Origin of the sequence: Psychroflexus montanilacus (assembly GCF_020164535.1) — a bacterium.
Lineage (GTDB): Bacteria > Bacteroidota > Bacteroidia > Flavobacteriales > Flavobacteriaceae > Psychroflexus > Psychroflexus montanilacus.
Genome location: NZ_JAIQZC010000002.1, coordinates 288117 through 345787 on the forward strand (window position 1 = coordinate 288117; position 57671 = coordinate 345787).

Below are 57671 nucleotides of genomic sequence, written 5' to 3' on the forward strand. Positions count from 1 at the left end.
CTGGTTTTTTGAAGTTTTTATTCTCACCAAATTCAAAAATAATTACTCCCTTTACAATGAAGATTTCCCCTATCTTTTCAATAGCTATTATGAGGCAAAGGGTGAGAGAGTAGTGAGAGCAAATCGTGGGAATTTATCCAGGCCAACTGTAGATCAAATTTTCGAATATAGAACTCATGTTACTAAAGCCTTAAAAGAACTTCTAGAAACTAATTCAGCAAAAAAAGAGCTCTTGCCTTTAGTGGAAATTGGGATTCATCATGAAAAACAACATCAGGAATTATTACTGATGGATATTAAATATTGTTTTGGCCACAATCCTCTACTTCCAGTTTACAATTCTGACCTTGATGAAAGATCAACTCAGAAAATAGATCCTGACTGGGTTAAAATTCCTGAAGGTTTATATGAAATAGGTCACAAGGGAGATGGATTCTCTTATGATAATGAAACTAAAGCACATAAGGTCTTTTTACAAAGTTTTGAAATCAAAAGTTGCTTAGTAACTAATGGAGATTTTCTGGAATTTATGGAACAAGGCGGGTATGAAAATCCACTATTATGGCATGCAGAAGCCTGGGATTGGATCCAAGAGGAAAAGATAGGACACCCGTTGTACTGGCAAAAAACTAATGAAGGCTGGAAAGAGTTTCATCTTTCGGGTCTCAAAATGCTTGATAAAAGTCATATTTTAAGTCACGTTTCTTATTTTGAAGCTGCAGCTTTTGCCCAGTGGAAAGGCTGTAGATTACCAACTGAGTTCGAATGGGAGGTTGCACAGCAACATTTTGAATGGGGAAAGCGCTGGGAATGCACGGAAAGTGCCTACTCTCCTTATCCAAATTACCAAAAGGCCGCTGGTGCGCTTGGTGAATACAATGGTAAATTTATGGTGAACCAAAAAGTATTTAGAGGGGGTTCTGGATTAACGTCCAAAAAACACACTAGAAAAACCTATAGAAATTTCTTCCATCCTCATATGAGATGGCAACAAAGCGGCGTAAGGCTCGCTAAATAATTCGACAAATACTAAATGGATACAACGACAAAATCAACCACCTATACAGAATTTGAAAAAGATGTGATTTCCGGGCTGAAGGCCTATCCAAAACATCTATCCTCAAAGTTTATTTACGACCAGAAGGGAGATAAGTTATTTCAGGATATCATGGCCATGCCAGAATATTACTTAACTGAATGTGAGTATAATATCTTAAAAAATCAGTCTCCAATCATCGCCGAAAAATTCAACTTAAAAGAAGGCTTTGATTTAATCGAGCTGGGAGCGGGCGACGGCAAAAAAACAAAATTACTTCTAAGTCACTTATCTGAAATTGGAGCCAACTTTACTTATTTGCCTGTAGATATTAGTCAAAATGTTTTAGATGAATTAGGCTCAGCTTTGGAAAATGAGCTGCCTAAAGTCAATTTTGAACTCCTACAAGGAAGCTATTTCCAAGTCTTAAATCAATTATCTAGTTATAACAAACGACAGAAGGTGATTTTGGTACTAGGATCCAATATTGGAAACTTGATGCACAAAGATGCGATAGATTTTCTGAAGAAAATCGAAGAAAATATGTCTTCAGAGGACTTATTATTCATGGGGTTTGATCAAAAGAAACATCCTCAAATTATCCTCGATGCATACAACGATCCAGATGGTATTACAGAAGCTTTCAATAAAAATCTACTGGAAAGAATCAATAAAGAGCTAGACGGCAATTTTCAGCTGGATCATTTTTTTCATTGGGAAACCTATGACCCTGAGACTGGAACTGCAAAAAGTTATCTGGTAAGTCAAATAGATCAAAATATAAAAATAAACAAACTTGATTTGGATGTTAGCTTTAAAGCATGGGAAACCATACATACGGAAATTTCTCAGAAATATGATGACGAAACTGTAGAATGGCTTGCTTCACAAGCAAATCTTGGTATAGACAAAGTCTTTGAGAGTGACACCGGATATTACAAAAATTATACTTTTAAAAAACTTTAATAATGAAAGCAGTCTGGAATGGAGCAACACTAGCTGAAAGTGAAAAAACTATCATCATTGAAGGAAATCACTACTTCCCTCCTAATAGTATAACTGAAGCGTATTTTGAAAAATCTGATTATTCCACGAGTTGCCCGTGGAAAGGAAAGGCTTCGTATTATACGATTTCAGTTGATGGGAAGAAAAACAAAGACGCGGCCTGGTATTATCCTGACACCAAATCTGCAGCAGATGAAATAAAAAACTACGTTGCTTTTTGGAAAGGAGTAGAAATCCTGGAATAATTAGAGTTCGTTTACGGCATCTACCAAAGTTTTCAAGTCTTTTTCTGAATTAAAATATTGAAAACCGACACGAATTCTCCCCCCTCTGTAAGCAGAAAGTATTCCTTTTTGCTGCAACTTTTTAATGGCTGTTTCATTCCCTTTTAAGCTAAAAATATTCTGATGTGACTTTTTATCAATCACATTCGTATCAAGTAAGCCTAATTTTAAGAATTCATTTTTTGCTTTTTTTGAAAGGTCTTTAATATGGGCTTCTATGAATTCAATACCGAGAGTTTTATAGTGAAATTCCAGAGCAAATTTCAATCTTGCCATTGCAATGATATCATAATGGCCAGGTTCTAAAAATCCAGTTGGTCGAAGTTCACCGTCTGGTTTGGCTTTCAAAGAATTGCTGCCTACGGCTTTAAAACGATGCTTCTTAATAAAGTCGGATTTCATAAGAAAAAAAGCATTGCCAAGTCCAGCATTCAACCACTTATAACCGCTAGTGCCAAAGACATCAAAAGGTGAATTTTCAAAGTCAAAGGCTTCACTACCGCAGTATTGAGTAGCATCTGCAATAAAACTAACTTCCGGAAACGCCTCTTTTAATTTTGCTAAGGCACTTAGATCCAATTGAAGTCCACTTATAAACTGTGTTATACTGAAAATAAAATAGTCTGGATGGACTTCCTCAAATTTTTGGTTAAGATTTGTGTATAGGTCTAAGTTAATATCAACTTCATGAACTTTAAATTTACGGGATTTTACTGGTAGATTTACTGAAGGATAATCCTGAGCAAGCAAAACCACCTTGGACTGCTCTGGCAGATCATTCAAAATCAGATTAAGTCCTGTTGAGAAGTTATTTAAAATTCCGACAGCTTCATGCTTTGCATTAAAAATTTCAGCAATCAGCTTTTTGGTTTTTTCAACAATATCCTCTTCAAATTGGTCTGTGAAAAGACTTCCTCTCAGCCGATAATCTTCTTCAAGTTGCTGTATTTGTGATGATACGCTTGAAGCAATCACGCCAGTAAATGGTGTATTGAGATAAGTATAAGACTGGATGATAGGGAATTCTTTTTTTAAGCTTGTCATAAGGATATGTCAATAAAAGTATTAGTAAATTTGAACACCTAATATACTTAAAATGGATTCAAAAAAGAAAATAGATCCCGAGATAAGAGAACTGTATGAGAATGCTCACCAACGGGTGAAGCAGAAGAAAAGATTGATGACACATCTAGTGTTTTTCATCGCTGGCTCAGTAATCTTTATTGTTTTAAATATAATGGTTGGCTACCAATCAGGTTTTAAACCACTAGGAATGGATTGGTTCGTAACTGCTATTCTGATCTGGCTTTTCTTCTTTCTTGTGCATGCGATAAATGTTTTTATGGTGAACAAATTGATGGGGAAAGAATGGGAAGAAAAACAAATGAACAGACTTGTGGAAAAACAACTGGAAAGATTGAGAAAACTACAGCAAAAGGTTGACAAAAAACATCCTGTACAACAGACTAATGAGATCCAAAAAAGTAATAATTCATGAAGATAACTATGGTAGCTGCAGCAGCAGAAAATAATGCCCTTGGCAAAAACAATGACCTTGTGTGGCATCTTCCAGATGATTTTAAACGTTTTAAAGCCATTACCTCTCATCATCATATTGTGTTGGGACGTAAAACTTTTGAGTCTTTTCCTAAGTTATTACCCAATCGTAAACATATCGTCATCACAAGACAAACAGATTACAAAAGAGAAGGTATTGAAGTGGTTCACAGCCTTGAAGAGGCGCTGCAATCGTGTGCTGGAGAAGAAGAGGTATTTATTATTGGAGGTGGTGAAATATACAAACAAGCGATGCCTTATGCCGATAAAATTGAATTGACGCGAGTACACGCTAGTTTCGAAGCCGACGCATTTTTCCCAGAAATTGATGAGTCCAAATGGAAGCTTGTGAATAAAGAAGTACACAAACAAGACGAACGTCATAAATATGACTTTTCATACCTGACTTACCTAAAAACAACTTAGATGGTTTTAAATAGAATTTTCAAAATTAAATATTAAATAATGCTTTAAATCTGTTAATCGCATCTTATATATTGATTCGAAAAGGAATTAAAAGTTAGATTTGGCAGATATTTTTTATCATGAAAAAAACTTACCTCCTAGCCTTACTTTGCATACTATTTTTAAAGTTTGATGTAAACGCACAAGATGAAAACTCCCTAGAGGAAACTAAGAAAGAAACCTTTGGGTTTTTAAAAGATTACGTCAACCGTATTGTCAATGATACGGTTTCACAGGAAAAATCTCAATTCTTTTTCTATCCTGTAGTTGGCTATAGACCAGAAACAGGTGTAGAGTTTGGTGTCGCTCCACTTTATGTCTATTATGCAAAAGAAGATACCAATAACCGGTTGAGTGAGATTAATGCCTATGGTTTTTTTACCTTGAAGGCGCAATATGGCTTAAGAATAGATCACGCAATCTATTCTGATAAAGACAAATGGTTCTTCCTCGGTGATCTTAATTTTGAGCAATTCCCACTTAAATATTATGGTATAGGCAACGATGTACCTGAAGATAATATTGCTCTGGTAGATGCTACCAATATCAGAATAAGAGAGCGTGTGCTCAGAAGATTAGCAGAGAACTTTTATATAGGATTGGAGACTGATTTCGTAAGTTTATCTAATGTTACTTTTGAAGATCCAGACGATAGCAACCAAGAACCAAACTTCAATTTGCCTTTTGGTGCAGAGGGAAGTACAAATTTCGGTATGGGCTTAGGGCTTGTTTTTGATCAAAGACGGAACGTACTGAACGAAAGAGATGCTTTTTTTAGTGAAGTTGCATTTTTAGATTATAATACTTTCTGGAAGAGTGATGTAGAATTCAGCAGTATAATTTCAGATACACGATTTTTTAAATCGTTCAATAAAAGAAATGTATTGGCTATGCAATTCTTGGGAGAATTCAATTTTGGTGGTGAGGTCCCCTTCAATCAGCTTTCTCAAATGGGAGGAGAGAATACAATGAGAGGCTACTTTACGGGTAGATTTCGAGATGAAAATCAAATAGCAGCACAGGTAGAATACCGTATGCTGCCTCTGGATCTTGGGTTTTCTAAACGACTTGGAGCAACAGTATTCGCTGGTGTGGGAGACGTTTTCTCCAATTGGAATGAACTGCGTATTGACGAAATAAAATGGGCGGCCGGTGTTGGAGCAAGGTTTTTGCTCTTTCAACAAAAGGATGTATACCTAAGGGTAGATTATGCCATCACTCCAGACGAGAATGGCTTCTATATTGGTGTTGGAGAAGCTTTCTAAAAGGCTTTAGGATTCAATCCAGTCTATTATTTCTTGATCCAATGGTGAAGTTTGTGGTAAAACCACCTTTTCTAACTCTCCATTTTCATTCAACAAGTATTTCTGGAAATTCCATTCCACTTGGCTGTCTTGCTTTTGATTCCATGATTTATCTGTTAGAAATTGATAGACATCATGCTTATCTTCTCCTTTTACTATAATTTTACCCATCATTTTGAAGGTCACTCCATAATTTTCTACACAAAATCTCGAGATTTCATCATTGTCCCCAGGTTCTTGAGACATAAAATCATTGCTTGGAAAACCTATGATTGTGAAATTCTTTGATTTATAGTTTTCATAAAGTTCTTGAAGTTTTTCATACTGTGGTGTAAGACCACATTTTGAAGCCGTGTTGACGATCATGACTTTTTTTCCTTTCAATGAAGAAAAATCGAACGTAGCTCCTTTTATATCTGTCGCAACCAAATCATGGATACTATTACTCATATCTGCTATTTCTTCAAATTTAAATTAATTCAGAGTTTGGCTATACAAGTTAAGAAGGTCTTTACTTTAATTTATCAATTGTAGCTCTTACTGTTTTGCTATTCCAATTGGCGGCGCCCGTCTTTTTTATGATGATGTCACCGTCTTTTCCAATGAGAAATGTTGTAGGCAAACTGGAACTTTTAAGGACATTTGGCGGACTCGATAGAAAATAATATGGGGGAAGTGTATAGTTTTCTCTTTCTAAAAAAGGCTCAACAACTTCGGGTGCTTCTGAAGTGATAAAGTAAAAATCAACTTCCTCCTTGTAATCTGTGTACAGCTTTTGAAGATCTGGCATTTCTGCAATACAAGGTGCGCACCAGGTTGCCCAGTAGTTAACTAAAACTAATTTTCCCTTAGACTGAGTAAAATTTACTGTTTTATTCTCTTCATCTTTGAAATACCACTCGTAATCATTTAAAGTTTCTCGATCTGTTTCATTGATTTCAGAAGGGCTGAAAGCAATCATTCTATTAAGGAAAACCTGAATGGGCTGGCGAGTTTGTGGAATTATCACTAAGATCAAAATAATAACAAAGATTATATTACTCCAGTGTTTCTGTATAAAATTCTTCTCTTTAGGCATTAGGGGGTTTTATAAAAAGAGCCATCTTATGCAGATGGCTCAAATAAAAATATTTCAAAAAAGCGAAACTTAAGCGTTATTTTGCTTTTTAATCATGTTCAATGCAGATCCTTCTTTAAACCAGCCAATCTGAGTATCGTTATAGGTATGATTCGCTTTAATAGTATCTTTAGAACCATCGGCATGCACCACTTCGATAGTTAAAGGCTTACCTTCTGCAAATTCCTCAAGATCTATAAAATTGAATGTATCATCTTCTTGAATCAAATCGTAATCACTTTCGTTATCAAAAGTGATTCCTAGCATACCTTGCTTTTTGAGGTTTGTTTCGTGAATTCTCGCAAATGATTTTACTAAAACTACTCTTACCCCAAGGTGTCTTGGCTCCATAGCAGCATGTTCTCTGGAAGAACCTTCACCGTAATTATGGTCACCAACCACTACTGTAGGGATACCTTCAGCTTTATAAGCACGTTGAGTTTTTGGCACTGCATCATACTTACCATCCAACTGACTTTTCACAAAGTTAGTTTTCATATTGAAAGCATTAACGGCTCCAATTAGACAGTTATCTGAAATATTATCGAGATGACCTCTGTATTTTAACCATGGACCAGCCATAGAAATGTGGTCTGTCGTACATTTACCATGAGCTTTTATAAGCAACTTAGCACCTGTTAAGTTTTTTCCATCCCAAGGATCAAATGGCTCTAAAAGTTGAATTCTGTTGGATTTTGGATCTACTTTCACATTAATAGTGCTTCCATCAGGTTTCGGAGCCAAATAGCCATTGTCTTCCACATCAAAGCCTAGTTCAGGCAATTCAATTCCTTGTGGAGCATCAAGTTTAACTTCTTCACCATCCTCATTGATCAAAGTGTCATTCATAGGATCAAAATCCAGACGGCCGGCAATAGCAATAGCCGCAACCATTTCTGGTGAACCAACAAAAGCATGTGTATTTGGGTTTCCATCTGCACGTTTCGAGAAGTTTCTGTTGAAGGAGTGAACGATAGTGTTTTTCTCCTCACCCTTTCTATCGCTTCTATCCCATTGTCCAATACATGGCCCACATGCATTCGTAAATATAGTAGCGCCAAGGTCTTCAAAGACTTTTAATAAGCCATCACGCTCTGCAGTAAATCGGATTTGCTCAGACCCAGGATTAATACCAAAATCTGATTTTGGAATCAACTTTTTATCTACAGCCTGTTTTGCAATAGAGGCTGCTCTAGTTAAATCCTCATAAGAAGAATTAGTACAGGATCCAATAAGTCCCCAATCCACTTTAATTGGCCACCCGTTTTTCTTAGCCTTCTCTCCAAGCTCTCCTACTGGCGTAGCCAAATCTGGAGTAAAAGGTCCATTAAGGTGGGGTCTTAGCGTAGTTAAATCAATTTCAATCACTTGATCAAAGTACTGCTCAGGATTTGCATAGACTTCATCATCCCCAGTTAAATGCTCTCTTATTTTATTAGCTTCATCTGCAATTTCGTTTCTATCGGTAGCCCTTAAAAAACGCTCCATAGAGTCATCGTAACCAAATGTAGACGTAGTTGCTCCAATCTCGGCACCCATATTACAAATTGTACCTTTACCAGTACATGAAAGGTTTTTAGCTCCTTCACCGAAGTATTCTACAATACATCCTGTTCCACCTTTAACAGTAAGAATTTCTGCCACTTTAAGGATGACATCTTTTGCAGCAGTCCAACCTTGTGGAGCACCTGTAAGTTTTACTCCGATAAGCTTCGGAAATTTGAGTTCCCAGGGCATTCCTGCCATCACATCTACTGCATCTGCACCACCTACTCCAATAGCAACCATTCCAAGTCCACCAGCATTTACTGTGTGAGAATCGGTACCAATCATCATTCCGCCTGGGAAAGCATAATTTTCTAAAACCACCTGGTGAATAATTCCAGCACCTGGCTTCCAAAAACCAATTCCGTATTTACTAGAAACAGATTCTAAGAAATCAAAGACTTCATTACTTGTTTCGTTTGCTCTTTTTAAATCTTTAGTAGCTCCTTGTTTGGCCTGAATTAAATGATCACAGTGCACAGTTGTAGGAACAGCTACGTTTTCTTTTCCGGCCTGCATAAATTGAAGCAAGGCCATCTGAGCTGTAGCATCTTGACATGCTATGCGGTCTGGTGCAAAATCAACATAGTCTTTACCTCTTGTAAATTTTTGGTCGGGTTTGTTTTCCCAAAGGTGGGAATAAAGAATTTTTTCTGAAAGTGTAAGTGGTTTGCCAACGGTTTCACGAGCTTTATCTACTCTTTCCGACATTTGGCTATACACTTTCTTTATCATATCGATATCAAAAGCCATAGTATATATAATTTAGGTTGCAAAAATAACGTTTTTGGTTGAGTTTGGAAAATGTGCAAGATTAAAGCGAAAACTCTAACAATATTTTACACTTACATCATTTTTAATACACATAATTATCATATTTACATTTTAATCTAAATAAAGTTGATAAATCGATAAAAAAGAGATTAGAATGGAAATATATAAAAGTTAATGTCTTACAATTTAGATTGAATATCAATAAACTTAAAGCAATTTTTGAATAATGTCTTCTATTGAAATTTGTTCTGCTTCAGCCTTATAGTTCCTTACAACGCGATGCCTCAAGATTGAAGTAGCCACAGCTTGAACATCTTCAATATCAGGTGAGTATTTACCTTTTGAAGCGGCGTGTGTTTTGGCTGCAAGAACTAGATTTTGTGATGCTCTTGGCCCTGCACCCCAGTCTACATATGTATTAATAAACTCGGTACTTTGTCCAGTATTTGGTCTTGTCTTACCTACCAAACTTACAGCATACTCTATTACATTATCTGCAATAGGGATTTTACGAATGAGCTTTTGAAGTTGAATAATTTCTGAAGGTGAAAATAAAGGTTGAATTTTCACTTCCATATTTTGAGTTGTTGCCTTTACCACATCTACTTCTTCCTGGAATGTCGGATACGTCAAATTAACCTCAAACATAAATCTGTCCAGCTGGGCTTCAGGTAAAGGATAGGTTCCTTCTTGTTCTATGGGATTTTGAGTAGCCAGAACAAAATACGGATTAGAAAGTAAGTAATTTTTACCGCCAACGGTTACTGCCTTTTCCTGCATGGCTTCCAAAAGAGCTGCCTGGGTTTTAGGGGGTGTTCTATTGATTTCGTCGGCCAGTAATATATTTGTAAAAACAGGTCCCTTTAAGAATTTGAAAGCGCGGTTTTCGTCTAATATTTCAGAACCTATAATGTCACTAGGCATGAGATCGGGCGTAAACTGTACTCGCTTAAATTGAAGTCCTAAAGCTTGCGAAATTGTGTTCACCATCAAGGTTTTAGCAAGGCCAGGAACACCTACAAGTAATGAATGACCTCCAGAAAATATAGAAAGTAATAAGGTGTCAATCACCTCATCTTGACCAACTATAACTTTTGCAATTTCAGATTTTAAGACGTTATATTTCTTTACAAATTCGTCTAAATCAGTTACATCCGACATACTATTTTTTTATCCAAGACTTTGCAAATTCGCAAACCTTATAATCTCCATTCACTTTAATATAAGTATCCTGAACTTTTTTGGCTTTCCAGGCATTTATTTCCTTGAGCTTCTTTTGCTGTAACGCTAACTCTCTAATTCGAGTATAGTCCTCACTAAACTCAGCGACATGCTCAGGAATTTTCTTGGTAACCGTAATCAGTTTGAAAAATACTTTTGCAGTTCTAGGTTCAGAATCTTTGATAACTGGAGAAATCTCATTTTCTTTCAAATTATTCACCTGATCGTAAATAGAAGGGTCTACTTTAGTCAATTCAAATCTTCTATCACCAGTCGCATTATTGATAAGTTGACCTCCGCTTTCTCTTGTTTCTCTTTCATCTGAAACTTCTCTTGCAGCATCTCTAAAATTCACTTCACCGTTCACAATTTTCTCTCTCACTAGTTCAATTTCTTTCTTTGCCTTTTCTACCGCTTCAGAACTTATTTCTGGGTAAAGAAGGATATGTCTAACATCAACTTGCTGACCCCTAATTTTTTCTACAGTTAGGATATGCCATCCAAATTCAGTTTCGAAAGGTTTGCTTATTTCTCCTTCTCTTAAACTAAAGGCAGCATCTTTAAATTCTTTCACAAAATTATCTTCTTTTGACAAAGTTATTTTCCCGCCCTGACTTTTAGACCCCCTATCTTCTGAATAAAGGACTGCTTTCGTAGCAAAGCTTCCACCTGCCAAAACATCGTCTCTGAAGGAATTCAATTTATCGATGACGGCTTGTGTTTCCTTTTCGCCTACTTCAGGCTTAACAATAATTTGTGCTAATTCTACTTCGTCGCTTATTAAAGGAATCTCATCTTCTGGGATAGCTTCAAAGAAATCTCTGGTTTCCTCTGGCGTAATCTCCACCTCATCCACAATAGCTCCTTGCATCTCTTCTGCAAGCATCCGCTGTGTGTTGATTTCATTAAGCTGGTCTCTTAGCTCATCTTCGGTTTCGATCTTATAAAACCCAAGAAGTTTATCCATACTCCCCACCTGTTGAACAAATTGTCGGATTTGTTGATCTGTAAAACTTTCAACTCTGGCTGGATTAAACGGTAAACTGTCCTGTTGTGCATGGTGAGCAAACAGCTTATTCTCCATAATGGTTTCTGCAACATCACAAAAGGTAACATCCCCTACTTCTTGATTTTTCATATCCAGATAAGCCTTAGAAATATCACTTTCCAGTACCAAATAATCCCCAACCACTGCGGCAACTCCATCAATTTTGACGCGACCGTCTTCTGTAACCTTGGTAGCTTCAAGCACTTCTGGACCAATGTCAGAATCTTTTAAAAGGTTGTCTTTTTCATCGATGGTAACCTGTGCAAAAGTCATGAAGCTCGAAAGTAAAACCCCGAGTATCATGAGTAAATTAATAGACTTCAAATTCATTATTTTTTGTAGCATCTTTTGTAATCTCTTTTTCGATGTTCTTAGAAATATTTATCTTCTTTCTATTGAGCAAAATTTGCTCAATCGTTGGCCTCACATAACTTAAAGGCGCTTCTTCATTCCGTTTTAATGTAGATTTTATAACTATATAAAAATGATCGTTTTCACTTTCAATTTCGATAAAATTTTGAGTTTTCAAAAGTTCAGATTTATCTAACTCTACGCCTTTGTTCTCTTTAAATTCCTGCACTACATCAGAAACACGAACCCAAATAGAATCATTTAGAGATAATGATTTGAATTCCAAAGATTTCTCTTGCAATGATAGCATATCTTCAGGACTAAAACGCAAAAATTGACGTTTTATGTCCTTCAATGACTTCATTTTTTTATCCAATTGCAAATAGCGTATTTGAACAAGATCTTCGTTCAATTTAAAATTAGCTTTATTGCTTTCATAATAAATATTCACATCCACAGAATCTATCTGATTATTTAATTCTCTTTCTATTAAAGCATCTTTGTAAGCCTTTTTAAACAGCTGCTCCTCATATTTCATGGACAATTCCCTGAAATCATTTTGTTGATCGTTTGGCAAGTTAAGCTTCGCCCTGTCTAGTAAAAGCTTATCTGTTGCCCAGTTTTGGATGTATCGTCTGGCTGCGACAGCACTGTCTTCTGAAGTAAGTTTGCTAGAAAGATGACTTTCCAGTTCCTCAAAACTTAAGTAATGATTATTCACCCTAGCAACAAAGTTGGTATCTTCTTTTTTACTGAAGAAAGAACAAGCTCCTAGCGCCAACGAAATCAATACAACTCCTATAAAATATCTACTTTTCAAGTCTTTCTTTTACCTTTTTCAAAACATCATCATTCAAAACTATATCATAGCTGGCCCTCAATTCTGATATTATTTCCTGCTCCTTTTCTTCTTGTAAAATACTTATTATTTTACCATTCACTTCTTCAAATTTTGGAATTCTGGCTTCCTCAACTTCATCAACATTCATCATCAAAAATTGATTTGAATGCTTATAAATTTTACTTACACCTTCTCTAAATTTAAAACGCTTAGGAAGCTTTGCGGAGGATGCTTTTAAAATCATTTCTTCCAGAATGATATCCTCTGCTAATTCGACACTCAAGGTATCCTCTTGGCTTAGTTTTTTTAGTTCAGCCCTTAAGGCTTTAAGAGATTTCTTATTTTTAGAGGTGTAAATTTGTCCCTTTACTTTCTTAGGAACTTTAAAGTCTTGAGCATTGGAATTGTGATATTCTTGTTGAGACACAGTGTCTTTGGATACAGGCTCCCAGACCATAGCAGTCATGTAGTCAAAAATTAAAATACCATTTTTATACTCCTCGATTCTATCTGCAAACTCTTTGTCTATTTCTGGTAATTTCGTTTTATGATGAGACAACAACTCACTGTAAACCATATCATTTACCGCATTTTCTAAAACAATCTTGTGATCTGGCAACTTGGATAAAGTGCGCTGCTGTCTTTCCAAATATTCTCCAAACGTTTTATAATCCACTTCTCTATCTTCTACAGTGATAATGACTTTGGATGTTGAATTTTCCTGAGGTTCGTATCTCCATTTACTTTTAGAAAAACGGTCGTCCATCAGGTTCAAAAAATAATCTTTTGCTTTCTGATCGACTTTTACAGTGTATAACTCTTCAAGATCTTCTTTGATTTTGGATACCAAGATTTTGGACCTGGAGGAACTCTTTAATCTTCTCTTGTATTCTTCTTTGACCTCATCGTAAGGTTGAAGTGGAATCGTTTCTATCAATTTGACAATATGCCAACCGAATCTGGTTTTAAAGGGCTTTGTATAATCACCTTCATTTTCAAGTTTATAAGATTCATTCTCGTAAGCTTTTGAGTTTAAACCCCCAAGGCTAAACGGGGTGACAAAGCCACCTTCGCTTGCAGAATTTGGATCCTGACTGTATTGCTTGGCTAGTTCATGAAAATCTTCCCCTTCTTCTAGCCTATTGTATATTTTTTGAATTCTCACTTCTGGATCTTGAAGGGAGTCACTTGGCAGCAACATGATGTGTGCTGTTTTCAATTTACCTTTGGAGGGGCGTTCACCTGTTTTCTTTATAATGTGGTATCCATAATCAGTTCTTACAGGTTTTGACACTTCACCAACTTTCATAGCATATGCAGCGTCTTCAAATTCATAAACCATCTTGAAGGTATTAAACCAGTTCAAGTCTCCACCATTATTTTTTACTGAAGGATCTTCAGAATATTCTTTGGCCAGACTTTCAAAATCTTCTCCATTCTCAATACGCTTTTTCAACATCAAGGCTTTTTGATAAACCGCAGAAGTATCTTTTTCATATTTAGATAGGTTCAATAGGATATGGCTGGCTCTAACTTCAGTTTGAGTTCTGTCATAAGTTTCTTTCACCATAGCTTCGGTTACCTCGCCATTGGAAATGTAACTATCTGAAATTTGTTTGTAATATCTCCCAAATTCTTTTTTGAAAGAAGCAAGTGTATCGAGTTCGAGATCGTAGGCAGATATTAACTTCAATTGAAAATTTATGTAACGTTTTAGATGGTCTTCAACTGATTCAGTTTCCGAAGAAAGAAGACTTGAATTTTTTTGATAAGAATTTATAAATGCGTCAACTGCATACTTTTCGCCGTCAATTGTGAAAAGTGTTTTGTCTTCAATCTGGGCATTCGCAACAAAAACAAAGCATAATAAACATATGCAAAAACTAAAAAGTGGCTTCATTTTTTTGATTTTGAAAGCAAAAGTAAGAAAAATGCAAACGCACACAATGTTTAAGTTTTTTTAAAAAAGCAAGTTTACTCTATCACATTGCTTGGATAAGAATTAAACTTGTAATATGAAATATACTACTGAAATCATTATCAACAAACCTAGAGATCTTATTATAGAAACTTTTGAGAATTCGAGTTTACTTCCCCACTGGCAAAGAGGTTTAAAACGAAGTCGAGTGGTAAGCGGAAAAGATGGAGAAGTAGGAAGCAAAAGAAAGCTATACATTACTATGGAGGGCCAATCCATTAAAATGACAGAGACCATCATCAAGAAAAACCTACCAGAAGAATGGCATGGAAAGTACACTTCTAAGGGTATGGAAAGCATTCAACAGAATTTTTTTGAAGCTCTTAGCGATAATCAAACCAAGTGGACTTCGCATAGTGAATTTAAATTTTCTGGATTTATGAAACTTATTAGCAAACTGCTCCCCGACATATTCAAAAAAAGGTCGGTTCTCGTCCAGCAGGATTTCAAGGCATTTATAGAAGACGGTAAGAGCGTGAAAACAAATTAAGTAAGGTTTGATTTATAATTTATATTGACTTTATTTGTAAAAAATTTTTAGAAAATGAAATACATAATTTGCATTGCCTTATTCGCATTCAGTTTAAATGGCATCTCACAAACAAAAGTTGGAACTGTCAATAACGAATACATCCTATCTCAAATGCCAGAAATTAAAGATGTTGAAGAACAACTGAAAGTGTATAGTGCCAAACTAGACAGTACCATACAGGACAAGTACGATGCATACCGCGAAGTTGTAGCTGAGTACAATGAAAAGGAGGAAGAAGGTATGAACGATGTCATGAAAAAAATTAAACAAAAAGAAATTGTTGATCTTGAAGAAGATTTGAAAAAACTTCAGCAGAATTCATCTCAAATGTTGCAAATACAACAAGATGAATACCTAAGACCACTCTACAATAAAATTGGGAAAGCCATTGAAACCATCGTTCAGGAAGAAGGTTTTACTCAAATTTTTGATGAAAACAACAGTATCATTTACATCGACCCAGAATTCGACATCACTTTAAAAGTGCTTGACAAACTAGGTATTGAAGTTGAAGAGGGTAGCGCCGATGTGATTCCTGAAGATAACGGAGGTAACTAAATTCTAAAAACACCTTAAATTAAAAAAGCTCGAAATTTTTATTTCGAGCTTTTTTAATTTTATCACATGAAAGCTTATCTACTGTAATTCGGTGCTTCTTTAGTAATAGAAACACTGTGAGGGTGACTCTCCATCACACCCGAAGCTGTGATTTGTACAAATTCTCCATGTTCTTTTAAGGCTTGAATATCTTTTGCACCACAGTAGCCCATTCCAGCTCTGAGTCCACCTATGAACTGAACCATACTTTCCACCAGCTCGCCCTTGTATGGAACACGCCCTACAATGCCTTCTGGTACCAATTTTTTGATATCGTCTTCCACATCCTGGAAGTATCTGTCTTTAGAACCTTTATCCATGGCTTCAATAGATCCCATTCCTCTGTAGGATTTGAATTTTCTACCTTCGTATATAATGGTTTCTCCTGGAGATTCTTTGGTTCCTGCGAGAAGCGATCCAAGCATCACACAATCTGCACCGCCTGCAATCGCCTTTGGAATATCTCCGGTGTAACGAATACCACCATCGGCAATCACTGGAACGCCAGAACCCTTGATAGCCTCTGCCACTTCCATAACTGCAGAAAGTTGAGGAAAGCCAACTCCAGCAACAATACGCGTTGTACAGATAGAACCTGGACCTACGCCTACCTTCACGGCGTCTGCTCCAGCTTCGACCAGGTATTTTGCAGCGTCGGCTGTAGCGATATTCCCAACCACGACATCCAATTTTGGAAATTCTTTTTTGATAACTTTCAACACATTTACCACACCTTTGGTATGTCCGTGAGCTGTATCGATAACTACCGCATCCACACCAGCTTTTACCAAGGCAGCTGCTCGGTCAACAATATCGTTGGTCACACCCAAAGCTGCGGCCACTCTCAATCGACCGTATTCGTCTTTGTTGGCTGACGGCTTTTGAGTCAGTTTTGTAATATCTCTAAAGGTGATCAATCCTACCAGTTTATTGTCTTTGTCGACCACGGGTAGTTTTTCGATTTTATGGCGTTGCAACACGACTTCAGCTTCTTTTAGCGAAGTCCCTTCACTCACAGTGACCAGGTTTTTGGTAGTCATGACTTCCTTGATCGGTCTTTCGTTTTTAACCTCAAAACGCAAATCACGGTTGGTCACAATACCGATTAATTTATGAGAATCGTCTACAATAGGAATACCGCCGATACTGTGCTCTCTCATGCTATCATTAGCATCTTTCACAGTTGCAGTAATCGGAAGAGTAACTGGATCTATAATCATTCCGCTTTCGGCACGTTTCACTCTTCGTACTTTCAAAGCTTGCTCTTCTATGGTCATGTTTTTATGCAACACGCCAATGCCACCCTCTTGAGCAATTGCAATGGCCATTCTCGATTCTGTTACCGTATCCATGGCAGCAGAAACAATAGGAACATTAAGTGTAATATTTTTTGTGAATTTGCTTTTTATACTCACCGTTCTTGGCAGAACGTCTGAATAAGCTGGTACTAAAAGAACATCGTCGTAGGTAAGTCCAAGTCCTTTTACTTTTGAATTTGTCATTGCAATTAGATTTAATTGCGTGCAAATATACTTAATTTACAATTAAGTGACTGAGACTTTAAGGTTTAGTTTGGAATTTCGGGGTTAGGAATGAAAAATGATGAGTTTTTAAAAAAATTCCGAAATGACGAATTGAAGTAAAACAATTTAAGCTTTAAGCAAAACGGCCTTTAATTAAATCTTTTGAAAATTTAAAATGTTGATATATATAATCCTTGACTTTTTTATTTCCATTTTCCTCACTTAATATTACATTTAAATGTTCCTTGAAAGTGTTATCGTTTATTTGATTTGCAATTTTCAACAAATCAATTTGAGGCTTTATTTTTTTATAAAAAGGTATTTCAAATCTCCCGACATAAAAAATCGGAATTAGTAATTGAAGATATTCTTTATCCTCTATATTATTAAAATTATTAACTAAATTATTTATTTTATTAAATGTAAATGAGAATATTGGGAATTCAAATAAGTTATTGACAAAGTTTGTAACGTCATCTGAATATTCTTTAACTGTTTTTATAAATTTATTAAAAACTAAGTGATCACTATGAAAGAGAATTTCTCTAATAGAAATTAAGCCAAAAGGCAAATAAGAGAAATTTGAGAATTTAGAATTTATCTCTTTATGAAATTTTTCTACTCCAAAAAGGCTTAAAAACTTTTTAGAATAATCAATTATATTATTGTCATATGAATTAGGATTTATTAAAAAAGCGTTCATTATAAAATTAAGTTCATCATCTTCAATTAAATTTTTATTAGATATTCTTATTACATCATTTTCTAAATCTTCCCTATTACTATTCTTCAAAACATCTGAACCATTACATATTTCAAGGTAAAATGATAGAAGGTCAATTTTAGATATTTCATCTGTTGAAAATAATTCTTTAATTATATTTTCTATTATATATCTTTTATCAGAATTTTTAAAGTGATCTGTTAATAAGAAAAAGGGGGAAGTTGAAGTTGCAGAAAATCCTACAGGTTGATTTTTAAACTTTTCTTTGTTATTTATTAATTTTAAAATTGAATATTTTACTACTTGTTTATAAACTTGATTGCTAACGTTTTGTAAACTAGGAAATATTTGAATAAAGAAAACTGAAGATTCATTGTTATTTTCAAATTGATAAATTATTAATTCATCAATAATCTCGTTATCTGCTTGATCTTTATCAATTAGATTCATCAATAACTCTAATACAATATGCCAAAAAGGACTCATTATGTATTCTGCTATTAATTTATTTCTAAGATCTTTTTTATGCTTTTTTTCGATGTTTGTAAATATCCAATATGCTGTAAAATACTCTAAAAATGTTTTATGAGTAAAATTATTATCAAAATACAAAGATCTTTTCTCTGCATATTCTAGAAATTTTTCGGCTGAATTCTCAGATATGAATTCGTCTGTAACTTTTAATTTTTCATTTAAACTTTTAGCAACAGTATTCTTAGCTCTTTGATAAGTGATTTTTCCATTTTTACTACTTAGCTGTTTGTACTGCCAGTAAGCCAAATCCGCAAAAATAGTATCCTTTCTTTTATAAATATCTTCAGGCAAACTAATATCTAGACCCTTACTGTAGTCCCACTTATCTACTAGTGTTTTAGTGCACGATTGGTAGATTTCAAGTTTAGACTCAGGAACTTTTAAATTATTTCTATATAAAATAACAATCAATGAAAGTAAAAGCGGATTTGACACTAATTCTTGGTCTATTAAATTCCTTTTATCTAACAAATCCTCAATTTCTTTTTCTCTTGTGTTTTCATTAGGTTCTTCAATTAAGTACCAATTCTCAATATAATTTTGTATCTGATAATCATTAAATTGATTAATATTCAATTTTAAAACAAGACCCTCATTCAAAGCTGCGTCGTTATAACCAATAAACCTTGATGTAACAATAATTCTAGAATTTGGATATAAAGTGATGAAATTTTCTATGTCATTCTTAACATTCAATTTATCGTTCAAATCAAATATTTCGTCTAATCCATCAAATATTATAAGACTCTTTTTTCTTTTTAAAATATTCTCTAAATCTAAATAGGGAATGTCTGAAAAACCAAATTCTAATTCCATAACATATTTTAAAAATCTAACTAAACCTCCTTTGTCATTTTTTTTAAAATTGTGGTATTTCCTAAGTTCAAGACGAAAAGGAATTCTTTTCAAAATAGGTTTATTTATAAATTCACTTTCATCATTTTTAACAATTTTAAGTGTTATATACTTAGTTAAAATTGATTTACCACTACCAGGATTACCTAATATAACTAAACTTTTATCAAAGTCGAAAATACTGTTCAAATTGATATCCAAATTCTCATCAAATTCAGGATCTTTCTTAATAAGGTTCGCCTTATCATTTTCATGAATTCTGAAGGTTGGTTTAACAAATAAGTCTTCTAAATTTTTCCTTTTTCCCTTTTTAATGGACAAATCAAGCCCTAGCCCAATAAAATTCAATTGTGAATAATTGTTAATTACACATAAGCTATATTTTTCCAAAAAGCTTGAAGTAGAAAAGTTATTTTTAAATTTTTTTTCTAAGAGCAATTTTATTTTACCAATCTCTCCTCTTGTTAATGACGAATTTTTTTCAATTTCTTTTAAACTATTATTCAAACCAAGCACAGTTAAATAAATTTCTTTATTAGATAATATCGTATTGAATAATTGATCTTTTTGTAATTCCTTTTTTAAAATCTCAATAAAATCTTTTAAAAAATCAGGAGAAATAGTTGAATTATCAAATTTTTGCTCAATGATTTCTTTGTTAATTTTTGAATCTGTAAAAAGTAATTTCATTAATTCACTCAGAACCTCCTCCTGTTTAAACAAATATTCAATGTTACCACCTAATGCATCTGGATAAGATTCTTTAAGTTTTAACGCAGATTTATTTACAACTTTATAGAAGTTTTTATCAAAGTTTGGCTTTTGAATATTATCATAAAGACTATCGAAACCTTTATCAATTATTTTTTTACCCAACCAGACACTGACAGGTAAAAGCACATTAAAATCAAATATTATATCTTGCATTAAATATTACTTAATTAAAGTTTTTTCCATAATAAAAATACACTTTTACACTAAAGATTTAGTATAAATAATTGAAATTTTTAATTTAAACCTCGCGTGAGGGATTGCAGCGGTTACCCCGGAATAAAAAAGCCTAAGTCTTGCAGGATAGAGGAAGCGACTGTAAGAAGCTTTCTCGATTCTAGCAAGTCCAGGCTTTTGTTGAGGAGTAAAAGCGAAAAGCCTGCCTTGCCGGCAGGCAGGCCCGACCCCTCCCCAACGCCTTGGGGAGGGGTCACACCCAGAGTATAATTAAAAAATTAAACCTGAATCCACTGCATTAATCGGGATAAGCGATTCGCACACATTGCCAACCCTGAAAAAACTTCCAAACTAAATCCATCCCGATTCACTCCGTTACTCGGGATAAGCGATTCGCACAAATTTTGCTGCGCTTAAGCTTGCAAAATTTGGCTCTCTGCTTACATGTTTCTTCGGTACTGGCCGCCGACTTCAAATAGGGCTTCGGTGATTTGACCCAAAGAACAATACTTGGTCGCTTCCATTAATTCCTCGAAGATGTTTTCGTTCTTTATCGCTGCTTCCTGGATGCGTTTCAAGTTTTTAACTGCCCTGTTTTCGTAAACTTTATGGAGCTTCTCCAGAGTACTGATTTGGAATTCCTTCTCCTCCTCGGTCGCGCGAATCACTTCTCTTGGCTTGACCGTTGGCGAACCCTTGGAACTTAAGAAGGTGTTCACGCCGATGATTGGGAATTCTCCGGTGTGTTTGAGGGTTTCGTAATGCAAGCTTTCCTCTTGAATTTTGCTTCGCTGGTACATGGTTTCCATCGCGCCAAGCACGCCACCACGCTCTGTAAGGCGATCAAATTCCAGCAACACGGCTTCTTCCACAAGATCAGTTAACTCCTCGATAATGAAGGAACCCTGAATTGGGTTTTCGTTTTTGGCAAGTCCAAGTTCTTTGTTGATGATTAACTGAATCGCCATCGCTCTTCGCACAGACTCTTCGGTTGGGGTGGTAATCGCTTCATCGTAAGCATTGGTATGCAGAGAGTTGCAGTTATCGTATATCGCATACAGCGCCTGGAGGGTTGTACGAATGTCATTAAAGTCAATTTCCTGAGCATGAAGTGATCTTCCTGAGGTTTGAATATGGTATTTCAACATCTGCGCTCTGGAGTTGGCTCCATATTTATCCCGCATGGCTTTGGACCAAATACGTCGAGCAACTCTACCAATAACCGCATATTCGGGGTCGATGCCGTTCGAGAAAAAGAAACTTAAGTTCGGCCCAAACTTATTGATGTCCATGCCACGGCTCAAGTAATATTCCACATAAGTAAAGCCATTGGAAAGCGTTAAGGCCAACTGAGTGATTGGGTTGGCACCTGCCTCGGCAATGTGGTAACCAGAAATAGACACCGAATAGAAGTTTCGGACTTTATTTTCGATAAAATATTCCTGAACGTCACCCATCAAACGGATGGCAAATTCTGTAGAGAAAATACAGGTGTTCTGCGCCTGGTCTTCTTTAAGAATATCGGCCTGAACTGTTCCCCGCACCACAGCGATGGTGTCCATTTTGATTTTCTGATAGACGTCTGCTGGTAGCACCATATCACCAGTAACGCCAAGCAGCATCAAACCTAGGCCATTGTTTCCTTCTGGCAGTTTACCTTGATAGACTGGACGTTCGGTTCCATTGTTCTTGTAAATATCTTTGATTTTAGCTTCAACTTCGTTTTCGAGGCCATTTTCTTTAATGTACTTCTCACATTGCTGATCGATAGCAGCATTCATAAAAAAGCCAAGCAACATTGGCGCTGGTCCGTTGATGGTCATACTCACCGACGTCATCGCATCTGCAAGGTCGAATCCTGAATACAATTTTTTGGCATCGTCCAAACAACAGATAGACACTCCCGCATTACCGATTTTCCCATAGATATCTGGACGGTGATCAGGGTCGTTCCCGTAAAGGGTTACCGAGTCAAAAGCTGTAGACAAACGTTTGGCTGGTAAGCCAGCACTTACATAGTGAAATCTGCGATTGGTTCGCTCTGGCCCACCTTCTCCTGCAAACATCCGTGTAGGATCTTCACCTGTTCGTTTGAAGGGGTAAAGTCCAGCGGTGTAAGGGAATTCGCCAGGTACATTCTCTTGCAGTAACCACTTGAGCAAATCTCCCCAGGCCTTGTATTTTGGTAATGCCACTTTTGGAATTTTGGTATGTGAAAGCGACTCCGTATGCGTGTCAATTTTGATTTCCTTATCTCTTACTTTGAAGGTGTAAACCTCATCAGTATATTTCTGAACTACATGTTCCCAGTCTAAAATCTTCTCCCAGTTGTAAGGATCAAAATCCATTTTGACACGGTCAAATTCTTTTTTCAGCAGGTTGACTAAAGTTTCATTTTCTGAAGTCGTCACCTCTTCTAAATGTGATTCTTCTATCCCGTTTTTATCTAATTCGAGTTTAGAATTGGTTGCACTTTCCAAGGTTTTAAAAATCCCGTAAAGCTTTTGAGCCACTTCTACCTGCGAGTTGGTTTTCTCATCGTAAGAACGGTTGTTTTCAGAAATTTCTGAAAGGTAACGCGTCCTTGCTGGCGGAATAACAAATATTTTTTCTGACATCTCATCGGTGATTTGGTAATCACTCTTGAGCTTGGTCGATGTTTTTTCTGATAACTGATCCATGATCCTTTTGTAAAGAATATTCATGCCTGGATCATTAAACTGAGAGGCAATGGTTCCGTAAACCGGCAAGGTTTCTGGCTTGGCATCCCATAAATTGTGATTGCGCTGGTACTGTTTTTTGACATCCCGCAAGGCATCCTTGGCGCCGCGTTTGTCAAATTTATTAATCGCGACCAAGTCGGCGAAATCCAGCATATCGATTTTTTCCAACTGCGTTGCTGCCCCAAATTCTGGTGTCATGACATACAGTGACACATCCGAATGGTCTAAAATTTCGGTATCACTTTGTCCAATACCAGAAGTTTCTAAAATGATCAAGTCATACTTAGCAGCTTTCAAAACTTCCACAGCTTCCTGTACATATTTTGACAAAGCCAAATTGGATTGTCTCGTTGCCAAGGAACGCATATACACTCTTGGAGAATTAATAGCGTTCATCCGAATGCGATCTCCCAGTAAAGCACCGCCTGTTTTTCTTTTGGAAGGATCTACAGAGATGATTCCTATTTGCTTATCGTCAAAGTCCACTAAAAATCGACGAACCAGTTCATCCACCAAAGAAGACTTTCCGGAACCACCAGTTCCCGTAATTCCTAATACAGGAGTGCCCTCCGTCCCCTCCAAAGCAGGGGTGAAAAGTTCTTTAAATTCTTCGTGTCTGTTTTCTGCTAAAGAAATTAAACGTGCGACTGTATTAACATCTTTTTGATCAAGTGCGTCTTGAATTCCCTTCCCTTTGGGAAGGGTAAGGGACGGGCATTTAAAATCAGCTTGCTTGACCAGATCATTGATCATCCCTTGCAATCCCATCTCACGACCATCATCTGGAGAATAAATTCTGGTAATCCCATACTCCATGAGTTCTTCGATTTCTTCAGTAAGGATCACTCCTCCACCACCACCAAAGATTTTAATATGTCCCGCTCCTTTCTCCTGAAGCAAATCATACATGTATTTGAAGTATTCATTATGTCCTCCCTGATAAGAGGTCATCGCAATCGCATTTACATCTTCCTGAATGGCTGTATTAACAACTTCCTCTACACTTCTGTCATGACCTAGATGTATCACTTCCACTCCAGTAGACTGAATAATTCTACGCATAACATTGATGGCTGCATCGTGTCCGTCAAAAAGAGACGCAGCGGTAACAATTCGTATTTGATGTTTTGGTGTATATGGTTTTTGTTGCTCCATTATATAATTGAGTTATAAATAATTTTTGTGGCGTGAAATTACGAAATATTCAATTTAAAGCTGAAGATTTAAGCTTAGAATAACGAAAAGATAGGTTGTAGTTTTGAAAGGCTTTATCTTTGCAAAACGACTTAAATTTAGAATGATGAAACAGGCGATCTCATTTGTTTTACTAATTATATTTTTTACTTCTTGCGCAGAGCTTGAGCAAATTTCAAAAGAAATAGCTAAATCCGGTAATCTTACTGAACAACAAATTGCAAACGGACTTCAGGAAGCCTTATCCAAAGGTGTTGATCAGCAAGTCTCAAAGCTGACTAAAGAAGATGGCTTCTACAACAATTCTCTAGTAAAAATAGGACTCCCACAAGAATTATCTTCCATAGAAAGCACCCTCAGAAGTCTTGGACTTAACAATCTAACAGATCAAGGCATAAAAGCACTGAACACGACTGCTCAGCAAGCTGTGAAAGAAGCAACTCCAATAGTTAAAAAGGCCATCCAAGACATGACTTTCGAAGAGGCAAAAAACATCCTGCTTGGTAATAATATCGCTGCAACTACCTACCTTAGAGAAAAAACCCAAGAAGAATTGTACCAAAAGTTTGAACCCATTGTGAAAGACAACTTTCAAAAAGTTGGTGCAGAACAAATATGGCAAAATGTAATACAAAAGTACAATCAGATTCCATTAACCGAAAATGTAAACCCGGATCTGACAGACTATGTTACCAACGAAGCTTTAAAAGGTGTTTTTAAAATGATTGAACTTGAAGAGGTTCAAATCAGGAATGATGCTAAAGAAAGAAGTACTGAATTATTGAGGCGTGTTTTCGCTTTACAAGACTAAACTGTTTTGAGTTGACATGAAGAATTTTCCAAACTCTTTATAAAGTCAATAACCTGAGAATTGAAAACCCTTGGCTGCTCAACATTTACTACATGACCGCAGTTTTTCAAAATAAAAAGCTTTGCTTCCTTATGGGTTTCAGAAATTTTCCTAACAGCTGGAAGGAATAAGTAATCCTGCTCTCCCATCATATATAATGAAGGAATATCAATGGCTTTTTGTCTAAAGAATTTCAGTAACGGATTTATTTCTGAAGTTAATTTAAACCAACGTATAAATTCTTTCTGATATAACTTTTTAGCTTCGTTCACAAAAAGATTTCTTGATTTTTTGTGGTTTTTTCTAGGCATAATGATAAACGCAAACAGTTTGTATAAAATCATGTAAGGAACTACAGATTTAAAAATCACTCCTACATTCATCAAAAATCTAGACCGCACATTCATTTTCATGATTGCACCACCCATAATCATACTCGATACACGTTCAGGGTAATTCTCAGCTAAATTTCTTATCAAAATGGTACCAAGAGAAATACCGACAAAATGTGACTTTTCTACCTGATTAGCATCCAAAACTTCTATAATATCGTTTGTTATAGCATCAAAAGTATAATTCTCATCTAAAGAATCCTGTAGTTTAGGATTGGAATTGCCATGACCTCTTAAGTCCAGCAGCAGAATATTAAAATGTGATTTAAAAGCCCTTAATTGCTTAAACCAAATCGAAGAACTGCCACCCGCACCATGAACAAATGTCACCCATTGTTTTGAAGACTTATGATGATATGTTGAATGATGAATCAATTCTTTATTTTTTGTAAATATACACAGGAAAATTATCTTAAGTCCAATGTCTTAAAAACCTATCATAATTTTATAATTTGTCCCTTAATTTTTCAAAATAATCAAAAGCCTTTATTAATCTTGATCCATACCAGCTGAAGTATTCACCATCTACAATCTTTAAGGCTTCAGAATTCAATTTGAATTCATCTTTATGTTTGTTTTTAAAAGGAAAAGGCTCGGATGATAGCAAAATGTAATCCACCTCTTTCAAATTTTGAAGCTCAACTTCAGGATACCTTTCCAGGTTATCATATACATTTTCGAAATTATTAAGCTTCAGCATATAATTAATAAAGGTTGAATTTCCTGCAACCATCCAGGGATCTCGCCATATAAAATAAGCGACCTTCACTTTAGGCTGATCTTCCATACCTCTTCTGAATTTGATAAAGCTAGATTGGATCTTATCAATAAGTGCATTTCCTTCAGCGTGAATATTAAAAATAAGATTCAGGTCTTTGATGAGAATAAACAAGTCTTCAATGGTTTTGATGTCACTTACATAAACTGAATGATGCCTCGACAATTCATCTACATCATCTAACTCATTTTCCTCTTTATTAGCCAAAATAAAATCTGGGTTCAGGCTTCTAATCTTATCTAATTTAGCGGTTTTAGTTCCACCAATGACTACAGCAGTCTTTCTTATATCTTTAGGGTGTACGCAAAATTTTGTAACACCTACTATTTTATTCCTTAAGCCTAAATCGACTAAAAGCTCTGTTAGACTTGGTACTAAAGACACGATTCGTAAAGGAATTGAATTAAAGTTTACCGCTCTATTGAGTTGGTCTCTCATACATTCTCTATCTAAAATTATCAGAATTATCTTTTCAAAATTACGAAAAGATAATTTTAAGAATTAAAAAACCCTGCAGGATCCAAACATTTGGAAGCAGGGTAATAAATTTTTAATTATAGAAGCCCTTAAAAACTTTCAACTTATGCTGAGGGTGCCCAGGAAGAGCATAACATTCCAGGAGCTGCTTTAGAAGGATGTGCACAACTTGAGGTTTCATGCTTATTACAATTTGTGCAGCTTCTTTCATTTTTAAGTTCTGCTTTCATATCAAATTGATCACAAGTGTATTTTTGAGAAACCAAAACTTCGTGCTTGCTGCAAAATGCATTTTCAACAAGATTGACACAGTTACTACAATTGTTTGCGAATCTAATAGCCATAATATTTAATTTTTAAGATTAATTTCAACTTTCAAACGAATATAAATATTACTTGAAGTTTATAAGTTAAAAACTAAACAAATCGCTACAATACATCTTTGGACTGATTAAAAATAAAAAGCACCTATAGATTAACAGGTGCTTTTTTAATTGCGATAATAAGTTTAGAATTTATTTTACTTGGTCGACTACAGCTTTAAAGGCTTCAGGGTTGTTCATAGCTAAATCAGCTAAAACTTTTCTGTTCAACTCAATGTTATGAGCCTTTACCTTCCCCATAAACTGGGAATAAGATAAACCGTGCAATCTCGCAGCAGCATTAATTCTAATGATCCAAAGCGATCTAAAATTTCTTTTCTTGGTTTTGCGGTCTCTGTAAGCATATAACATTGCTTTTTCAACTGCATTTTTAGCTACTGTCCAAACGTTTTTACGACGTCCGTAGTAACCTTTGGCTTGTTTCATTATTTTTTTCCGTCTTGCTCTTGAAGCTACAGAATTTGTTGATCTTGGCATAATTTAAAGTGTTTTTGTAGTAGGCAGTTGCTTCCAACATTTTATGAGCCTAACTCCATGGATTAATAATTAACCTTGTTTGCTTATTTTAAGCGTAATTGAGTTTTGATGCTATGCTCATCTGCTTTATGTACTAAAGCACTGTGAGTTAACTTCAATTTTCTCTTTTTTGACTTTTTGGTCAAAATGTGACTTTTGAATGCTTGTTTACGCTTTATCTTACCTGTACCGGTAATTTTAAAACGCTTCTTAGCACTCGATTTGGTTTTCATTTTAGGCATTTGAATATATTTAGGATTATCGCAATTATTTTTTTGAAATTGGCGCAAGAATCATAATCATTCTTTTTCCTTCCAATTTCGGCATTTGTTCTACTTTAGCTAAGTCTTCAAGATCTTGAGCAAGTCTTAATAGTAAAATTTGGCCTTTGTCTTTAAAAACTATAGAACGCCCTTTAAAAAATACAAAGGCTTTTAACTTAGCACCATCTTTAAGGAATTTCTCAGCATTTTTCTTTTTGAATTCGTAATCGTGGTCATCTGTATTAGGCCCAAAACGAATTTCTTTTACAACCACCTGAGTTGTTTTCTGTTTTAAAGCTTTTTCTCGCTTCTTTTGTTCATACAAGAATTTCTTGTAATCCATAACTTTACAAACAGGAGGATCTGCCTTTGGAGATATTTCTACCAAATCAAGTTCCTGTTCTTCAGCCATGGCCAAAGCTTCCTTGAGTGAATAGATATCTACTTTTACATTCTCACCAACCACACGAACCTTTGGAGCTCTTATCTTCTCGTTGATCTTGTGAGGGTTTTCTTTAATTTGCCTCGGTGCCTGTCTTGATTTTTTTCTACGTATTGCTATGGCTATATATTTTTTTGATTAGACTTCAAATTTATAAATTTCTTTATCCATTTCCACATTTAATATCTTGGCAAAACTTTCAATTGGCATTTGACCTAAATCATCTCCGCCATGTTTCCTTACAGAGACCGTTTCATTTTCTACTTCTGCCTCGCCAATAATGAGCATGTAAGGAACTTTGTTCATCTCGGCTTCACGAATCTTTTTACCCATGGTTTCACCTCGATTATCAAATGTGGCGCGAATTTCGTGTTTTTTAAGTAAACTTAAAACTTTTTTAGAATAATTTTCATATTTCTCACTGATTGATAGGATAGTAGCCTGCTCTGGCATTAACCATAATGGGAAATTCCCACCTGTGTGTTCTAGCAAGATAGCGATAAAGCGTTCCAGGCTCCCAAATGGAGCTCTGTGAATCATCACCGGTCTATGCATTTCGTTATCACTACCTTTATATTCCAACTCAAAACGTTCTGGCAAATTATAATCTACCTGTATAGTTCCCAGTTGCCATTGTCTGCCCAAAGCATCTTTTACCATAAAATCTAACTTTGGTCCATAAAAAGCAGCTTCTCCAGTCTCAACTTTGTAATTCAAGCCTTTTTCTTCTGCCGCATTTAAAATAGCAGTTTCAGCTTTTTTCCAATTATCATCGGAGCCAATATATTTTGATGGGTTATCGGGATCTCTCAAGGACACTTGAGCAGTAAAATTCTCAAAACCTAAAGATCCAAATACGTAAAGCACCAAATCAATTACTTTTTTGAACTCTTCATCCAGCTGTTCTGGTGTACAGAAGATATGTGCATCATCTTGGGTAAAACCCCTTACTCTGGTTAATCCGTGCAACTCACCACTTTGCTCATAACGATATACCGTTCCAAACTCTGCATAACGCTGTGGCAAATCTCTGTAACTCCAGGCCTGTGCATTGAAAATTTCACAGTGATGCGGGCAATTCATCGGTTTTAAGAGGTATTCCTCACCATCCTGAGGCGTTTTGATGGGCTGAAAACTATCTTCACCATATTTTTGGAAATGACCAGAAGTCATATAAAGTTCTTTTTGTCCAATATGAGGCGAAACTACTTGTTGGTAACCCGCTGCCTCCTGAGCATCTTTTAAAAACTTTTCCAATCGATCTCTCAAAGCTGCCCCTTTTGGTAACCAAAGCGGTAGACCCTGCCCTACTTTTTGGGAAAATGTAAATAACTTGAGTTCTTTACCCAGTTTTCTATGGTCTCTTTTTTTAGCTTCCTCAAGAAGTTCTAAATATTCTTTTAATTCTTTTTGCTTTGGAAATGAAATCCCATAAATCCTTGTTAGCTGTGGATTGTTCTCATCTCCTCTCCAATAAGCTCCTGCGATATTCATTAGCTTCACTGCTTTTATGAAGCCTGTGTTTGGAATATGACCTCCACGACACAAATCTGTAAAATCATCATGATCGCAAAAGGTAATTTCTCCGTCAGTTAGATTTTCGATTAATTCAACTTTATAAGGGTTGCCTTCAGTTTTGTAATGTTCCAAAGCTTGAGCTTTTGAAACCTCTCGCATTTCGAAATCATGTTTCCCTCTTGCTAATTCAAGCATTTTGGCTTCGATTTTAGGGAAATCATGTTCAGATATCACTTCTCCATTCAAATCTAAATCATAATAAAATCCATTCTCGATGGAAGGTCCAATAGTAAGTTTTACTTCTGGATACAACTTTTGAACAGCCTGAGCCAAAACGTGGGCTGTAGAATGCCAAAAAGCCTGTTTACCTTCATCATCATTAAATGTCAAAAGCGTCAAATTACCATCTTCATGAAGTGGGGTCGTGGTCTCTATAATCGTGTCATTGAATTTTGCAGAGATTACATTTCTTGCTAAACCTGCACTTATGCTTAAAGCTACATCCATAGGACTTGAGCCCTTGTCATATTGCTTTACACTTCCATCTGGTAAGGTAATATTGATCATTGATTTTGATTTTGAGCAAAGATACTAGGTTAATATTTCTTTGCAACATGAAATCTTGTTTGTTTGAGCCTTTCTTAAGCCAGTGAAACTCTTAATTTCAATTTTCAAAAACCATTGAGAAATTAGGTTTTGCAAGTTTAAGCCTCTGGAAATTTTGGAATTTCATTTAATAAAAGTTAAGTTTTCTATAAGACCTTTCGAATGCGCTCAAGGTGACGTGTATTAGATATTAGAAAACACAAAACCACTTGCGTATAAGTGGTTTTGTGTTTTAAACTGTAAGTAAAATTTACTTGATCATCTTGAAGCTTCTCTCAACAAAGTTGGTAAGCTCCTCTCCTTTCAACAAGTTTTGAGAAAGCAGCGCTAAATCTAAAGTTTGCTTGATCAAAGTTTCTTTTTGGGACTCTTCTTTTGCTTTCAGAATTTTTGAAATCAGCGGGTTATTGGTGTTCACCACTAGATTGTACATCTCGGGCATATTACCCATTCCAAACATACCACCTCCGCCGGTTTGCTGCATTTCCTTCATACGACGCATAAATTCTGGCTGAGTGATCATCACCGGTGCTGTATCAGAATCTAAAGCTTCCAGCTGAACGGTGTATTTTTCTTTAGGAACGACCGTTTCAAAACTAGACTTCACTGTTTCTTTTTCTTCATCAGAAAGTTTAGAAACCTGCTCCGACTCTTTTTTGATTAGATTTTCCACGTGATCACTATCTACTCTCACAAACGAGACCTTTTGCTCATTCTCCTGTTCGAGTTTCTGAATCAAGTGAGAGACAATCGGAGAATCTAGCAACAGAACCTTATAGCCTTTTGCTTCTGCTCTCTTGATGTAACTGTGTTGCTGATCTTTATTGGATGCATAAAGCACCACGAGTTTACCATCTTTATCAGTTTGTAATTCGGTGATATCGTTTTTGAGTTCATCAAAAGTGAAATATTGATCGCCTGTTGTAGGATAAAGAGCAAATTTTTGTGCCTTTTCAAAGAATTTATCCTCAGACAACATACCATATTCAATTACGACTTTAATGTCGTTCCATTTTTTTTCAAAATCTTCTCTATTATCATTAAACAGAGATTTCAACTTGTCTGCTACTTTTCTAGTGATGTAGCTTGAGATTTTCTTTACCGCCCCATCAGCTTGTAAATAAGATCTAGACACATTCAACGGAATGTCCGGGGAGTCGATCACACCCTTCAGCATGGTCAAAAATTCTGGCACGATGCCTTCCACATTGTCTGTAACAAATACCTGGTTTTGGTAAAGCTGAATTTTATCTTTCTGAATTGACAAGTCGTTGGTTAACTTTGGAAAATATAAGATTCCTGTCAAATTGAAAGGATAATCCACATTCAAATGAATATGAAATAATGGCTCCTCAAATTGAGTAGGATATAATTCCCTGTAAAATGAATTATAATCTGCTTCATCAAGCTCTGTAGGTTGTTTTGTCCAAGCTGGATCAGGGTTGTTGATAATGTTATCAACGGTTACTTTTTTTGGCTCTTCATCTTCCTTAGCATCTTCAGCTTTTGGAAGTTCTTTTTCTTTGGTTCCGAATTTAATAGGAACGGGCATGAACTTGTTGTATTTTACCAAAAGTTCATTTATCCTATGATCTTTCAGAAATTCCTTTTCATCATCATTGATATGAAGAATAATTTCTGTACCTCTGTTAGCCTTATTGCTCTCGTCTAATGTAAATTGTGTGGTTCCTTCACAAGTCCAGTGAGCTGCCGGCTCGTCTTTCCAGGATTTGGTGTGGATTTCAACTTTGTTGGCCACCATGAAAGCTGAATAAAATCCAAGTCCAAAATGACCTATGATGCCTGTATCTTTGGCATCAGAATCTTTATATTTTTCTAAAAATTCTTCAGCTCCTGAAAATGCAACCTCGTTGATGTATTTTTCGACTTCCTCTTTTGTCATTCCAACACCTTCATCTATGATGTGTAAGGTTTGGTTTTCCTTATCGATTTTAATTTCAATTTTAGGTTGACCCACATCTATTTTAGCTTCACCAATTCTTACCAAATGATTCAACTTTAGCGTGGCATCTGTAGCATTGGAAATAAGCTCTCTTAAAAATATTTCGTGGTCGCTGTAAAGAAATTTCTTGATCAGTGGAAAAATATTTTCAACTGACACATTAATATTACCTGTAGCCATATGATTTGTGTTTAATTTAAAACATAATAACAAACCGAATACCGTAGGTTGTTTTGTGACAAACTGACAGAAAACAGGAGATTTAACAAAAGATTTCGTTTAAAGTTGAAGCTTCAAGATTAAACAATAATTATATTTGTATATAAATTTTTTACTATGGCAGCTAAAGCAAAAACTGAGAAAAAGATTACCAAAATTGATATAATAACCCATTATATGGATCATGTTCTTGAACATGAACATAAACCTAAGTCAGTTTACAAATTTGCTAAGGATCATAAATTTGAAGAGAAAGATTTTTATAAGTATTTTGGAAATTTTGAAGCGCTGAGAGAAAATATATGGGAAACTTTTTATGAAAATGCTCATGACTTGATGTCGAATAACAAAGAGGTAGAAATGTATAGCAGCAGAGAAAAAATGCTAACATTCTTCTATACTTTCTTTGAAATACTCACTGCCAACAGAAGTTATGTTCTATATGTTTTGGAAGAAAACGAGGATCAATTAAAAAATTTAAAGCAATTGAAAGGCTTGAGAAGACATATTAAGTCTTTTGCGAAAGACTTGATTGAAGACGATAATGATGAAAAAGCTTACAGCTTTTTAAAAAGAAATGAGAGTATTTATTCTGAAGGCGCTTGGATACAATTTCTATTTCTTTTAAAATTTTGGAAAGAAGATAAGTCAGCAGATTTCGAAAAGACGGATGTAGCGATTGAAAAGTCTGTGAACACGATTTTTGATGTCTTCGACAATACACCCTTAGAGAAAGTTTTCGATTTTGGAAAATTCCTCTATAAAGAAACAATGAAATAATAGATGAAAACAATAGATAAAATCCCAACTGGGAAATTTAGCCGTACCTCAAAACTTATTGGAACAGGAACTAAAATAGGTGCAAACTATCTAAAATACTATTCCAAAAAAGCTTTCAATCCAGAATTGACCAGAGATGAGTTGGATGAAGATAATGCTTCAGACATCTATGATGGATTAAAGAACTTAAAAGGAAGTGCGCTTAAAGTAGCGCAAATGCTTTCAATGGAAAAGAGTTTGCTGCCTAATGCATATGTTGAAAAATTTAGCTTAGCACAATTTAGCGTACCGCCTTTATCTGCACCTTTGGTAAGAAAGACGTTCAAGAAATATAATGGAAAGTATCCTGAAGAGGTGTTTGATAAATTCACTTCAGAATCGGTTAATGCGGCGAGCATAGGACAGGTTCACAGGGCTGAAAAAGATGGTAGTAAATATGCCATTAAAATTCAATACCCAGGAGTAGCAGACAGTATTAGTTCTGATTTGGCTATGGTAAAGCCTATTGCAACCAGAATGTTCAATCTAAAAGGAAAAGATTCTGAAAAGTATTTTAAAGAGATTGAAGATAAATTAATTGAAGAGACAGATTACATTTTAGAAGTTGAGCAAAGTAAACGTATTTCTGAAGCTTGCTCAGTGATACCAAATCTGAAATTTCCAAAATATTATGAGAATCTATCTAGTGAACGTATCATTACGATGGACTGGATGGAAGGTAAACACCTAAGTGAGTTTGTAAAACAGGATTTTTCTGAAGAAGTTGGAAATGAAATAGGACAAACGCTATGGAATTTCTATATGTTTCAATTTCATAAGTTGAAAGAAGTCCACGCCGATCCACATCCTGGAAACTTTTTGATTGATAAGGATTATAATTTAATTGCCATAGATTTCGGATGTATAAAAAATATTCCAAATAAATTTTATACACCTTATTTCGAATTAGCTGAGCCAAAGAACATCAATGATCCTGATTTTTTCCTTCAGAAATTAAAAGAATTAGAAATCATAAGGCCTGATGATACTGAGAAAGAGATTAATTATTTTTCTGCTTTATTCCATGAAATGTTAAGTTTATTTACAAGCCCTTTTCACAAAGAAACTTTTGATTTTGGAAATGAAGAGTTTTGGAATAAGGTTTCAGGCTTAAGTGAAAAGTATAGTAGCGATAAAGAATTAAGAAAAATGAATGGCAATAGAGGAAGTAAACATTTCCTTTACATCAACAGAACATTTTTTGGGCTTTATAATTTACTACATGATTTGAAAGCAAAAGTGGACATCAACGATTATAAAAAATACATGTAACCTTATTTAAGATTATTGGTTAGGTTGGTTGGAGAACGCTCTTTGAAATTAAGTAAAAGAGCGTTTTCTTTTTGTATAAGGATTATGAAATAAGCAATTATAATTATATTGCATTGCTAAATCATTAAATAATGTATCAATCTAAAATTTTAGGATTAGGGAAATATGTACCTGAGCATGTGGTGACCAACGACGACTTGAGTAAACTCATGGATACTTCTGACGAGTGGATACAAGAACGCACAGGTATACAAGAACGCAGACACATCAAAAAAGGAGATGGTAATTCTACAGCCATTATGGGCTTAAAAGCTGCTAAACAGGCTATAGAAAGGGCAGAAATTGATAAAAACGACATCGACTTAATTGTTTTCGCAACGTTAAGTCCAGACTATTACTTCCCTGGCTGTGGTGTTCAAATTCAGGAGAAGTTAGGTATCAAGACCTGTCCCGCTCTGGATGTCAGAAATCAGTGTAGCGGCTTTGTATACTGTATCTCTGTGGCAGATCAGTTTATAAAAACAGGGATGTATAAAAATGTACTTGTAATAGGTAGTGAAAACCACAGTGGAGGTTTGGATATGACCAATAGAAGCAGGCATGTTTCAGTCATCTTTGGCGATGGTGCTGGAGCAGCTGTTCTAACTAGAAGTGATGATGACTCTGGAATTTTATCTTCTCACTTACATTCTGAAGGTGAATATATAGATGAACTGTCTTTGAGGGGTCCATCAACTGAAAAGTGGGTTCCAGAAATTATAGCAGAAAATCCACAAGAAGACATTCCTTACTATCCAAAAATGAATGGTCAGTTGGTTTTTAAAAATGCTGTAGTAAGATTTTCTGAAGTTATTCAGGAAGGATTAGATTTCAACAATCTTAAAAAAGAGGATATTGATATGTTTATTCCTCACCAAGCCAACTTAAGAATTTCTCAGTTTATTCAAAAGAAATTAAGTCTGGAAGATAGTCAGGTACATAACAACATTCAAAAGTATGGCAATACCACGGCAGCCTCTATTCCAATTGCCCTCACAGAAGCCTGGGAGGAAGGAAAAATTAAAAAAGGAGATCTGGTTGTTCTTGCTGCTTTTGGTAGTGGATTTACCTGGGGAAGTGTGATCATTCGCTGGTAAAAACCAAATTTTAAAACACAAAAAAAATCCTCTGAATTAATTTTCAGAGGATTTTTTTTGAATTTACTTTTCTTAAGTTGTGACTTCTTCTTTTTCTTCAATGGCTTTTTTGTCTGTTAAGTCAATGCCTTTTTTCTTTACAGAATCAAACATTACTGGAGTTGCGATAAATACAGATGAATATGTCCCTACAACCACACCAATAATAAGTGCAAACATAAATCCTCTAATACTATCACCTCCAAAAATGAAAATGGCCACTAAGACGACAAGTGTTGTTAAAGAAGTATTGATAGTTCTGCTTATAGTTGAACTAACAGCTACGTTTATCAATTTATCCATTTTCCAAGATGGGTGTTCATTGAAGAATTCACGAATCCTGTCAAAGACTACTACCGTATCATTTAGAGAATAACCAATTACTGTTAAAATCGCAGCAATAAAAGCCTGATCGATTTCTAGACTAAACGGCAAGACATTGTATAGAAGAGAAAACAATCCAAGCACGATAGTAACATCATGCACTACCGCAGCAACAGCACCAAGAGAAGACTGCCATCTTCTAAATCGGATTAAAATGTATAAGAATACCACAATGAGAGAACCAATGATGGCATAATATGATGCTGTTTTAATATCATCAGCGATTGTTGGCCCTACTTTGATAGCAGACATAATACCATATGCTTTATCAGAACTACTATCCCCAACTTTGAATTCATCATAAGTTATTCCGCTTGGTAGATAATCTTGTAATCCTTCAAAAAGTATAGTTTGAATTTCATCATCAATAACGGTTCCTTCTTCTTCAATTTTATAGTTTGTGGTGATTTTCAACTGACTAGAAGAACCATAGGTTTTGGCTTCTACACTCTGCAGGTCTTCAAGTAATTTTGTCTGAATCTCTGATGGATTTATAGCTTGATCAAATCTTACAGTATAACTTCTACCTCCTATAAAATCAACCCCTTCATTTAATCCTTTGGTAGCAAGTGAACCAATACTAACAATAAGCGCTACTGCAGAAATAATATACGCGACTTTTCGCTTTTTCAAGAAGTTAATGTTGATATTTTGAAACCAGTTTTTGGTTGCTGCTGTAGAAAATGGAAGTGATTTTCCTTTTTTACCACCTCCAGCAATGAATAAACGTGTCAAAAATATAGCACAGAACAAAGAAGTGACAATACCTATAAGTAAAGTCGTTGCAAAACCTTTAATAGGTCCCGTCCCAAAGGTTAATAAAATCAAACCTGTAAGGCCTGTGGTGATGTTCGCATCAAGAATGGAAGATAATGCATTTCTAAAACCGTCACTTATCGCTTCAGCCTGTGTTTTACCTTTCGCTAATTCTTCTCGTATCCTTTCAAATATAAGAACATTAGCATCTACAGACATACCAATAGTAAGGACAATACCAGCAATACCAGGAAGAGTAAGAACAGCTCCGAGTCCTGAAAGCACACCGAAAATGAACAAGATGTTAACGGCTAGGGCGATATCTGCGTACAGGCCTGCCTTACCATAATAGAAAATCATATAAATCAGTACAAATAGTAAGGCAATAGCAAAAGATAGAACTCCGCTATCGATAGCTTCCTGACCTAAGGATGGTCCAACTATTTCACTTTGCACGATATCTGCAGATGCAGGTAACTTACCTGCCCTTAATACGTTAGCTAAATCCTGTGCTTCTTCAATCGTATAAGTTCCAGTAATTTCACTTCTTCCACCGGAAATGGCTCCACTAGAAACACCTGGTGCAGAATATACTATATTGTCTAAAACAATAGCAATTTGAGAACCTTGAGCTGAAGCTCTACCAGTCATATCTTCCCAAATCTTTGCACCGCGTCCATCCATTTGCATACTCACTGCAACACGACCAACCTGATCATAAGTCTGCTGAGCATCTGTTACTACAGCTCCACTTAATTGCGGCTCGTTGTTTCTGTTTCCCTTTAAGGCGTACAATTCAACTATTTCTGAATCTTTTGGTGGCTTACCCCAAACAAATTTTGCGAACTTTTTATCTGCTGGTAATTGAGATTTCACCTGCGGCATTGCTAAGAAAGAATTGACTTTAGCCGTATCTTTAACTGCAAAATAGGCGATTATTGGACCTTGAGGCTGTCCTACAGATTGTACAAGACTCAATAAAGGATTTGATCTTGAAAAATCTTGATCTTCTCCCTCTTCATCGGTAGATAATAAACTTTCTAAATCATCTTCATCTGTCTCCTGTGCATCGCCATCTTCTTCAGAAGACTCTGCTTGCTCTTCATCTGTTTTTTCAGCTTCTGACTTAAGGTTTTCTGCAATTATGGCATCTGCACTTTGTAGATAATCTGAAAAGTCGTTAGCCTTATAAACATCCCAAAATTCTAACTGAGCTGTACTTTGAAGTAAATTTTGGATACGGCTTATATCTTTAGCTCCCGGCAATTCAATTAGAATTCTTCCTGAATCTCCTAATCGCTGAATGTTGGGCTGAGTTACACCAAATTTATCTATACGTTCTCTTAATACTTCAAAGGCTGAAGTAACACTTTCATCAATTTTTCTGCTGATGATTGGTTTTACCTGACTGTTAGACATATCAAAACTCACCTCGTCGGCAAGAGCCTTGGTTCCAAAAATATCTGGAGAAGCTAGTTTAGCTCCTTCTTTTTCATCAAATGCCTCAAAGAAAAGCTCCAGAAAACTATCTTGACTATTTTTTCTGGCTTCTTTAGCTTCAGCCAGAGCTTGATTAAAAGCTGGATCTTTAGAATTATTTGCCAATCCTTTCAAAAGATCTTGAACTGAAATCTGAAGAATCACATTGATTCCTCCTTTTAAGTCCAAACCTTTATTGAGCTCCTTATCTTTTGCTGTATTATAACTAATTCCAGCAAAAATCGACTCGTTCCCTATGGAGTCCAGGTATTGTTCTGCTGCAATAGATCGCTGTAATGTAAAGTTTTCTTCACTTTCAGAGATTTGTCTTTCCGCGTAAGCTTCTGCTTTCTTTTCAACATTATTAGCTATAAATGTAAATGACAATTGGTATATACTTACCAAAGCAAACAGGATAGCAAATAGCTTGATGAGTCCTTTATTCTGCATTCTTTAAATTATTAGTGTGCTGTTATAAAATCAGGCAAATATAGGTTTTCGATATAGAAATGGCAATTTTTTTATTAAAGATAATTTTAACTTTTGAAAGCCTATTTTATCATGTAAAAAAATGTGTTTCCTGTAGTAAAAACAAGAAACCCGACCGAAGTCGGGTTGATACTAAAATTAAAAACTAGTGACTACTCCAATAAACCATTGGTCTTTTTCACAGCTTCAGCACTTTCTTTAAGCTTAGCTTTTTCCTCATCATTAAGATCAATCTCAACGATTTTTTCTATTCCATTTTTACCTATAATAACTGGAACTCCAATACATAGATCATTCAATCCGTATTCGCCTTCCAGTAAAGTAGAACATGGGAACATTTTCTTTTGATCACAAACAATAGATTGAACTAAAGAGGAAACTGCAGCTCCAGGTGCGTACCAAGCACTTGTTCCAAGTAACTTAGTTAAAGTCGCACCTCCGACTTTCGTATCTTCAGCAACCTGAGTCAATCTTTCTTCTGAAAGAAACTCCGTTACACGGACGCTGTTTCTTGTTGCTAATCTGGTTAAAGGCAACATTCCTGTATCGCTATGCCCTCCTATCACCATTCCATCTACATCAGAACCTGGACATGCTAAAGCTTCGCTTAATCTGTATTTGAATCTTGCACTATCCAAAGCACCACCCATACCTATAATTTTATTTTTAGGTAATCCTAATTCTTTGTGAGCCAGATAAGTCATGGTATCCATTGGATTACTAACTACAATAATGGTAACATTTGGTGAATGCTTAACCAGTTGAGTTGCTACATCTTTTACTATTCCTGCATTTATTCCAATGAGTTCTTCTCTGGTCATACCTGGTTTCCTTGGAATACCAGAAGTGATCACCGCTACTTCAGAATCTTTGGTTTTGGAATAATCTCCTGTAGTTCCTGTAATTGTTGTATCAAATCCATTGAGGGTTGCCGTTTGCATCAAATCCATCGCTTTTCCTTCTGCAAATCCTTCTTTGATATCCAGAAGAACTACTTCTGAAGCAAAATCTTTAATGGCAATATACTCTGCACAACTAGCGCCAACTGCACCAGCACCTACTACTGTAATTTTCATCTTAAATTTATTTTATATAATTAATATTAAATTCCAAAATTGATTCCCACATTTAAGCTATTGAACTCCTGGAAACTATAATCCACGTTTAGTCTAAAAAAAGCTAATGTCAATTTAGTTCCTATCGTCGCTCTAAGGCCATTTACAGATGAATCTAAACGCAAGGGATCAACCAAAGTAGTTCCTTGCACTTCAGAAATTCCTGCATCAATAGTATATTCTCCTTTCAATCTCGTATCCGCTGAACCTGAAACGGCTCCTAAACTTCCATAAAAATTTATTACTGGAAGTTTTGTAGACACAAGCATAGCATAATGCCACGAATTGATATCTGTCGTTATAGATTGGTTGGTAGACGATATCAAGCTAGTTTGTTCTGAAAATCTATACTCGCCATCAAATTTATTGTAACCAACAAAACCAGATATGGCTATTGGCAAAACTTTAAAACCAGGGATCCAATCTGTAAATTCGTGTTGAAGTCCAAAACCGTAAAATTGAGAACTGACATCTTTAGTTTCTACTTCGGGTAGAAATCTTAGTTTCAATTCCGTACTCAAGGGTAATCCAATACTTCCCTGCAAAATTATGTTGGGTAAATATTCTATATTTTCTGATGCCAAACCTTGAGGCAGTGTGATGGAACCTATATCTTGACCACCTTCAGAAATAGTCATACGAATGTCTGGTGAATTTTGCCCAAAAACTGTCCCTACTTGCTGGGTCCTAGGTCCAGACTCAAAGCTTAAAAAGTTATAGTCAGTTTGATCGAGTTCAAAAGAAGTTTTATTACTGCCTATTTGTGAAACACCAGCTATAACTGAAATTTCGAAGCCTCCGGGGCTTTTCACTTTTGCGGTATTGTACCAGCCATTGGCTAAACCATAAACCACAGCATCAGATCCGGGTTTGGTGTAGGCATTTGCAAATCGATTGGCATCTTCAAGCCCAGATGACAATAGATTTTCGATTCCATTTTGTGAATGTGAATTCATCCATGAAATCAATAAAAAGATTGAACAAATGAGCTTCAAGCTTTTCATCTACTCTTATTAGGCGTCAATATTTGCATAGACGGCATTTTGCTCTATAAATTCTCTACGTGGTGGAACTTCGTCTCCCATCAACATTGAGAAAATTCTATCAGCTTCTGCCATGTCATCTATAGTGACCCTTCTCAAAATTCTGTTCTCTGGGTTCATTGTGGTATCCCAAAGTTGCTCGGCGTTCATCTCACCAAGACCTTTGTATCGCTGAACACTTACTCCACCTTTATATTCGTTTGCAATTTCGTTTCTTTCTTTCTCACTCCAGGCATAACGTTTTTTACTTCCTTTTTTGATAAGGTATAATGGTGGCGTTGCAATATAAATATGACTCGCTTCAATCAACTCCTTCATATATCTAAAGAAGAAGGTTAAAATCAAGGTTGCAATGTGACTACCATCCACATCGGCATCACACATGATGATAACTTTATGGTATCTTAGCTTGGAGAGGTTTAGTGCTTTTGTATCCTCCTCGGTTCCTATAGTTACTCCAAGAGCTGTATAAATATTTTTTATTTCTTCGTTTTCAAAAACACGGTGTTGCATCGCTTTTTCAACGTTTAAAATTTTACCTCTTAATGGCAAAATAGCCTGAAAATTACGATCTCTTCCTTGCTTGGCCGTACCACCCGCCGAATCTCCCTCGACTAGAAAAACTTCACATGCGTTTGGATCGGTCTCAGAGCAATCTGAGAGCTTACCTGGCAATCCTCCGCCGCTCATGACCGTTTTACGCTGAACCATTTCACGAGCCTTTTTAGCCGCGTGTCTTGCCTGTGCAGCCAAAATCACTTTTTGAACTATGGTTTTGGCATCATTAGGATTTTCTTCTAAATAAATTTCCAACATTTCAGTAACTGCCTGCGAAACAGCGGAAGTTACTTCACGATTACCGAGCTTGGTTTTGGTTTGTCCTTCAAATTGCGGCTCCGATACTTTTACAGAAACGATAGCCGTAAGTCCTTCCCTAAAATCGTCCCCAGTAATCTCAAATTTAAGCTTATCTAGCATTCCAGAGTTATCGGCATACTTCTTTAAAGTTGCTGTAAGACCTCGTCTGAAACCAGAAAGGTGAGTTCCTCCTTCGTGAGTATTGATATTATTGACGTAAGAATGCAGGTTCTCCCCATAAGAATCGTTATAGACCATAGCAACCTCTACAGGAATATCATTCTTCTCCCCTTCCATCGCAATCACTTCAGATATAATAGGATCACGGTTAGCATCAATAAAACGGATAAATTCTTTCAGGCCTTCTTCAGAGTAAAATTCATCATGTCTGTAGTCGCCCTTTTCATCAGTTTGACGCTTGTCTACGATTGAAATCCTGATGCCTTTATTTAGGAACGCCAATTCCCTTAAACGCTTGGCTAAAGTCTCATATTTAAATTCAACAGATTCTTGAAAAATTTCAAAATCAGGTTTGAATGTGATTTCAGTTCCTTTCAATTCTGTATCACCAGTAGATTTTACTGGATAAGATGCTTTTCCGCGCTCATATTCTTGTTCCCAAATTCTTCCGTCTTTAAAAACACGTGCATGCAGGTTGACGGAAAGTGCATTTACAACTGAAACTCCAACCCCGTGAAGTCCACCGGAAACTTTATAAGAATCTTTATCAAACTTACCTCCAGCTCCAATTTTGGTCATAACCACCTCAAGGGCAGAAACACCTTCTTTCTTGTGCATGTCGATAGGAATACCACGACCGTTATCGGATGTAGTTATTGAACCATCTTCATTTATAATCAAGTCAATTTTATCACAATAACCGCCCATAGCTTCATCTATGGAATTGTCTACCACCTCATAAACCAAGTGGTGAAGACCTCTTTCTCCAACGTCTCCTATATACATAGATGGACGCATTCTTACATGCTCCATGCCCTCTAAAGCCTGAATACTATCAGCCGAATAATTATGTTTTTTGACTTCTTCGCTCATAATTTATTATTAGTTTAACAACAAACAAATATAGTGAATTGGATGTGTTTTTTGATGTGTTTAACGCTTTTAAATCCTTTTTGTTGAAGTTAAAATCAAGAATGGTGTTTTGGCCTAAAAATTACGATTTTAGCCTAGAATCCAATTTCTGCGATATATTAATAATTACTTTAACAAGATTTAAAGGAATAAAGACAAAACTTAAAACTAAACTTGTTACAAAATTAAATTCTATGAACTTACTTAAACTTTCCTTTCTTTTATTTCTGATTTCCTTTACTACGACGGCTCAGGATTTCTCTGATATCGATAAAAGTCCAATGGATGCAGTCATCACAAGGAATCAGGACAATTCTCCTTTAGCCCGAATTATTTACAGTAGTCCAAAGAAAAAGGGACGCGAAATTTTTGGCAAGCTGGTACCTTTTAATAAAATTTGGAGAACTGGAGCCAACGAAGCAACCGAAATAACATTTTATGAAAATGTAAATTTCAATGGAACCAAAGTTGAAGCAGGAACTTATTCTCTATACACCATTCCAGAAGAAAAGCAGTGGACTATTATTATCAATAAAAAAATCAATGTCTGGGGAGCTTACAGTTATGATGAGTCTCTTGATCTCTTAAGAACTACAGTGCCTGCCAAAAGCACAGCTGCTCCTGTTGAGGATTTCTCTATCACCTTCAAACCCAAATCTAATGGCTCTGATTTATTGATGGGATGGGATGATACCTTTGTAGAAATTCCTATCAAAAAAGCTGATTAATACTTCAGGTGATTTTCCTGCTGAAATTGATATGTACACATTTAAGAATATCTCGATAAAGACTGGATGACTAAGTTAGCTTTAAGCCTTAGGCAATTTATCACAAAACCTGAAGCTGTCTTAAAGCAAATTCAAAATAAATTCAACACTGCAGCAGTATCCTCTTTATTTCATAGATTCTAGAATCTCTTTGATGTCTTTTTCGGTTGTATCTGGATTGATAAAACAGAATCTTGCGCAAGTGATTTCACCTTCTTCTGCATTCCACTTGGTCGGCGTCACAAGAGCAAAACCACTGTCATGATTGGTATAGGTCCATTCCCTATAGTCGTCTGCCGTCCAACCAATTCTAGAAAATAAAACGCAGGAAAGTCCAGGCTCTCGAATAAGCTCAACATGCGGAAGTAACCCAATTTGTTTTGCTGCATTGTTAGCAAGTTCCAATCCTCTCTCTATAGCAGTAGTGTAACGGTCTGTACCGTGCATGGATAAAGAGAACCACAGAGGTAAACCTCGGAGTCTTCTGGTCAATTGTATTTGATAATCTGATGGATTAAAGCCTTGCGCTCCTTCGTCTTTGAAAATATCCAGATAGGCCCCCTTTTGAGAGTGTGCATTCTTCGCCAGCTCCATGTTTTTATAAATGATTGCTCCACAATCATACGGCGAAAACATCCATTTGTGCGGATCTATCGTGACACTGTCGGCACGCTCAATTCCGTTGAAGAGATGCCTCACAGATGGCGCTGCTAAAGCCGCACCGCCGTAGGCTGCATCTACATGAAACCATAGTTTTTCTTTTTCGGTAATATCTGCAACACCTTCCAAATCATCAATAATTCCGGCATTGGTGGTACCACCAGTAGCTACGACAGCAAATAAACGCTTGCGGTCAAAATCGGATAAGCTGTTGATTTCTTTTTCAAGGCAGTCTTTGGTCAGTTTGTGTTCTGCATTATCGTCTACTGTAATGATATCTGCATCGATCACCTGCGCCATAGATTTTACAGAAGAGTGTGCCCCACTGGAAGTAATGATAAGACCTTTGAGCTTTTTATTATCGTCATTGAGTGACCTCCAATACTCTCTAGCCGATACGATAGCAGAGAGATTGGCGGCTGTACCTCCACTCGTAAATACTCCAAAAGTACCTTCTGGCATTCCAGTAAGCGAAACCAACCATTCCATAGCTCTGTTTTCACAGAAGATTCCTCCACCGCCTGTCATCCAGTAAGCACCGTGAATACTAGCTGCAGAAGTGACTAGATCGAACAAAACCGCTGCTCGCGTAGGTGCTGCTGGCACAAAAGCCAAATGCCGTGGATGATCGACAGGGACTGCGGCTTTCACCAAAATATCTCTAAATAATTGAAAAGCTTTCTCACCGCCTATACCCTCTTTGGTCACCGTATCTCCTACAAGTTTTAGTAATTCATGCTCTTGCTTTGGCTTACCGAGTTCTGGCGAAGTATTTGATATTCTATTGATCGCATATTTCATGATATCTAGCGTCATCTCGACGGTTTCCATATCAACTGCGTGCATGCTTTTCATAATTTATGATTTTGTATGATAAATATTTAGTTCTAAGCAAAGAAATTCAAATTGAAAAGGATCCAGAGCTTCCAATAAGTCTGGAATAAGCTGATCGCCATATTCCATATAAATTTCACTAAAATTAAGTGTGCGCTCTTGTAAAGATTGGTTGGGAAATAACATGCGTTGGAGGTCCAGAACACGTTCGTTCTCATCTTTTAGTTTTCGCTTTTGAGCTTTCAATAAGCGCTTCTCTAAATGATCTAAACCATTTTTTTGCTTTTTTTCTTGGGCTGCAACTGCACCGTAAAACGACTGATCGGTTTTAGTAGCTAATTTGAATAAATCTTCAAACTGCTGGGCCAAAACTTCCTTTTGCTTTTGGAAATTAATCTCTATAGAAGAATTTTTCCTGGTCTGTTTAGCTTCTAAATCTACCGGAGTCAAAAACAAATCCTGAATTTGAGTATCGAGTTTTTCAAGCTTTTTAGCGGTTTTGTCTGAATACAATAAAACGGAATTCCTCAACATCAAGAATGGAAACGTCACTTCTTCAGCATCAAATAAAGACTTTAATTCCAGCCAATACGCAAGTTCCCCGCCGCCACCGATGTAGGCTAAATTTGGTAAAATCACTTCCTGATACAATGGTCGCATCACCACATTTGGCGAAAAGCGCTCTGGATGTTTATCAACAAGGTCTAAAATTTCCTGCTCAGAAAACTGAAAATCTGTTTCCAAAATATGATAAGTTTCATCCTGCTTCACGATTCGCTCTCTGATGCCATCATGCATGTAGAACAAATTGATTTCCCTTGGATTCACCTGAATGTTATAACCAAGTTCTGCCAATTTATCGGCTTGCTTTTCTGTTTGACGAAAGGCAGTATGATAAAGTAAATCATTTTTAAGGTGATCGGAAAATTTGGCTTTAAGTCTCGCATCGTCTGCATCCAAAATTACCAACCCGTGTTTTCCAAAAAGCTCGTTGGCCAAAAACTGAGTTGCGCCAGCCAAAGTTTCGTGCTCTAAATAAGCGACTTTGAAAAGTCCTTTGAGGTACTCTGCATTATCACTAGTTCCAAACTCCTTTTCAATGGTTTTTGCCACTTCCTCCAGACCTGATGTAGACAAGTGACCAACAGCACCTTTTGCTTCTTTTTTCCATTTCAACTTCTTTTGTTTAAAATTGAAAAAATTGATTTCTTCAAAATCATGATCTTCAGAAGCCATCCAATACACTGGGACAAAACTGGAATCTGGATAGTTTTCTTTGAGTTGCTTTGCCAAATTAATGGTTGAAACAATTTTGTATAAAAAATACAGTGGACCTGTAAATAAATTGAGTTGATGCCCCGTTGTAACCGTAAACGTGGAGCCTTCTTGCAGCAAATCGATATGCTGTTGTGTTGCTTCTGAAGTTACCAAATCTTTATATTGTGCGTTGAGCACTTCTACTAAAGCATTTCGGTTGCCTGAGTTGAAAGATTTACTTTTTTCTTCGATTTGACTCTTAAAAGCTTCAATGGATGGAAATCGATTGTAAAATGGCTTTAGGTTTTGCTTTTCTTCGATATAATCTGAAATGAGATCACTAAAAAATCCTGTAGATCGAAAAGGTAAACAGTCAGCCATGTTTTAAAAGTTTAGAATAAACGCAAATATAGAAGAGGTCATCTAAAAAGCTTTAAAAGATAAGTTAATTCAAGATGGCATCTACAGAAACAGGCTCTCCGTATAAATCGAAATCTCCAGCGTCGGTGATTTTGATGTCTGCAAATTCTCCAGTCTTTAAGTAATGTGTTTTGGCATCAATCAAAACTTCGTTATCTACATCTGGAGAATCAAATTCTGTTCTACCTACGAAGTATCCACCTTCTTTTCTATCGATGACACACCTGAAGGTTTCTCCTATTTTCTGCTGATTCAGTTCCCAGGAAATTTGAGATTGAATTTCCATAATTTCATTGGCTCGCTGAATTTTGACATCTTCTGGAACATCGTCTTCCAGATTGTAAGCATGTGTATTTTCTTCGTGAGAATAGGTAAAACAACCTAACCGTTCAAAGCGCATCTCGCTCACCCAGTCTTTCAATTCCTGAAAATCAGCTTCAGTTTCTCCAGGATAACCAACGATCAATGTGGTTCTAATCGCCATATTTGGCACTTCCTTTCTGAATTTATAGAGTAAATCTGTAGTCTTTTTATGGGTAGTTCCTCTTCGCATGGATTTCAATAAGTGATCTGAAATGTGCTGAAGCGGAATATCGATGTAATTACACACTTTTGGCTCTTCCCGGATCACATCAAGCACATCGGTTGGAAAACCAGTTGGGAACGCATAATGCAAACGGATCCATTCGATACCCTCCACTTTCACGAGTTCTCTAAGTAATTCTGCTAGATTTCGTTTTTTATATAAATCTAAGCCGTAATAGGTTAAATCCTGAGCAATTAAAATCAACTCTTTAACGCCTTGTTTCGCCAGGTTTTTAGCTTCTGTAACCAAATCTTCAATCGGCGTTGACTTATGTCCGCCGCGCATCAATGGAATCGCACAAAACGAACAGGGTCTGTCACAACCTTCAGCAATTTTTAAAAAGGCGTAATTTTTGGGTGTAGTCGTTAAACGCTCACCGATAAGTTCGTGTTTATAATCTGCACCAAGTGCTTTGAGCAAAGCTGGGAGCTCAGTTGTCCCAAAGTATTGATCGACATTTGGGATTTCTTTCTGTAAGTCTGGCTTGTAACGCTCAGACAGACAGCCTGTCACAAACACCTTCTCTACTTCACCATTTTCTTTTCTTTGAACATAGTCTAAAATCGTGTTGACAGATTCTTCTTTGGCATTATCAATAAAACCGCAGGTATTGATCACGACAACATCCCCTTCGGTTTCGTGAGCCACGTCTTTGCCACTTGCTTTTAGCTGACCCATCAATACTTCAGAATCGTAGATGTTTTTACTACAACCTAAAGTCACTACATTGATTTTATTTTTCTTAATTGACTTTGTTCTCATGTATTTTTTAAAAATTGAATTGCAAAGATACGATCTATGAAATTGACAAAAGGTGAAGTAGACTTAAAGCTTATTTAAAAGGCTAGTCATAACTAATTTAAGTGCTCAGGAAACAACATTATGGATCCAAACGATTAAATCCTGCTCGTAGAAACGCATCGCAGAAATGAGAACGATACTTCCTAAAGCATAAAACCAATTGGTAGACTCAGTTTTCAGAAAGTAATAGCCCAAAAGTCCTAAGAGAATAATCGGAACTGCTACTAATAAGTTAGCTATAACCCAGCCTCCCTGAAATATAGCCGATAGTTTCAAAAGAAGAAAAAAACCTGAATAGATCACGACTATTTTGGTGATGATCAATTTATTTCTTGCCGATGAAAACGGCTTTGGTTTTTGCTCTGTCATGTATTATTTGTTTGAAAAGAATGAATCGACAAATTCATATTTATTAAAAATCTGAAGGTCATCCACACCTTCACCTACTCCAATATATTTTACAGGAATTTTAAATTGATCACTGATCCCTATGACAACTCCTCCCTTGGCAGTACCGTCCAGTTTGGTAATTGCCAAAGCTGTAACTTCTGTAGCCGCTGTAAATTGCTTTGCCTGTTCAAATGCATTTTGCCCAGTAGATCCATCTAAAACCAAAAGCACCTCATCCGGAACATTAGGGGTCACCTTTTGCATAACTCGTTTGATCTTAGAAAGCTCATTCATGAGGTTAACTTTGTTGTGAAGTCTTCCTGCCGTATCTAATATCACTACATCGGCGTCTTGCTTAATAGCACTTTGCACCGTATCAAAAGCAACGGAAGCAGGATCGCTTCCCATTTTTTGTTTAACGATAGGAACACCTACACGGTCTGCCCAAATCTGCAATTGATCAACTGCTGCAGCTCTAAAGGTATCTCCAGCACCAAGAACTACTTTTTTACCTTTCAGTTTATATTGATTGGCCAGTTTCCCTATGGTTGTAGTTTTTCCAACACCGTTCACCCCTACTACCATGATGACGTATGGCTTTTTACCCTCAGGCAATTCTAAGCTTTCCAGCTCACCATTTTCAGACTCGCTTAACAAACCGGCGATTTCTTCACGCAATATAACATTGAGCTCATCGGTCCCCAGATATTTATCTCTGGCTACTCTAGCTTCAATTCTGTCAATAATCTTAATAGTGGTAGACACACCAACATCACTAGACACAAGAATTTCTTCAAGATCATCCAGAACGCTTTCATCCACTTTTGACTTACCTGCAACGGCCTTGCTAAGCTTTCCGAAAAAGTCAGTTTTGGATTTCTCAAGACCTTCGTCTAACTTTTCTTTTTTTTCTTTGGAAAATATTTTTTTAAAAAAACTCATCTTTATGGGTATATCAAGATTATAATCGGGCGTATTGCCGAGTGAACAAAGATAGGCAAAAACAAAAAAGCCCTCGCATGGATAGCGACGGCTTCATATATAATAAAGTCTTAAATTTATTTGCTTTTCAAAAAGTCATTAACTTCCTCAGGAGTCATGATTTTTTCCTCAAAAACATAAGCACCAGATTTTGGTGATTTTACCATTTTAATAGCTTTGGTAAGTCTTTTTGTTCCTGTCTGTATTGTACCAACCGATTTCTTTGCCATAACTTATTTAATTTCTTTGTGAACAGTCATTTTCTTCATGATAGGGTTGAACTTTTTAAGCTCAAGTCTATCTGGAGTATTTCTTTTGTTCTTTGTTGTAATGTATCTTGAAGTTCCAGGAAGTCCAGATTCTTTGTGCTCTGTACATTCCATTATAACCTGAACTCTATTGCCTTTCTTTGCCATAATCTTAATGCTTTATAATCTCTTATTTAGTCAAGAATCCTTTAGCACGAGCTTCTTTCAAAACGGCGTGAATTCCTTTTTTATTGATGGTTTTTAAGATAGAAGTTGATACTTTAAGAGTGATCCATTTATCTTCTTCTGGGATATAAAATCTTTTCTTAACCAAGTTAACGCTAAATTTGCGTCTAGTTCTATTTAATGCGTGGGAAACGTTATTTCCGGACATTGCTCTTTTTCCAGTAAGCTCACAAACTCTTGACATTATATATACTTTTAGGTGTTATTAAAAACAGGATGCAAATTAACGACTTTTTTCTGAATTAGAAAAAATAAATTTTACAGAATTTTATTATTTTAAAATGGCTTCATAAATCAGCTCCAAAGCTTTGTTCACGGCTTTCTGAGTGACCCGCTCACGGTGTTTACCAAATTGAAATTCATGCACTTGAGTGTCATTTGTAGTGGCAATAGCGATAAAAACGGTGCCAATTTCGGCATTGCTATCTCCTTTGGTCGGTCCTGCATTTCCAGTGGTCGCAATAGCAAAATCAGCTTTAAACATTGCTTTCGCTTTTTCAGCCATTGCTTTTGTAATTTCAGAACTTACTACTGAATATTTTTCGATAAGCTCTTTTGGAATTTGTAATACATCATTTTTAGCTGAAGTGGCGTAACTCACTACCGACCCAATAAAGTAGCCTGAAGCGCCAGGAATTTCTGTAAACTTTGCTGCCAGTCGACCGCCTGTACAACTTTCTGCAGTAACTAAAGTTTTGCCTTTTTGAGAAAATGCTTCAGCGATACGCTCTTCAAGTGTTTGTTCATCTTCATAGCCTTTAATGATGTCTCCGATGATGCGGTTTAGGCTTTCGACAGCAGAATTTAATCCGTCTTTCAGCAGTTGTTCATCCTCTCCACGAGCACTCAACCTCAACCTTACCCTACCTAAACTCGGCAAGTAAGCCAGTTTTATAAAAGATGGTAATTGATTCTCCCAGTCTTCAATTCTATCTGCAATTGCACTTTCACCCAAACCATAAGTCAAAACCGTTTTATGGATAATAAACGGTGTTCTAAATCGATCCTGAAGCCTTGGCAAAGCCTGCTCGGTTAGGATAGATTTCATCTCATAGGGCACCCCTGGCATAGAAATGTAGACCACCCCATCTTTCTCAAACCACATCCCCGGTGCAGTACCGTATTCATTGTGTAAAGTGATGGCTTGCGAGGGCAACCAGGCTTGCGATCGATTGGCTTCTAGGATGGGTGTATTGACGTATTTTTTGAAGATGTCCTCCACATGCGCTAATACTTTCTTATCCAAAACCAGTTCATCATTAAAATATTCACAAAACGTATGTTTGGTAATATCATCCTTAGTAGGACCTAAACCACCTGTGATAATGATAATATTGGAGCGTTTTGAAGCTTCTTCAAAAGCATTGAGAATATGCGCCTTTTCATCTTCAATAGAGGTGATTTGATAAACATCCACTCCAATTTTATTCAATTGCTTAGCGATGTAGGCTGAATTGGTATCGATGATTTGTCCAATAAGGATCTCATCGCCGATGGTAATAATTTCTGCTTGCATATGTTATTTAACTTGAATTGAAAAACAGGAAGAATCCTTAATATAGCCTTCCAAAATATCTCCCTCATCCACTCGCCCCACCCCTGAAGGTGTTCCTGTAAAAATAATATCGCCTATTTTTAAAGTGAAGTATTGAGAAACATAAGCGATCAGTTCATCAATTTTCCAAAGCATTTCTGAAGTAGATCCCGACTGAACAATGTCTTTATTTTTTTCTAATCTAAATGAAATGTCATTGACATCCTTAAAATCTGACTTAGAAAACCAGTGTTCTCCAATTACCGCAGCGCCATCAAAGCCTTTAGCTTTTTCCCAAGGCAAACCTTTATCTTTCAAGTAATTTTGAACATCTCTGGCTGTAAAATCAATGCCCAGTCCGATTTCGTCATAGTACTTTTGCGCAAATTTAGGCTGAATGTGTTTTCCCACCTTATTGATTTTGACTAAAATCTCTACTTCATAATGCACGTCATCTGAGAAGGACGGAATAATAAATGGATTGTTTTTTAATAACACGGAAGAATCCGGTTTTAAAAACACTACTGGATGTTCTGGTTTTTCATTTTTTAATTCAGAAATATGACTAGCATAATTTCTTCCGATGCAAATTAATTTCATAATCAGGATTATTTAGTCGCTAGCTTTCTCAGTTTGATAGCCGTGAGAACTTTTTTGGTATAGAGAGGGAAATCTGAATTTTGGATCCAGCCAAAATAGCCTGGCTCTTTCTCTAGCACGTCTTCAACTTTCTTACCTCTAAACTTGCCAAAACCAAAGACCTCCTCATCTTTTTTATTTAAAACAATAAAGCCAGCGAGGTCAGCAAATTTTTTGTGTGCGCTATAGGCAGAAAGCCATTTGGTGTCATTTTCTAAATCTGGATAACGATCCAGTTGAGATTTTAAAACCTCGTAAGTTGCATTTGTATCTGCTTCTGCACTGTGAGCATCAGTCAAATCTTTATCGCAGTAAAATTTATAAGCCGCCTCCAGTGTTCTCTTCTCTTTTTTATGAAAAATAGTCTGCACATCTACCGCGTTCACTTTTTTTAAATCAAAATCAATACCCACCCGAAGCATTTCTTCAGCTAGCAAAGGAATATCAAAGCGGTTGCTGTTGTACCCTGCCAAATCACAGCCTTTGATCATTTGGTTGATTTTGGGTGCCAGCTCTTCAAACTTGGGTTCATCTGCTACATCCTCATCACTTATACCATGAATAGCAGTTGTTTCTTTAGGAATCGGAATGCCTGGATTGACCTTCCAGGTGAAACTTTCTTTATTGTTGTTTTCAAAAACTTTCAAAATTGAAATTTCTACAATTCTGTCTTTTGAAATATTTGTACCTGTGGTTTCCAAATCAAAAAAACAGATTGGACGTGTCAATTTTAATTCCATTGCAATTATTTTATTGCAAAGTTAGTATTTGAAGCCAAAGAAATCTTGAATTAACTAAAATTTGAACTAAAATGCAGAGAGCCACAAAAGTTTCTTCTTTTTAATTTCAAAAAAATGATTAAATTAGGTGCCAACCAACCAAAATCGAATGTCGTTTAAATTTGTATCGTATATGAGCTCCCAGTCTCGTATAATGTCCAAAAAAAGTATTGAAGAGTTTTTATTTCAAGTTAGAGAAAAAAATAAACGCTTAACTATTACCGGTGTTTTACTCTTAATTCAAGGGAAGTTCGTCCAATACATAGAAGGTCCAGCAGAAGAAATTGACAAATTGTATGAGTCCATAAGTAACGACAGCAGACACACAGACATGATTTTATTGGATTCTGGAGATGTTGAAAATCGCCAGTTCAATGACTGGTCGATGGCTTACAAAGAGGTAAGCGATAAGCGAATCAAAGAAATTATAGGAGATGAAAATCTTAACCTTGAAGATGTTTTTCTTAATGGCAAAGACGTCAAAAACCATCCTGTTCTTACTGTATTATACGATTTTGTAAAAACACTTTCAAGCTAAAAGAGCCTTTAGAAAAAATCCAAAGGCCCTTAAATATTGAATAAATGTCTTGTATTATACTACAAGAAATCTAACATTTTTATTATTCCTTTCTCAAAATGACAGCTTCTGCTTTTTCTGTAATTGCTTTAGCATTCAAGCCATATTTATCGAGGAGCATAAGCGGTTCACCACTTTCGCCAAAGGTATCTTCTGTCGCCACAAATTCTTGAGGTGCAGGATGATTTAGAGTTAATGTTCTGGCAACACTCTCTCCAAGTCCACCGAGAAAGTTATGCTCTTCTGCAGTGACCACACATTTAGTTTTTCTTACAGACTTCAAAATGGCTGTTTCATCCAAAGGCTTGATGGTATGGATGTTTATTACTTCTGCAGAAATTCCCTTTTCGTCAAGGGCTTTGGCAGCTTCAAGAGCTTCCCAAACCAAATGCCCTGTAGCAATAATCGTTACGTCATTTCCTTCAGTAAGCGTTACTGCTTTTCCAATTTCAAAGGTTTGATCTTCTGGTGTAAAGTTGGCTACTTTAGGCCTCCCAAACCTTAAATAAACTGGACCCTCGTGTTCTGCTATAGCAATGGTTGCTGCTTTGGTTTGATTATAATCACAGGTATTGATTACTGTCATCCCCGGAAGCATTTTCATCAAACCAAGATCCTCTAGAATCTGATGAGTGGCTCCGTCTTCTCCTAAGGTCAACCCTGCATGGGAAGCACAAATCTTGACGTTTTTACCTGAATAAGCTACGGATTGTCTGATCTGATCGTAGACCCGTCCAGTTGAGAAATTAGCAAAAGTTCCTGTAAAAGGAATTTTACCGCCAATAGTCATCCCCGCAGCGATACCTATCATGTTGGCTTCTGCGATTCCTATTTGAAAGAAGCGATCTGGATGATTGTCTTTAAACTCATCCATTTTTAATGAACCTGTAAGGTCTGCACAAAGAGCAACAACGTCTGGATTGGTTTTACCAAGCTCTGCAAGGCCAGCTCCAAATCCAGATCGTGTATCTATATTTCCTGTATTTTTATATGTTTTCATTTTGTAACGTCTTTATAAATATTTATTCCTGAATTGGGTTTTAGTAGTCGCCAAGTGTTTCCGGGTTTTGAGATAGAGCAGATTCCAGTTGCTCATCATTTGGAGCCTTACCATGCCAGGCATGAGTCCCCATCATGTAATCCACACCGTTACCCATTTCAGTTTCCATCAAAATGACAATAGGCTGCTGTTTACCTGTTAAATTCTTAGCTTGTTCTAAAGCAGACTTTATAGCGTCAATATTATTTCCTTCTTTAAGCTCTATAACTTTCCAATCGAAAGCCTCAAATTTTTTCTTCAAATCACCAAGAGGCAGAACATCATCAGTTGCCCCGTCAATTTGTTTTTTATTGTAATCAATAGTGGCAATAAGATTATCTACACCTTTAGAGCCTGCATAAAGAATAGCTTCCCAGTTTTGACCTTCTTGCAATTCACCATCACCATGAAGACTATAAACCAAGTGGGAATCTTTATTCATTTTTTTGGTATGTGCCGCTCCGATAGCTACAGACATACCTTGTCCTAAAGAACCAGAGGCAATTCTAATTCCTGGAAGACCTTCGTGGGTGGTTGGATGGCCCTGAAGTCTGGAGTCTATTTTCCTGAAGGTATTTAACTCTTCGACTGGAAAAAAACCAGATCTGGCTAATACACTATAAAAAACCGGCGAAATATGACCATTGGATAAAAAGAATAAATCTTCATTTTTTCCGTCCATATCAAAGCTTGAGGAATAGTCCATAACTTCCTGATAAAGGACTGAAAAAAATTCTGCACAACCCAAAGAACCTCCTGGATGCCCAGAGTTCACTTGATGTACCTGACGAAGAATATCTCTTCTTACTTGTGTAACAAAATCTTGTAGTTGTTGTGTTGTTGACATGAGATAATTGAAAGTTTTAAGTTGCTCAAAAGTAAGGATTTATTATAAATTAGGTAATGGTTGAGGAATCAATCCTAATATCTTTATGTCAAAGAAAATGTTTTGATAGAGTTAAGTATCTTTGTAAACTATTAGTTTTCATATGAAATTCGAATTACTGAGTAAAGACCCCAACTCCAAAGCACGAGCAGGTAAAATCACAACAGATCACGGTGTTATTGAAACACCGATTTTTATGCCTGTTGGTACCATTGCCACTGTTAAAGGTGTTCATCAAAGGGAATTGAAAGAGGAAATAAATCCAGATATTATTCTTGGAAATACCTACCATCTCTACTTGAGACCTGGGACTGGCATTTTAAGAAAGGCTGGAGGCCTTCATAAGTTCATGAATTGGGATAGAAATATTCTCACCGATAGTGGAGGTTATCAGGTCTATTCACTTTCTGCCAATCGGAAAATAAACGAGCAAGGTGTAAAGTTTAAGTCGCATATAGATGGATCTATGCACCTTTTTACTCCAGAAAGTGCAGTCGATATTCAAAGAGAAATTGGAGCAGATATCATTATGGCATTTGATGAATGTACTCCTTATCCGTGCGAGTATAATTATGCCAAGCGTTCTATGCATATGACACACCGATGGCTAGACCGCTGTATGTCACATATGAAAAAAACCTCTCCTTTATATGGACATGACCAAACTTTGTTTCCGATTGTTCAAGGAAGTACTTATAAAGACCTAAGAAAACAATCTGCAGAATATATTGCCAATGTTGGCGCAGAAGGAAACGCTATAGGAGGATTATCGGTGGGAGAACCCGATGATGAAATGTATGCGATGACCGAGGTTGTTACAGAAATCTTACCTGAAGACAAGCCGAGGTATTTAATGGGTGTTGGTACTCCTTCCAATCTATTAGAAAATATAGCTTTAGGGGTTGATATGTTTGATTGTGTAATGCCGACAAGAAATGCCAGGAACGGCATGCTTTTTACTTCTGAAGGCACCATCAACATCAAAAATAAAAAATGGGAAGATGACTTCTCTGTCTTGGATCCTGCTGGATACACCTGGGTCGATACAGAATATTCTAAAGCTTACCTGAAACATTTGTTTTCAGTAAAAGAATTATTAGGGAAACAAATTGCTACAATTCACAACCTGGGGTTTTACCTTTGGCTGGTAAGGGAGGCGAGACGACAAATCCAGGCAGGCACCTTTAGAGCCTGGAAAGATATGATGGTAAAAAAACTATCGGTAAGATTATAAAAACTAGCTTTTGAAAATAATAGACTGGTACATACTGAAAAGATACTTAGCGACCTTTATATCGCTTTTACTGATGTTTATCCCGATAGGCATCATTGTAAATCTTTCAGAAAAAATTGACGACATTACAGAAAACGAAGTACCTATTGAGGAGGTATTTGTCTTCTATGGCAATTTCACCATCTATTTTGCCAATTTACTTTTTCCCATTTTCTTGTTTCTTTCTATTATTTGGTTTACCTCAAAACTTGCCAACAACACTGAAATCATTGCGATTTTAAGTTCTGGAATTTCGTTTTGGAGGTTTTTGAGACCATACTTTATAGGCGCTACCTTAGTATGTGGTGTGGCCTTAATATTTACGATGTATCTAGTACCAAATGCCAGTCAGGGATTCAATGAATTCAAATACAAATACTTTAAAAAAGGAAAACAATCTCAGGAAACAACCAACGTCTACAGGCAGGTAAATGATGAAGAATTTATTTTTGCCACCAACTTTCAGCCAGAAACCAGAACTGCAAGAAATTTCACTTTAGAGCATTTTGAAGATGATCACATGAAGTTTAAGATTTCCGCCTCAAGATTAAAATTCAACCCTGAAGATTCAACTTACACCCTCAATAATTTTGAAAAGAGAATTATAAAAGAAAGGGAGGATATTATTGAAAGAGAATCCACAAAAGATACAGTTTTACCTTTTGAATTTGATGAGCTTACACCTGTAGAATATATCGCTGAAACATTG

The 57671-nt window shown here is 36.2% G+C and carries 52 protein-coding genes (2 of these 52 cut by a window edge); 16 read left to right on the forward strand and 36 right to left on the reverse strand.

Annotation, left to right across the window (positions count from 1 at the left end; translation table 11 throughout):
- The 3 genes in view from egtB to LB454_RS08145 are tightly spaced (at most 15 nt apart) and all read left to right on the forward strand, a layout consistent with a single transcriptional unit that may run on beyond the window.
- Positions 1 to 1018, forward strand: partial view of an ergothioneine biosynthesis protein EgtB gene (gene egtB, locus LB454_RS08135; protein ID WP_224464173.1) — the 3' portion only. It extends 128 nt beyond the left edge of the window; 1018 of the gene's 1146 nt are visible here — the last part of the coding sequence; its start codon lies beyond the left edge, outside the window; it ends in the stop codon at positions 1016 to 1018.
- Between the two features lie 15 nt (positions 1019 to 1033).
- Entirely contained in the window at positions 1034 to 2002 is a 969-nt protein-coding gene (locus LB454_RS08140; RefSeq protein WP_224464174.1) for an L-histidine N(alpha)-methyltransferase, read from the forward strand.
- A 2-nt stretch (positions 2003 to 2004) separates the two neighbouring features.
- Entirely contained in the window at positions 2005 to 2286 is a 282-nt protein-coding gene (locus tag LB454_RS08145; protein WP_224464175.1) for a DUF427 domain-containing protein, read from the forward strand.
- Here LB454_RS08145 and LB454_RS08150 read toward each other — a convergent pair whose 3' ends face one another.
- Positions 2287 to 3369 carry an aminotransferase class V-fold PLP-dependent enzyme gene (locus LB454_RS08150; protein ID WP_224464176.1) on the reverse strand — a complete coding sequence of 361 codons (1083 nt, stop codon included), beginning with the start codon at positions 3367 to 3369 and terminating at the stop codon, positions 2287 to 2289.
- Between the two features lie 52 nt (positions 3370 to 3421).
- Here LB454_RS08150 and LB454_RS08155 point away from each other — a divergent pair, with 52 nt between their 5' ends.
- The 3 genes from LB454_RS08155 (at position 3422) to LB454_RS08165 (ending at position 5612) form a co-directional block, all read left to right on the forward strand.
- The gene (locus LB454_RS08155; protein ID WP_224464177.1) at positions 3422 to 3823 is read left to right on the forward strand and encodes a 2TM domain-containing protein; all 402 of its coding nucleotides are present in this window, start codon (positions 3422 to 3424) and stop codon (positions 3821 to 3823) included.
- Positions 3820 to 4308, forward strand: a complete 489-nt coding sequence (locus LB454_RS08160) for a dihydrofolate reductase (RefSeq protein ID WP_224464178.1) — start codon at positions 3820 to 3822, stop codon at positions 4306 to 4308. Before LB454_RS08155 ends, LB454_RS08160 begins: the two co-directional genes overlap by 4 nt.
- A 119-nt stretch (positions 4309 to 4427) precedes the next feature.
- Positions 4428 to 5612: a BamA/TamA family outer membrane protein gene (locus tag LB454_RS08165; protein ID WP_224464179.1), complete on the forward strand. Its 1185-nt coding sequence runs from the start codon at positions 4428 to 4430 to the stop codon at positions 5610 to 5612.
- 6 nt (positions 5613 to 5618) lie between these two features.
- On the opposite strand, the gene LB454_RS08170 is transcribed toward LB454_RS08165, so the two are convergent.
- The 7 genes from LB454_RS08170 to LB454_RS08200 all read right to left on the reverse strand — a co-directional run bounded on the left by LB454_RS08170 (position 5619) and on the right by LB454_RS08200 (position 14448).
- A complete protein-coding gene (locus LB454_RS08170) occupies positions 5619 to 6101 on the reverse strand; it encodes a glutathione peroxidase (RefSeq protein WP_224464180.1) in 483 nt (160 codons plus the stop codon).
- Positions 6102 to 6162: 61 nt separating this feature from the next.
- The gene (locus LB454_RS08175; RefSeq protein ID WP_224464181.1) at positions 6163 to 6729 is read right to left on the reverse strand and encodes a TlpA family protein disulfide reductase; all 567 of its coding nucleotides are present in this window, start codon (positions 6727 to 6729) and stop codon (positions 6163 to 6165) included.
- Positions 6730 to 6798: 69 nt separating this feature from the next.
- On the reverse strand, positions 6799 to 9066 hold the full coding sequence (locus LB454_RS08180; RefSeq protein ID WP_224464182.1) for an aconitate hydratase: 2268 nt from the start codon (positions 9064 to 9066) through the stop codon (positions 6799 to 6801).
- 228 nt (positions 9067 to 9294) lie between these two features.
- On the reverse strand, positions 9295 to 10248 hold the full coding sequence (locus LB454_RS08185; RefSeq protein ID WP_224464183.1) for an AAA family ATPase: 954 nt from the start codon (positions 10246 to 10248) through the stop codon (positions 9295 to 9297).
- 1 nt (position 10249) lies between these two features.
- Complete coding sequence (locus tag LB454_RS08190; RefSeq protein ID WP_224464184.1) at positions 10250 to 11686, reverse strand: peptidylprolyl isomerase; 1437 nt, start codon at positions 11684 to 11686, stop codon at positions 10250 to 10252.
- Positions 11667 to 12527 (reverse strand): hypothetical protein, encoded by an 861-nt coding sequence (locus tag LB454_RS08195; protein ID WP_224464185.1) that lies wholly within the window; start codon positions 12525 to 12527, stop codon positions 11667 to 11669. The genes LB454_RS08190 and LB454_RS08195 overlap by 20 nt, the downstream gene beginning before the upstream one ends.
- On the reverse strand, positions 12517 to 14448 hold the full coding sequence (locus tag LB454_RS08200; RefSeq protein ID WP_224464186.1) for a peptidylprolyl isomerase: 1932 nt from the start codon (positions 14446 to 14448) through the stop codon (positions 12517 to 12519). The genes LB454_RS08195 and LB454_RS08200 overlap by 11 nt, the downstream gene beginning before the upstream one ends.
- 115 nt (positions 14449 to 14563) lie before the next feature.
- Between LB454_RS08200 and LB454_RS08205 the strand changes: the two genes are divergently transcribed.
- A complete protein-coding gene (locus LB454_RS08205) occupies positions 14564 to 15016 on the forward strand; it encodes an SRPBCC family protein (RefSeq protein ID WP_224464187.1) in 453 nt (150 codons plus the stop codon).
- 54 nt (positions 15017 to 15070) lie between these two features.
- Entirely contained in the window at positions 15071 to 15616 is a 546-nt protein-coding gene (locus LB454_RS08210; RefSeq protein WP_224464188.1) for an OmpH family outer membrane protein, read from the forward strand.
- 74 nt (positions 15617 to 15690) lie between these two features.
- On the opposite strand, the gene guaB is transcribed toward LB454_RS08210, so the two are convergent.
- The 3 genes from guaB to LB454_RS08225 all read right to left on the reverse strand — a co-directional run bounded on the left by guaB (position 15691) and on the right by LB454_RS08225 (position 24117).
- Positions 15691 to 17157 (reverse strand): IMP dehydrogenase, encoded by a 1467-nt coding sequence (guaB, locus tag LB454_RS08215; RefSeq protein WP_224464189.1) that lies wholly within the window; start codon positions 17155 to 17157, stop codon positions 15691 to 15693.
- A 154-nt stretch (positions 17158 to 17311) separates the two neighbouring features.
- Entirely contained in the window at positions 17312 to 20218 is a 2907-nt protein-coding gene (locus LB454_RS08220; RefSeq protein ID WP_224464190.1) for an NACHT domain-containing protein, read from the reverse strand.
- Between the two features lie 461 nt (positions 20219 to 20679).
- Positions 20680 to 24117 carry a methylmalonyl-CoA mutase family protein gene (locus tag LB454_RS08225; RefSeq protein WP_224464191.1) on the reverse strand — a complete coding sequence of 1146 codons (3438 nt, stop codon included), beginning with the start codon at positions 24115 to 24117 and terminating at the stop codon, positions 20680 to 20682.
- Between the two features lie 145 nt (positions 24118 to 24262).
- Here LB454_RS08225 and LB454_RS08230 point away from each other — a divergent pair, with 145 nt between their 5' ends.
- Complete coding sequence (locus tag LB454_RS08230) at positions 24263 to 24967, forward strand: DUF4197 domain-containing protein (RefSeq protein WP_224464192.1); 705 nt, start codon at positions 24263 to 24265, stop codon at positions 24965 to 24967.
- Here LB454_RS08230 and LB454_RS08235 read toward each other — a convergent pair.
- From LB454_RS08235 to htpG, 8 genes are all read right to left on the reverse strand, one after another.
- On the reverse strand, positions 24964 to 25773 hold the full coding sequence (locus tag LB454_RS08235; RefSeq protein WP_224464193.1) for an alpha/beta fold hydrolase: 810 nt from the start codon (positions 25771 to 25773) through the stop codon (positions 24964 to 24966). The genes LB454_RS08230 and LB454_RS08235 overlap by 4 nt on opposite strands.
- Positions 25774 to 25843: 70 nt before the next feature.
- Positions 25844 to 26614 carry an ABC transporter substrate-binding protein gene (locus tag LB454_RS08240; protein WP_224464194.1) on the reverse strand — a complete coding sequence of 257 codons (771 nt, stop codon included), beginning with the start codon at positions 26612 to 26614 and terminating at the stop codon, positions 25844 to 25846.
- Positions 26615 to 26757: 143 nt separating this feature from the next.
- Positions 26758 to 26997: a hypothetical protein gene (locus tag LB454_RS08245; RefSeq protein WP_224464195.1), complete on the reverse strand. Its 240-nt coding sequence runs from the start codon at positions 26995 to 26997 to the stop codon at positions 26758 to 26760.
- Between the two features lie 171 nt (positions 26998 to 27168).
- Positions 27169 to 27513 (reverse strand): 50S ribosomal protein L20, encoded by a 345-nt coding sequence (gene rplT / locus LB454_RS08250; RefSeq protein WP_224464196.1) that lies wholly within the window; start codon positions 27511 to 27513, stop codon positions 27169 to 27171.
- Between the two features lie 83 nt (positions 27514 to 27596).
- Positions 27597 to 27794, reverse strand: a complete 198-nt coding sequence (rpmI, locus tag LB454_RS08255) for a 50S ribosomal protein L35 (protein ID WP_224464197.1) — start codon at positions 27792 to 27794, stop codon at positions 27597 to 27599.
- A gap of 25 nt (positions 27795 to 27819) precedes the next feature.
- Positions 27820 to 28335: a translation initiation factor IF-3 gene (gene infC, locus LB454_RS08260; protein ID WP_323670355.1), complete on the reverse strand. Its 516-nt coding sequence runs from the start codon at positions 28333 to 28335 to the stop codon at positions 27820 to 27822.
- A gap of 60 nt (positions 28336 to 28395) precedes the next feature.
- Positions 28396 to 30342 (reverse strand): threonine--tRNA ligase, encoded by a 1947-nt coding sequence (thrS, locus tag LB454_RS08265; RefSeq protein ID WP_224464198.1) that lies wholly within the window; start codon positions 30340 to 30342, stop codon positions 28396 to 28398.
- Positions 30343 to 30631: 289 nt separating this feature from the next.
- Positions 30632 to 32524 (reverse strand): molecular chaperone HtpG, encoded by a 1893-nt coding sequence (gene htpG, locus LB454_RS08270; protein WP_224464199.1) that lies wholly within the window; start codon positions 32522 to 32524, stop codon positions 30632 to 30634.
- A gap of 156 nt (positions 32525 to 32680) precedes the next feature.
- Between htpG and LB454_RS08275 the strand changes: the two genes are divergently transcribed.
- The 3 genes from LB454_RS08275 to LB454_RS08285 all read left to right on the forward strand — a co-directional run bounded on the left by LB454_RS08275 (position 32681) and on the right by LB454_RS08285 (position 35790).
- Positions 32681 to 33343 (forward strand): TetR family transcriptional regulator C-terminal domain-containing protein, encoded by a 663-nt coding sequence (locus LB454_RS08275; protein ID WP_224464200.1) that lies wholly within the window; start codon positions 32681 to 32683, stop codon positions 33341 to 33343.
- 3 nt (positions 33344 to 33346) lie between these two features.
- Positions 33347 to 34654 carry an ABC1 kinase family protein gene (locus LB454_RS08280; RefSeq protein ID WP_224464201.1) on the forward strand — a complete coding sequence of 436 codons (1308 nt, stop codon included), beginning with the start codon at positions 33347 to 33349 and terminating at the stop codon, positions 34652 to 34654.
- 131 nt (positions 34655 to 34785) lie between these two features.
- Positions 34786 to 35790, forward strand: a complete 1005-nt coding sequence (locus tag LB454_RS08285) for a 3-oxoacyl-ACP synthase III family protein (protein WP_224464202.1) — start codon at positions 34786 to 34788, stop codon at positions 35788 to 35790.
- A 72-nt stretch (positions 35791 to 35862) separates the two neighbouring features.
- Here the strand turns inward: LB454_RS08285 and secDF are convergent, their stop codons facing one another.
- The 4 genes from secDF to gyrB all read right to left on the reverse strand — a co-directional run bounded on the left by secDF (position 35863) and on the right by gyrB (position 43006).
- A complete protein-coding gene (secDF, locus tag LB454_RS08290) occupies positions 35863 to 38898 on the reverse strand; it encodes a protein translocase subunit SecDF (protein WP_224464203.1) in 3036 nt (1011 codons plus the stop codon).
- Positions 38899 to 39089: 191 nt separating this feature from the next.
- A complete protein-coding gene (locus LB454_RS08295) occupies positions 39090 to 40013 on the reverse strand; it encodes a malate dehydrogenase (protein WP_224464204.1) in 924 nt (307 codons plus the stop codon).
- A 26-nt stretch (positions 40014 to 40039) separates the two neighbouring features.
- On the reverse strand, positions 40040 to 41056 hold the full coding sequence (locus tag LB454_RS08300; protein ID WP_322962860.1) for a DUF6588 family protein: 1017 nt from the start codon (positions 41054 to 41056) through the stop codon (positions 40040 to 40042).
- Between the two features lie 9 nt (positions 41057 to 41065).
- Entirely contained in the window at positions 41066 to 43006 is a 1941-nt protein-coding gene (gene gyrB, locus LB454_RS08305) for a DNA topoisomerase (ATP-hydrolyzing) subunit B (RefSeq protein WP_224464206.1), read from the reverse strand.
- A 233-nt stretch (positions 43007 to 43239) separates the two neighbouring features.
- Between gyrB and LB454_RS08310 the strand changes: the two genes are divergently transcribed.
- Positions 43240 to 43773 carry a DUF2911 domain-containing protein gene (locus LB454_RS08310; RefSeq protein WP_224464207.1) on the forward strand — a complete coding sequence of 178 codons (534 nt, stop codon included), beginning with the start codon at positions 43240 to 43242 and terminating at the stop codon, positions 43771 to 43773.
- Positions 43774 to 43938: 165 nt separating this feature from the next.
- On the opposite strand, the gene LB454_RS08315 is transcribed toward LB454_RS08310, so the two are convergent.
- The 11 genes from LB454_RS08315 to LB454_RS08365 all read right to left on the reverse strand — a co-directional run bounded on the left by LB454_RS08315 (position 43939) and on the right by LB454_RS08365 (position 53148).
- Complete coding sequence (locus LB454_RS08315) at positions 43939 to 45327, reverse strand: pyridoxal phosphate-dependent decarboxylase family protein (protein WP_224464208.1); 1389 nt, start codon at positions 45325 to 45327, stop codon at positions 43939 to 43941.
- Positions 45328 to 45330: 3 nt separating this feature from the next.
- Entirely contained in the window at positions 45331 to 46944 is a 1614-nt protein-coding gene (gene bshC / locus LB454_RS08320) for a bacillithiol biosynthesis cysteine-adding enzyme BshC (RefSeq protein WP_224464209.1), read from the reverse strand.
- Positions 46945 to 47008: 64 nt separating this feature from the next.
- Positions 47009 to 48331 carry a 30S ribosomal protein S12 methylthiotransferase RimO gene (gene rimO / locus LB454_RS08325; protein WP_224464210.1) on the reverse strand — a complete coding sequence of 441 codons (1323 nt, stop codon included), beginning with the start codon at positions 48329 to 48331 and terminating at the stop codon, positions 47009 to 47011.
- A gap of 105 nt (positions 48332 to 48436) precedes the next feature.
- A complete protein-coding gene (locus LB454_RS08330; RefSeq protein ID WP_224464211.1) occupies positions 48437 to 48739 on the reverse strand; it encodes a hypothetical protein in 303 nt (100 codons plus the stop codon).
- A 3-nt stretch (positions 48740 to 48742) separates the two neighbouring features.
- Entirely contained in the window at positions 48743 to 49702 is a 960-nt protein-coding gene (gene ftsY, locus LB454_RS08335) for a signal recognition particle-docking protein FtsY (protein ID WP_224464212.1), read from the reverse strand.
- Between the two features lie 116 nt (positions 49703 to 49818).
- Entirely contained in the window at positions 49819 to 49971 is a 153-nt protein-coding gene (locus tag LB454_RS08340; protein ID WP_164004589.1) for a DUF4295 domain-containing protein, read from the reverse strand.
- A gap of 3 nt (positions 49972 to 49974) precedes the next feature.
- Positions 49975 to 50157: a 50S ribosomal protein L33 gene (rpmG, locus tag LB454_RS08345; RefSeq protein WP_003440979.1), complete on the reverse strand. Its 183-nt coding sequence runs from the start codon at positions 50155 to 50157 to the stop codon at positions 49975 to 49977.
- Positions 50158 to 50179: 22 nt separating this feature from the next.
- A complete protein-coding gene (rpmB, locus tag LB454_RS08350) occupies positions 50180 to 50419 on the reverse strand; it encodes a 50S ribosomal protein L28 (RefSeq protein WP_127846457.1) in 240 nt (79 codons plus the stop codon).
- Between the two features lie 87 nt (positions 50420 to 50506).
- Positions 50507 to 51751, reverse strand: coding sequence for a competence/damage-inducible protein A (locus LB454_RS08355; RefSeq protein ID WP_224464213.1), 1245 nt, complete (start codon positions 51749 to 51751; stop codon positions 50507 to 50509).
- Positions 51752 to 51754: 3 nt separating this feature from the next.
- Complete coding sequence (locus LB454_RS08360; protein WP_224464214.1) at positions 51755 to 52369, reverse strand: fumarylacetoacetate hydrolase family protein; 615 nt, start codon at positions 52367 to 52369, stop codon at positions 51755 to 51757.
- Positions 52370 to 52377: 8 nt separating this feature from the next.
- Positions 52378 to 53148 (reverse strand): 3'-5' exonuclease, encoded by a 771-nt coding sequence (locus tag LB454_RS08365; RefSeq protein WP_224464215.1) that lies wholly within the window; start codon positions 53146 to 53148, stop codon positions 52378 to 52380.
- Between the two features lie 172 nt (positions 53149 to 53320).
- Here LB454_RS08365 and LB454_RS08370 point away from each other — a divergent pair, with 172 nt between their 5' ends.
- Complete coding sequence (locus LB454_RS08370) at positions 53321 to 53725, forward strand: BLUF domain-containing protein (protein ID WP_224464216.1); 405 nt, start codon at positions 53321 to 53323, stop codon at positions 53723 to 53725.
- Between the two features lie 82 nt (positions 53726 to 53807).
- On the opposite strand, the gene LB454_RS08375 is transcribed toward LB454_RS08370, so the two are convergent.
- Entirely contained in the window at positions 53808 to 54764 is a 957-nt protein-coding gene (locus tag LB454_RS08375) for a transketolase family protein (RefSeq protein WP_224464217.1), read from the reverse strand.
- Positions 54765 to 54804: 40 nt separating this feature from the next.
- A complete protein-coding gene (locus LB454_RS08380; protein ID WP_224464218.1) occupies positions 54805 to 55650 on the reverse strand; it encodes a transketolase in 846 nt (281 codons plus the stop codon).
- 142 nt (positions 55651 to 55792) lie between these two features.
- On the opposite strand from LB454_RS08380, the gene tgt reads away from it, so the two are divergent.
- Both tgt and LB454_RS08390 read left to right on the forward strand, forming a co-directional pair.
- Positions 55793 to 56923: a tRNA guanosine(34) transglycosylase Tgt gene (gene tgt, locus LB454_RS08385; protein WP_224464219.1), complete on the forward strand. Its 1131-nt coding sequence runs from the start codon at positions 55793 to 55795 to the stop codon at positions 56921 to 56923.
- Positions 56924 to 56933: 10 nt separating this feature from the next.
- Positions 56934 to 57671 carry the 5' portion of an LptF/LptG family permease gene (locus LB454_RS08390; protein ID WP_224464220.1) on the forward strand. The gene runs 339 nt beyond the window's last position, so the window shows 738 of its 1077 coding nt (coding positions 1-738); its start codon is at positions 56934 to 56936; the stop codon falls past the right edge of the window.

What these genes read in the sequence shown, in the direction of transcription:
- LB454_RS08140 (WP_224464174.1), top strand. Translation starts at nt 1,034, where the DNA reads ATGGATACAACGACAAAATCAACCACCTATACAGAATTTGAAAAAGAT.
- LB454_RS08145 (WP_224464175.1), top strand. Translation starts at nt 2,005, where the DNA reads ATGAAAGCAGTCTGGAATGGAGCAACACTAGCTGAAAGTGAAAAAACT.
- LB454_RS08150 (WP_224464176.1), bottom strand. Translation starts at nt 3,369, where the DNA reads ATGACAAGCTTAAAAAAAGAATTCCCTATCATCCAGTCTTATACTTAT.
- LB454_RS08155 (WP_224464177.1), top strand. Translation starts at nt 3,422, where the DNA reads ATGGATTCAAAAAAGAAAATAGATCCCGAGATAAGAGAACTGTATGAG.
- LB454_RS08160 (WP_224464178.1), top strand. Translation starts at nt 3,820, where the DNA reads ATGAAGATAACTATGGTAGCTGCAGCAGCAGAAAATAATGCCCTTGGC.
- LB454_RS08165 (WP_224464179.1), top strand. Translation starts at nt 4,428, where the DNA reads ATGAAAAAAACTTACCTCCTAGCCTTACTTTGCATACTATTTTTAAAG.
- LB454_RS08170 (WP_224464180.1), bottom strand. Translation starts at nt 6,101, where the DNA reads ATGAGTAATAGTATCCATGATTTGGTTGCGACAGATATAAAAGGAGCT.
- LB454_RS08175 (WP_224464181.1), bottom strand. Translation starts at nt 6,729, where the DNA reads ATGCCTAAAGAGAAGAATTTTATACAGAAACACTGGAGTAATATAATC.
- LB454_RS08180 (WP_224464182.1), bottom strand. Translation starts at nt 9,066, where the DNA reads ATGGCTTTTGATATCGATATGATAAAGAAAGTGTATAGCCAAATGTCG.
- LB454_RS08185 (WP_224464183.1), bottom strand. Translation starts at nt 10,248, where the DNA reads ATGTCGGATGTAACTGATTTAGACGAATTTGTAAAGAAATATAACGTC.
- LB454_RS08190 (WP_224464184.1), bottom strand. Translation starts at nt 11,686, where the DNA reads ATGAATTTGAAGTCTATTAATTTACTCATGATACTCGGGGTTTTACTT.
- LB454_RS08200 (WP_224464186.1), bottom strand. Translation starts at nt 14,448, where the DNA reads ATGAAGCCACTTTTTAGTTTTTGCATATGTTTATTATGCTTTGTTTTT.
- LB454_RS08205 (WP_224464187.1), top strand. Translation starts at nt 14,564, where the DNA reads ATGAAATATACTACTGAAATCATTATCAACAAACCTAGAGATCTTATT.
- LB454_RS08210 (WP_224464188.1), top strand. Translation starts at nt 15,071, where the DNA reads ATGAAATACATAATTTGCATTGCCTTATTCGCATTCAGTTTAAATGGC.
- guaB (WP_224464189.1), bottom strand. Translation starts at nt 17,157, where the DNA reads ATGACAAATTCAAAAGTAAAAGGACTTGGACTTACCTACGACGATGTT.
- LB454_RS08220 (WP_224464190.1), bottom strand. Translation starts at nt 20,218, where the DNA reads ATGCAAGATATAATATTTGATTTTAATGTGCTTTTACCTGTCAGTGTC.
- LB454_RS08225 (WP_224464191.1), bottom strand. Translation starts at nt 24,117, where the DNA reads ATGGAGCAACAAAAACCATATACACCAAAACATCAAATACGAATTGTT.
- LB454_RS08230 (WP_224464192.1), top strand. Translation starts at nt 24,263, where the DNA reads ATGAAACAGGCGATCTCATTTGTTTTACTAATTATATTTTTTACTTCT.
- LB454_RS08240 (WP_224464194.1), bottom strand. Translation starts at nt 26,614, where the DNA reads ATGAGAGACCAACTCAATAGAGCGGTAAACTTTAATTCAATTCCTTTA.
- LB454_RS08245 (WP_224464195.1), bottom strand. Translation starts at nt 26,997, where the DNA reads ATGGCTATTAGATTCGCAAACAATTGTAGTAACTGTGTCAATCTTGTT.
- rplT (WP_224464196.1), bottom strand. Translation starts at nt 27,513, where the DNA reads ATGCCAAGATCAACAAATTCTGTAGCTTCAAGAGCAAGACGGAAAAAA.
- rpmI (WP_224464197.1), bottom strand. Translation starts at nt 27,794, where the DNA reads ATGCCTAAAATGAAAACCAAATCGAGTGCTAAGAAGCGTTTTAAAATT.
- thrS (WP_224464198.1), bottom strand. Translation starts at nt 30,342, where the DNA reads ATGATCAATATTACCTTACCAGATGGAAGTGTAAAGCAATATGACAAG.
- htpG (WP_224464199.1), bottom strand. Translation starts at nt 32,524, where the DNA reads ATGGCTACAGGTAATATTAATGTGTCAGTTGAAAATATTTTTCCACTG.
- LB454_RS08275 (WP_224464200.1), top strand. Translation starts at nt 32,681, where the DNA reads ATGGCAGCTAAAGCAAAAACTGAGAAAAAGATTACCAAAATTGATATA.
- LB454_RS08280 (WP_224464201.1), top strand. Translation starts at nt 33,347, where the DNA reads ATGAAAACAATAGATAAAATCCCAACTGGGAAATTTAGCCGTACCTCA.
- LB454_RS08285 (WP_224464202.1), top strand. Translation starts at nt 34,786, where the DNA reads ATGTATCAATCTAAAATTTTAGGATTAGGGAAATATGTACCTGAGCAT.
- secDF (WP_224464203.1), bottom strand. Translation starts at nt 38,898, where the DNA reads ATGCAGAATAAAGGACTCATCAAGCTATTTGCTATCCTGTTTGCTTTG.
- LB454_RS08295 (WP_224464204.1), bottom strand. Translation starts at nt 40,013, where the DNA reads ATGAAAATTACAGTAGTAGGTGCTGGTGCAGTTGGCGCTAGTTGTGCA.
- LB454_RS08300 (WP_322962860.1), bottom strand. Translation starts at nt 41,056, where the DNA reads ATGAAAAGCTTGAAGCTCATTTGTTCAATCTTTTTATTGATTTCATGG.
- gyrB (WP_224464206.1), bottom strand. Translation starts at nt 43,006, where the DNA reads ATGAGCGAAGAAGTCAAAAAACATAATTATTCGGCTGATAGTATTCAG.
- LB454_RS08310 (WP_224464207.1), top strand. Translation starts at nt 43,240, where the DNA reads ATGAACTTACTTAAACTTTCCTTTCTTTTATTTCTGATTTCCTTTACT.
- LB454_RS08315 (WP_224464208.1), bottom strand. Translation starts at nt 45,327, where the DNA reads ATGAAAAGCATGCACGCAGTTGATATGGAAACCGTCGAGATGACGCTA.
- bshC (WP_224464209.1), bottom strand. Translation starts at nt 46,944, where the DNA reads ATGGCTGACTGTTTACCTTTTCGATCTACAGGATTTTTTAGTGATCTC.
- rimO (WP_224464210.1), bottom strand. Translation starts at nt 48,331, where the DNA reads ATGAGAACAAAGTCAATTAAGAAAAATAAAATCAATGTAGTGACTTTA.
- LB454_RS08330 (WP_224464211.1), bottom strand. Translation starts at nt 48,739, where the DNA reads ATGACAGAGCAAAAACCAAAGCCGTTTTCATCGGCAAGAAATAAATTG.
- ftsY (WP_224464212.1), bottom strand. Translation starts at nt 49,702, where the DNA reads ATGAGTTTTTTTAAAAAAATATTTTCCAAAGAAAAAAAAGAAAAGTTA.
- LB454_RS08340 (WP_164004589.1), bottom strand. Translation starts at nt 49,971, where the DNA reads ATGGCAAAGAAATCGGTTGGTACAATACAGACAGGAACAAAAAGACTT.
- rpmG (WP_003440979.1), bottom strand. Translation starts at nt 50,157, where the DNA reads ATGGCAAAGAAAGGCAATAGAGTTCAGGTTATAATGGAATGTACAGAG.
- rpmB (WP_127846457.1), bottom strand. Translation starts at nt 50,419, where the DNA reads ATGTCAAGAGTTTGTGAGCTTACTGGAAAAAGAGCAATGTCCGGAAAT.
- LB454_RS08355 (WP_224464213.1), bottom strand. Translation starts at nt 51,751, where the DNA reads ATGCAAGCAGAAATTATTACCATCGGCGATGAGATCCTTATTGGACAA.
- LB454_RS08360 (WP_224464214.1), bottom strand. Translation starts at nt 52,369, where the DNA reads ATGAAATTAATTTGCATCGGAAGAAATTATGCTAGTCATATTTCTGAA.
- LB454_RS08365 (WP_224464215.1), bottom strand. Translation starts at nt 53,148, where the DNA reads ATGGAATTAAAATTGACACGTCCAATCTGTTTTTTTGATTTGGAAACC.
- LB454_RS08370 (WP_224464216.1), top strand. Translation starts at nt 53,321, where the DNA reads ATGAGCTCCCAGTCTCGTATAATGTCCAAAAAAAGTATTGAAGAGTTT.
- LB454_RS08375 (WP_224464217.1), bottom strand. Translation starts at nt 54,764, where the DNA reads ATGAAAACATATAAAAATACAGGAAATATAGATACACGATCTGGATTT.
- LB454_RS08380 (WP_224464218.1), bottom strand. Translation starts at nt 55,650, where the DNA reads ATGTCAACAACACAACAACTACAAGATTTTGTTACACAAGTAAGAAGA.
- tgt (WP_224464219.1), top strand. Translation starts at nt 55,793, where the DNA reads ATGAAATTCGAATTACTGAGTAAAGACCCCAACTCCAAAGCACGAGCA.